Origin of the sequence: Microcoleus sp. Pol12B3 (assembly GCF_036701355.1) — a bacterium.
In the GTDB taxonomy this organism is placed as follows: Bacteria; Cyanobacteriota; Cyanobacteriia; order Cyanobacteriales; family Microcoleaceae; genus Microcoleus.
Map to the genome: position 1 here is coordinate 57,672 of NZ_JAUBQS010000022.1, position 48,602 is coordinate 106,273.

A 48,602-nucleotide genomic window follows, 5' to 3' on the forward strand; every position below is an offset into this window, starting at 1 on the left:
TCGGGCAATTAGCTTATCGTCGGCTAACGAACAGTGCTGTCAGTATCATATTCAAGCAGGAAGGGAAGTTACAGCCGACATTATTTCTCGACAAGAAACCGTACTTACATTTATTCTCAGAAAAGCCAGGATGTTCGCCGATGTTTGACGAACTTTACATCACCCATTAGTATATTTGATTATCTAATTCGCCGCGACGTTCTTATGGCAAGTTATTTATGCCTTGACACTTTTTTTTGAGTTATTTTTTTATCTTTACAATAAAACATACAGACCTTAACACACAAAATAAAATTATGCAAGTCACTCGATTATGTGACTTGTAACTAATCGCTAGTGACTGTTATTAGTTAGTAATTACTTAAGAAAAGCAACTTAAATCAGGGACTCTCAAAAAATCTCAGAGTGCATTTCTACAGTTGTAGACCTCAACAACAGTGAAATGAGCGAGATACCCGCACCGCAAGGGTATCTACTTTCGCCATGTTCACCGTATATGCCAATGGAGATATTTCCCATGAATTCACAGAAACACAGGCGTCAGCGCGCAGTTATTTTGACATCTCAAGATTTTGATCGACTCCAAGCACCAAAAGCTGAGGCCGAAAGTTACGAAATTTTCTACCAAGATTGTATTATCAAAGTCGAGAGCGATCGGACAGACAAGCAGCCAGATAATTTCATTAAGGGATTAGTCAAGCAAATTTTGGATCGCGTAGGGGCGATAGTTGTGGAGATTGCAGGCGAAGTGCAATTCATGACTCAACGGGCAGAAGAACTTTTAAGCCACTATTTTTTATACCACATTCCCTACTCATTGCCAGAATCCTTACAACATTGGTTCCAGGAGCAGATTGCGCGAATCGCATTCAACCACAATGTTCCCTCTCGCTGTTTGCCCTTGCACATTCAACAAGCAGGAAAACAGTTGATAGTCCGGCTGATTCCCGATCCCATCAAAGAGCAATATGTCTTGCTATTGGAGGAAGAAGAACTGCAATCTTTCTCTATTTCTGCTCTGGAATTGCTAGGACTCACCAAACGCGAGGCGGAGGTTTTATTCTGGATTGCCAAAGATAAAAGTAATGCAGGAATAGCTAAAGCGATCGGTTGCAGTGAAGGAACAGTGCGAAAACATCTGGAACATCTTTACGGGAAACTAAGCGTACAAACCCGGACGGCTGCTGTGATGGTTGCTCTGGAAAAGTTGGGGTTATTCAAAGCAGACTTTGTTGCAATATCTTCATAATTCTATACGCGGATCGTCGTATTGTTCCCCAAGTTTATTTGGAAGACTATTAGATCAAACGCTGTTATCCAGCGTTCGATCGCAGCTCAAAAAAAGAGCAAAAAATACGCAAACTCACGAGCGATTTTAGTTTGAGTCAAACCTACTTTATGTTTTAAGGAGATGACATGGATTCCATTAAATTGCAAGCAGCAATCGAGCTAGCCGGTGCCTCCTGGCAAGCTGGCGAAACGAGCATGACTCAGCTTTCAGATGCCGAAAAGCAACTGCGGCTCGGTTATACGCCTGGGCCTAACGAACCGTCCTTTGAAGAACAAGAGCAAATCGCCAAGATCAATCAGGAAGTCTTTAAGTCGGCACAGATTAAAGGCGAGACAGCAGGCTATCCCGCCAGCTTCGATATGCGGACAGGTGGATTTGTGACAGCAGTCAAAGATCAAGGTTCTTGCGGTTCTTGTGTTGCGTTTGGCACTGTGGCAACGATCGAAACCACCATTCGCCGCATTCGCAACAATCCGGCGCTGGCGATCGATTTATCCGAAGCTCACTTGTTCTACTGCTATGCCCGCGCCCTAGGACGTAACTGCGGGAACGGTTGGTGGGTGCCACCCTCAATGGATTCAGCGAAAACAGGACTCGCCATCGAAGCTTCTTACCCTTACACCGCAGCCGATCAAAATTGCAGCAACCTTGCCAGTAACTGGCAAAGTAGCGCCGTTAAAATTAGCGGGTGGCATGAGATTAAATCGATCGCAGATATGAAGGAATGGCTTTCCTCTCGCGGCGCGTTGGTAGCTTGCTTCACTGTCTACACAGATTTCTTCGCTTACAAAAGTGGCATTTATCGCCAGGTTAGCGGCAAGGTTGAGGGTGGTCACTGTGTCTCGATCGTGGGTTACAACGACACCGAAGGCTATTGGATTGCCAAAAATAGCTGGGGACAGAACTTTGGTGAGAATGGCTTTTTCCGCATCGCTTACGGGCAGTGCGGGATTGACTCCAGTATGTTCGCGGTGGATGGCATCGTTGAAACCGGCTGGTTGTCAAATGTGAAAATTCTCGGACTCTGGACAAATAATGCCGATCGCAATGCTTATGTCTATGTCAGCGAAGGCATCGGCTGGAGAAAACTCTCTGATGCTAGCGATGAAACAAACCTCGATATGTTGATTCAGCTTGCTGCGTCTAAAGCGGCCGATCGTCCAGTCAGCCTCTATCAAGAAAACGCGATCATCAAAGAAATTTACGCCTGGTAAAAAACAGCGGACTTGAGACGATCGTCCAAAATCCCAAGTCCAACAATTAACGATTCGCTTCTAGAGATTAAGGAACGACCATGACTTATTCCAGCAATCCAGCCGGTTCACCTGATGAAGTTTGTCTGCCTTGTCAGGCGATCGCACAACCCTTCAACCCCAATACTAAGGAGATAAAAATGGAAGCCTACCCCACCCAAGAACCTCCCGTTCAAGCTGCGAAGCAAACCGCAAGTCAAGAAGAGCGTCCCACCTTCGATCCCCCCGCTCAAAATGCTATTAGTCAAGGCAACACAGCTTGGCAAACTGATAAAAAGGTACTGGGACTGTGGACAAACAGCTCAACTCGTAACGCTTATATGTATGTGGATCAGATTGGTTGGCGGAAATTTGCCGATAATTCTGACTCTGCGATCGTTGCCTTCAACGTCATCGCAGCCCATGCTAAAGTTTTAGCTAAACCCGTCCAATACTATGAAGAAGCCGACAACAAAGTATCCACCCTTTACGTTTGGTAAAGCTTGATTGTCGCCGACTCTCCAAGTTTATGCCGGGCTGCACTCAAAGATTTTGCATTGAGTATGTTGGCGGTTGATGGTTGAATTTTAAGGTTTACCATCCAACCGTCAACCGCCCACCAGCAAATTGCGATTCTAGCGCGACTAAACTTGGCATGGCTGTTTCTTTTGTACATAAATTATGTTTTTATACCTAATCATTTCGACCTATTTAGTATCTTTTACTCCCTTTTCCCCTAACATTGCTTCACGGACTCGCACAACATTTCCTCCACGGCCGACCGCACACCCGAAACAGCAATATATACAGCCACCTTCATCACCTCCTACCTCACAATCTATGTCTGAATTAACTTTATCTCAAGCCGATAGTGGCACAGTTTTAAACCTCAAGCGCGGACAGACGCTCACACTTCGTTTAGACGAAAATTCAACAACAGGCTACCGCTGGTCTCTGTCCGCCTTAGATACAGAAGTTTTACAATTAAAAAGTGACGACATGAATCTGGGTAGTAATCTTGGGATGGGTGGTGGCGGGCAGCGCGTGTTCACCTTTCAAGCAAACAATCCCGGTCGAGTAAAATTACAACTAAAAAACTTGCGTGAGTGGGTTGGTGAGGAATCAACCATTGAGGAATTTCAAGCCACTGTTCAAGTCTCCGAATAGCAACACTTCTGACAGTTTCATTGCTTACGCATCTGGGGCTAAGCCGCAGCTAGTCGGGAGGTGAGTAGCATTTAGTCGGCTGGACCCGTTTGACTGAGTTTGCCCCCATGAAGCGCACCAAATCTCAAATATCCAGTTTTGCTAACTCCAAATAGCGAATGCCTTCCGGTGTCACCTCAAAGCGACAGGGCACGATCTCTACACCTGCATCGATCGCCTGTCTGAACAACTCTCCGTAAATGCGATCGGCACTATCCCCGGAGCAAAATCAGTACAATCTGCGCGATTAATAAAATCTTGTACCGCTTGATGAGAATTCCGGGTAAAAGAGGAGGATATTTGTCAATCAAGTCAGTCATGGGGCATTGCTAAATAGACATAATTTTTGTAGGGCGGGTTCACCAACAATACCTGCAAATAATTGACAATATAAAAAACTCGCCCCCACCCAACCGTAAATCACTTGTCGAGCAAAATTTAGGGGTTTAAAACCAGCTTTCAGAGCGGAATCTTTTTAGGCTGGGGTGTAAACAGCCCTCCTAAAAAAATCACAGTCAACTGTAAAGTTGAAATTTTTATCTAATAATTTAAAAACTAATTTTGCTTCGCAAACATATCAAGCATTTTTACAGAAAACTAAGCCTACAAAGCCGAACGACTGCTGTGATGATTGCTCGGTAAAAGTTGGAATTGTTCAAAGCATAATTTGTTGCAATATCTTCATAATCCTATACGCGGATCGTCGTATTGCTCTCAAACTCTATTTTGAGGAATATGAGATTAAACGCTATATGGAGTCTGTAAACTGTGCTAAACAAAAATCCACTACGGAGGTAAAAATGGAAACCAATAATGTAGATGCAACGGTCGATTTTGTCGATTTCGGTGTTCAGAAACAGGATTCGGCAGCTCGCGAAGGTCAATCTGATGCTAAACCAGGCATCGAAAATGAAACCTTGCTTCACACTCTACGCGGATCATCAATGTTCTCTGTGGAAAACAAAGAAGTTTTACCTCAAAAAAGCCAAGAAGATGCAACAGTCGATTTTGTGGATGTCAGTGCAATAAAACAAGATTCGGTAGCTCGCGAAGGTCAATCTGATGCTAAACCGGGCATCGAAAATCAAACATTCCTTCACACACTACGTGCATCATCAATGTTCTCTGTTGAAAACAAAGAAGTTTTACCTGAATGTACCCGTTCCAACACAGGGACATAGAACCGTATTCATTGGCAATTACTCATTGTACGAGGTGGAATATGCTCACAATTTGCAACAAATATACATCTGGTGTTTGGGTAGCTATTATGTACTATCGCCCCAACTGTCCAGATGGTGGAAATTGGGCAAAAAAAGGTTGGTGGCGGCTCAATCCTGGCGAATGCAAAGTGGTATATGGGGGTAGTTTGCGTAGTCTGAATCGCTACTACTGCTACTATGCTGAGGCTGATAACGGAGCAAATTGGTCAGGGCCTTACGTGAGGCCTGTCCCTCCACAAGCCTTTGACTGGTGTGAGTGGACAAGCAGCACTCAAGCAACTAATGTAGGCTTCCGGTTGCTTGATATTAACAGTTACGACAATTTCACGCTGAATTTGACAGCATAAATCTGAGTGGAGTTGTCAAGTTAAATTTTTATTCTAAATTTAACTTGACAACTTAATCTACATAGGAGCGGAATTAATCGACTGTTAACTCGAATTTACTCAATATTATTGCACGGGCTCCCATTTATGGGATTTTTTTTACTTGCTATAACAGAAAAGGAGCAACATCTCTTGATAAAAGTTGCGGTTATTCAAATGGAGTTTTGTTGCAATATCTTCATAATCCTATACGCGTATCGTCGTATTGCTCTTCAAGTTTATTTTGAGGACTATTAGATCAAAAGCTGTTATGCAGTTTTGAAACTCAGCTTAAATAACTCTCATGACCAAGGTTGTCTTCTCTAGCTATTGAACAACTTTAAGGTGGAGTTTGTTTGCTGAAAACTACTCAAGAAAGAGGTTAAGTATGTTACGGATTACTGCCGATATATTTTCTGGAAGACCCGCTCCCGAGTGGATTATTACAGACGAGGAAGAAGCTCGAACTACACTCAAAGAGATTGCTAACAATCGTAGCATTGTAGCCGAAGCAGCTTCTGCTGATGCTGGATTAGGGTTTCGCGGTTTCACCATTGAACCCCTATCTGACGAGCTTGCCCAAGACTTTGAACTACCCGCTAGTATGTATATGGCTGCAGGTGCGAGTGCCGCTAGCGATAAAGCAAACGAGATTGCTGAGCGTTTGATCGGCTTAATGAGCAGTGCAGAATCATCTCCAGAAGCATCGGCTTTCGGAGAAGAACTACCTTTAGATGAAATGTTGCAGAATTTTCTGCGACAACAACTGGAAACCAGCAGCAGACTTTCAGTATCTGATGTTGAAGACTTACCAAACATGGCGGTAGACACCTCAAGTGAAGTGGCTGCTACCTGCTTTTATGATACTTCGCCCTATAACCCCGGCTTCTGGAACAACAACCCCGTAATCCGGCAGAACAACAACTGCTATAACTATGCGAGCAACAAGCGGACAGATACTTTTGCCCAACCAGGAAAAGGATGCGGACATCAGTACACCGCAATTAATTGCGTAGAAGTTACCAAAGCTTCCCTGTGTGATGGATTGCACAAACGCTACGATTGTTTCCCCGCCTCACAAGCCCCTCGCTATTTAGTAGCACTGGTTATTGCCCCTGGTCCGGGCTTTGTTGATTTCCACTGGTATCGCAAAATGCGAGAAGGATTTTGGGGTCACAAACCGGGTTCGACAGCGGCTCGGAATACAGATAACAGTGGCGTAGTCATCACTAACCCAGCTACCTGTAACCGTGGGCCTTACACCATATTTTGTGGCTATTTTTACACTTGTAAGAGCCAAAAGATTAAATAGAATCTATAGCAATCCTTGCAGGAGTGATAAATTTTTTACCCCACCCCAACCCTCCCTTTACCAAGAGGAGGGAGTAAGAAATTTACAAATGATTTAGGATTGCTATATAGCACTGCGGAATGTGGGTTCCCCACACTGGAGAAGAAGACCATGCAACGGGCTTATTCATTCACAACATATCTAGAAAGGATAATTGGCTTGGGTTTTTTAATGTTTTTGGTGACTTTGCTTGGGTGTTCGGTCACAGCTTTAGGAGACAAAAAGATGCAAGTAGAAGTGGATATGTTTAGTGGCAGACCAAACCCACATTGGGAATTGACAGTGCAAGAATCTCAGCAGTTTACACAACGACTTCAATCATTGTCTACACATCAAGGAGAAGGAGCTGTTAATGAAGGATTGGGGTATCGTGGTTTGATTGTCCGAGAAAGTGGTGAAGAGGTAGAGGGCTATCGGGAAATTGTGATTTCTAATGGATTTATCGTGGCTAGAAGCAATGGTAAATCCCAAGAATTTACCGATAAAAACCGTACTTTAGAAAAATGGCTAATCCAGACAGGAGAAGGACGGTTAGATGACGAACTTTACCATCAAATTAGCAAATTAGCCGAGTAAACAGCACAGGACTTACGCACAAAGTGTATCTGTAGGGCGCAGCACACCGCACCTTACCCGACGACAAACAATGTAAAAATTGCTCTTTTGCGTAAGTCATAAATAAGTCGAGTCAGTAGCAAAAGAAGTAGAAATTCAGGTCAGAAAAACTGTCATGGATTTCTAATAACACTCAATAAGAGGTATTTATGTCTGAACAACCTAGTTTTCCCATCCCAGAAACTGCCCAAGCTGATGAAACAACAGGGCGTTACATTATTACTTTCCGCGATGATGCGGTGATAGAAGGGTTAGATCTTCTGAACGACCAAACTGGCATCAGAGGACTGGCAAATGCTGCCGATTTCCCGGACTCTGCTCTAGACTTGAGCCAAATTGAAGCAGCAGGGGGAGCGGTGTTTCCCACTCTCGGCGTGGCCGTCGTTTCGTTAGACGAAGGGGGTTTCAGCAGCATCATGACCTCTGCGGGAGAGGATTCGGCTATTCTGGCGATCGAACCGGAGCGCACTTTCTACGCCATTGGTGATGGGTTGTCGGCAGACTATTTGCGGGGTTATCGCGATGCGGTGAATAACCTGTACGACAAAGCCACTACTACAGAAGCAGCAGAAATCGAGAAACAAGAATGTTTTTCCGATGATAGCGACTCTACTTGGGGTTTGAAGGCAACGAAGGCGATCGACTCTCTGTTGACTGGTAGTGGAATGAAAGTTGCTGTGCTGGATACGGGGCTGGATCTCCAACATCCCGACTTCGCAGGTCGATCGATTGTATCGCAGTCCTTCGTACCAGGGGAGGACGTACAAGATGGCAACAGTCATGGCACGCACTGCATCGGGACAGCCTGCGGGTTCAAGGATCTTAACGGCCGCAGGTACGGGATCGCTTACGAATCGACCATTTATGTCGGTAAAGTGTTGAGTAATGCCGGTAGTGGCGCTAGTGGCTGGATTCTGGCTGGGATGGAATGGGCGATCGCCAATGGGTGTCAAGTGATCTCGATGTCATTAGGAAACACCAATCCAAAGCCCTCTACGGCCTACGAAACTGTCGGTCGTCGGGCACTGCAAAATGGGTGTCTGATCGTGGCGGCCGCCGGCAACCACGGACCAACCAAAACCGTTGGACAACCAGCGAATAGTCCCTCGATTATGGCTGTTGCAGCCGTTGATAACTGCGTCCAAGTGCCTGACTTCTCGGCTACCTCTGACCTCATTCAAGGAACTAAAGTCGATATCGCCGCTCCAGGAGTGAAAGTATACTCATCAGTGCCTATGAATAAAGGGCGTTATGCTGCTTACAATGGCACTAGCATGGCTACACCGCACGTGGCTGGGCTCGCGGCCTTGTATGCCGAATCGACTGGTAAACGAGGTGCTGAACTTTGGCAATTGCTGACTGCCTATGCTATGGCGCTACCGTTGCCAAATACTCGTGTTGGAAGCGGTTTAGTACAAGCTCCGTAATGCAGAATACCCAAGTCCCTGCAGCACTTTAAGCCTGCGGGGATCTAACAGAAGACAATTTACAATAGCGCAATGGATGTACTCCAAAGGATGCTAAATATGTCTGACGAACAAGTACAGCGCATCATAGTGGCTGTTGACGACCAAAACATATCGGTAATTCAATCGGTTGTCACTGCCTTAGAATCGGCGGGAATGAAAGTGGATGAGGTGCTGCCTGTGATTGGTATCGTTACTGGAGAAGTTGCTGAGTCGAAGCTAGAAGAACTAAAGAGCGTACCGGGCGTGGCTAGTGTTGAGATCGATCGAGAAATGCAGGCAATTTAAACTAATCATTTAGGGTTAGTAGATCTAGTTTTGCTAACCCCAAATAGCGAATCCCTTCCGGTGTCACATCAAAGCGACAGGGCAAAATCTCTACACCTTCACCGATCGCCTGTCTGAACAATTCTCCGTAAATGCGATCGGCACTATCCCCCGGAGCAAAATCAGTACAATCCCCGCGATTAATAAAATACAGCATTACAGCCCTCGAACCCTGCCGCACCACTTCTATCAATTCTCTCAAATGTTTCTGTCCCCTCTCTGTCACTGTATCGGGAAATAGAGCCAACTCCTCTTTTACCCAAGTTGTATTTTTCACTTCCAGAAAAATCGGTTTTTCCTCACCAGTTAGCCAAAAATCCACTCTACTTTTTTTATCAGTGCCGTAAACAACCTCCGGTTGAATTAAACTGTAATTGCCCAACTCTGGAAACAATTTCAATTCCAAAGCTAATTTAACTACTCGATTTGGCAGCCCAGTATTAACTCCCACCCAAGTTGGCACAGTGTCGCAAACTTTAATTAATTCCCAAGTATAAGCTAACTTGCGTTTAGGATTGTCGCTGGGAGATACTAGCACTGGATTGCCCGGAATGTAAACACCAGTCATCGGGCCAGTATTCGGACAGTGCGCGGTGATTATTTCTCCCGAATCTAGTTCTATTTCGGCAAAAAATCGCTTGTAACGTTTGATGAGAATTCCGGGTAAAAGAGGAGGATATTGGTAAATTAAGCCAGTCATTCGATTTTAGATTTTAGATTCTCGATTGTAGATTTTACCTATAACGGAATACCTGGATCCGCACTTTTGAAAGAAGTCTGGGAGCTAACACAATCGATTGTAAGTTATGAACTATCTGCTTTTATCAACTCATTTATTTAATCATTTTTAAATGGTAGATTTTAGATTGTAGATTTTAGATTGACGCATCATAGCACGAAACGGCGGTTTGTAGTTAGGACGAATAGTCCCAATCGATTATTGAATTTCCGCAAGTCAGTAATAGCGATAAAATTGGTACAAGCGCAATTCCCCCTAGAAGTTTTATGAGTTCGTGATATGATTCTCCCGGTTCGCGATTAAAATAAGTGAATCCTTTTAGCATTAGCGTTTGTAACCATTTGTGTCCCAATTACAGAAGCCCTCTCGTTCCCTCGCAGGGATTGCCGGCATTGTCGCAGTCGCCACTCTAATTAGCAAAGTCTTTGGATTAGTGCGCCAAATTGCGATCGCCGCAGCCTTTGGAGTCGGTGTCGCCGTCGATGCCTACAACTACGCCTACGTCATCCCTGGTTTCTTATTTATTTTGCTCGGAGGGATTAACGGGCCATTTCACAGCGCCATCGTCAGTGTTTTAGCCCGCCGGGATAAAAAAGAAGCAGCACCCTTAGTCGAGACTATCACCACCTTAGTCGGGGGCTTGTTGCTGTTAGTGACGATCGCTTTAATTATTTTTGCCGATCCGCTGATCGATTTGGTGGCACCGGGATTAAATAGAACAGCAGAAGGTTTACAAATTAAAGCAATTGCCGTCCAGCAATTTCGGATTATGGCGCCGATGGCCTTACTTTCAGGCTTGATCGGCATTGGTTTCGGCACTCTCAATGCTGCCGATATGTACTGGTTGCCTTCGATTAGTCCTTTATTTTCCAGCGTTGCACTTGTCGGCGGTTTGGGGCTTCTCGCAATGCAACTCGGAGACAAAATTATTCAGCCAGAATCCGCACTAATTGGTGGCTTAGTGTTAGCTTGGGGAACGTTAGCGGGTGCAGTTTTGCAGTGGTTGGTGCAACTGGTGGCGCAGTGGCGCGCGGGGTTGGGAACATTGCGTTTGCGGTTTAATTTTAAACGGCCGGGAGTGCAAGAAGTCATCAAGGTTATGGTTCCTGCTACCTTATCATCAGGAATGCTGCAAATTAATGTCTATACAGACCTCTTTTTCGCATCCTACATCCCTCAAGCCGCCTCTGCGTTGGGTTACAGTGGCTTGTTAGTTATGACGCCTTTAGGCATCATTTCTAATGTAATTTTAGTGCCATTTCTACCGATATTTTCTCGCCTCACCGATCCGAGAGATTGGCCGGAATTAAAAGATCGAATTCGTCAATCTTTAGTTTTGACCGCCCTTACGATGCTGCCCCTGAGCGCTTTAATGGTAACGCTGGCTGGGCCTATCGTCCGCATTGTTTACGAACGCTATGCTTTTGATAGAGAGGCCTCGCTGTTTGTTACGCCGATATTGATGGCTTACAGTATTGGAATGTTTGTGTATTTGGGACGCGACGTTGTGGTACGGGTATTTTACGCTTTGGGAGACGGGGAAACCCCTTTTCGCATCAGTATTATCAATATCTTTTTAAACGCTCTTTTGGATTATTTGTTGGTTGGAGCCTTTGGGGCGCCCGGATTAGTTTTGGCGACGGTGGGAGTGAATCTTCTTTCGATGATTATGCTTTTGTACTGTTTAGATAAAAAGCTGGGTGGCCTGCCTTGGGGGCAGTGGAGTTTGCCTTTTCTGGGGTTAACTTCTGGGAGTTGTTTAACTGCTTTCGTTACCTTGGCTACTCTGCAAGCGTGTCAAAGAGTTTTGGGTACTGAAGGTTTGGTCGTTCAATTAGTGCAGTTGAGTGTGGCAAGTTTTGTAGGGTTAGGGGTTTTTGCCCTGTTTGTCAGTCAGATGAAGTTGCCGGAAGTTGATATGTTTGTAGATCGCATTCGGGGGCGTTTTCGCAAATAAAATTGTCGGGGCGGGTTAAAGGCGAATACTAGACACAACGCCCACAATCTGCGTACAAAACCCGCCCTTTACTTTACATTTTTCGCTGAAATTCCTCAAGAACATCCATCAATTGAACTTGACACTGCATCGGAATTAAATCTGCCAGTGGCACTTCCCGCTTGCCGCCGCCCAACTTGACTGGAATTCCTTGCAAAACTTGTCCAACTTTGTCAGCATCTAAATTGCCATCTTCCAGCATGGAATAAAGTTGTTCGGCAACAACAGTATGCAGGTGAGCATCTCTCAGATACAAATGCCATTTGGCAATGTCAATGTAGACATTTTCGCCGATTTCGGCTGCTAAGGATTCGATCGCCTGTGTAGTATTAGCCATATCAAAAAAGCCGAAAGTTATTTGTTATCAATCAAAAGACTTAACAAATCGCCGCCAACTGCCTTCAGCCAGAATCTTTGGTGAGGGGCGAATAATCGGCGATCGCAAAATGGTAAATCGCGTGGGCCAAAACTACTAGAGCCCATCCACCCGTTACCGAAATTGCCCAAGGCCAATCAGCCTTTTGCAAATTGTGAACAAACCACAAACCTGAATTGGTAGCAGAAAAAAGACCGACGTGGATAGCAAAATTCATCCGGTCATCTAAGCGGCGGTACTCTGGATCATTGCGATCGGGTTTGCGGGGCCAACGAGGAGGCATAGTTTTTCACTTGATATTAGTAGTTCTGTGCCTATTTTAATCATAAGTGCAGCTTTTTGAATGCTGCATCCCTCTTTCGGTAGGAAACTTATGCCTCTACATTTTCATAGTCTCCAGACTTGCCGCCACTTTTACTCACCAAGCGAATTGACTCAATGGCGATCGACTTTTCCAATCCTTTCGCCATATCGTACAAAGTCAGCGCCGCCACCGAAACCGCCGTCAGCGCCTCCATTTCCACCCCTGTTTCCGCCTTAATTTTCACCGTCGCCCGAATTTGATACCCCGGCAACCCAGCATCCGGCATCACCTGCACCTCCACGCTACTCAGCGGCAGAGGGTGACACAGAGGAATCAAATGTGCAGTCTGTTTGGCCGCCATAATTCCAGCCAGCCTTGCAGTGCCCAACACATCACCTTTCGGCGCATTCCCCGCTTCAATCGCCGCAAAAGTCTCCGGCAACATCCGCACCCGGCCAGCAGCCACAGCTTGTCGCACAGTCGGCACCTTCGCTGAAACGTCCACCATTTGGGCTTCCCCGCTGTTGTCGAGGTGAGTTAGCTGTGCCACATCGGGCAATTCAGAAAAAGTTTGCGAAAGGTCTTGCATTATTTTGGTAATGGTGTTACTGTTAGATTCTGTGAGAAAAGAACTTAATCAATTTTAGATTAAATCTAAACTCAACAGGGGCTTGTAGCTTAGTTGGATAGAGTGCATGGCTACGAACCATGAGGTCGGGGGTTCGAATCCCTCCAAGCCCACTACTAAAAGTTATGAATTTTGAGTTTTTAGTTTTGAATTAATAAATTAATTCAATTCACGACTTAAAACTCATAACTTTTTTAATTTTGTGCGTTTACTAGACCTCTTGCAAAAATATCTAGGACCCTGCTCAAAGCCCATCCCACAAAAATCATTTTTTCGGGTGGGGTGGGCTTCTAGCCCGCCCCAAAAATTGATTAAAAGGACTTTGGCAATTCAAGTCTACTGATTCAAAGCATAAATATCTTTGCCTCGACCGATCGCAAATTTCATCGAATTAGATAAGCCCTTGCTAGACTGAGTAATAAAAATCAGCAAAGCAAAGCCAGCGAGACCAGCCGCAAAACCAAACATATTTCTGTAGCCAACTTGTTCAGCAACAAAGCCTAAAGTCGGCCCCGCAACCGCAATTCCCAAATCAAATCCGCCAATACAAAGCGAAAACAAGCGGCCCCTTTCATAAGGTTCGCACCTGTCCGACATCAGCGTTACCATCATCGGCAAAACCGTACCACCCGCGCAACCTTCAATCAAAGCTGCTATTAAAAAAGCACTGCTGTTGTTAGCAAAATACAACAATAACATAGATACGGCATAACAGATTAAGCCACCAGAAATAAACAAGCCGCGACCGTATTTGTCCGAAGCCCGTCCCGTGAGCAACCGTATACCAAAACTGGCGATAGCCGCCGTCGAATAAAATAATCCTGGATTCAAATTAGTCTTAGTTTCTTGGATAAACAAAGGCATAAAAGTGCTCAAAGTTCCAAATACTAAACCAACCACCAATAACACTAAAGCCGGAATCCGCACTCTAGGATTCCAGAGCATTTGCCAGTATTTTTGGCTGTTTTTATCCTCAGATAGCGAGTCCGATTTTGTTAAATCTGCAAAATTAGGTTCCGCAACTTTGCAGGTAAAAAATACAGCCATTGCAGCGAAAGCCGCCGACATCGCAAACAAAGGAGTATAACCAACCCAAGCTTGTACAAATCCACCAATAGCAGGCCCAACTGCTAAACCAATAGGATTAACCAAGCTCATGTAACCGATTAATTCGCCCCGCTTTCCTGGCGGCGATAAATCTGTTACCAAAGCGCTGTAAGCTGTAGTAAAAGCGGCGATACTAATGCCGTGAAAAATGCGAATAAGTAACAGTAAGGGGATAGATTGAGCTAACAGGTAGCCAAAAGGGGCGATCGCAGCGACTGTCGCGCCTAGCAGCAAAACTTGTTTTCGCCCCCTGCTGTCGGCTATTTTACCCAACGGTGGCCTCGATAGCAAAAGTCCGATCGCAAATGCACCCATCACAAAGCCAATTTGCTGTTTTGTGCCGCCCACAAATTGAACGTACAGCGGCAAAGTTGGCAGCAGCGAAGCCAAACTTGACCAGAATAGCAGCCCTGCGGTGAATAAAGTCAGCAAGCTGCGTCTGGGTTGGGGATCGATGTCCCTAAAAATATTCAAGATGCTAATTCCCTTTAAATCTTCTGAGTGCGCTCAAGCTGAGGTCGAGTGTATATATATCATTGTGTTACAATTTCTTAATATTGGCAACAAAAAAACTTGATATTCTACTCACCCTCAACAGTCAGCATTCTTACCAATCAACCTCAGCCCTTTCCTCCACCACCCGTTCATAAACCCACTCGGTTTCTATCGCCAACTTAGGCCAACTAAACCGGCGTTCCAAATCCTGATAAGCATTGTCAACCAACCACTGCGCGTAACCCGGATTTTTCAGCACCTCCAAAATTCCCCAGGCCAAAGAATCCCGATTGTTTGCCTCAGTAACAACGCCCGTTTTAGTGTGCTGCACCACCTCTGGAAGTCCGCCCGCATCCGAAACCACCACAGGCACTCTTGCAGCAAAGCTTTCTAAGGCAACAATCCCAAAAGGTTCGTAAAGACTGGGAAAAACCGCGCAGTCAGCCACCGTCTGAAATTTGTCAAGATGTTCCTCAAACATGAACCCAGTAAAATAACACTTATTCCAAATTCCTAAATGCCAAGCTAAATGTTTGAGATGGTCTGTATTGCCACCACCAACAATTACAATTTTTGCTTTACCCCCCATTTCCCAAATTACTTTAGGTGCCGCCTGCAAAAATACATTAATGCCTTTTTCATAGCTAATTCTTCCTACATAATAGACAATTTTCTCATCATCAGCAGCAAACCTGCGGCGGAAATCCATCGCATCAAATTCGTGCCACCTGGGCTTTTTATCTGGTCTAATTCCGTTGTAAATTACCTCTATTTTGTTCCACGGAGTGGATAGTACCCGTTCGGCTTCCCGCCGCATATAATCGCTGCAAACAATTACCCGCCAAGCGTTGTAAGCGAGGTCGTTCTCCTTGGTGTTAATGTAGCGCTGCCCCTCATTGTGGATGCCATTGAAACGCCCGTATTCGGTGGCGTGGATGGTGGCAATTAGCGGTACTTTAAAGGTATGCTTGAGGGCGATCGCCGCATCTCCCACCAACCAATCGTGAGCGTGGATGATATCAAAGGAGCCTTCCTCCAGCATCAGTTTTCCGCCTTGGTGGCCCATGCTTTGGTTGAGATTCGCCACCCAGTGAAAAAAGTCCCTGGCGTGCCCCACCACCACCCGATGCACACGTATTCCTTCCACCACTTCGTACATCGGCGCGTGGCCGAACTCTACTGTAATTAAGTGTATTTCGTGACCCAGCTTTACCAATTCAGGATACAGTTCCGATACGTGGCGGGCGATACCGCCTACGATTCTGGGAGGAAACTCCCATGCCAATACCAAAATTTTCATCTTTTTTCCTCCAAATAATTTATATAACTTAATGTTTAGGATTAACAGATTTATTGTAAAATGACCGGCCTCAAATTTGAGTCGATCGTAAGTTGATGCCCAATGCCTGACTTTTGGCAGCAACAAAGACAGAAAATCATGCCTAAACGTGGTTTTTGCATGAAATTGCTCGATCGCCATTACCTGAAAAAAACAGGTTTCCTCAAGATTTGAGCCACTGAAGGAAGCAATGGCGATCGCGCCTACCCGCTTACCGTTTCTTCAAAATCGGCTCCAATTCGCCGCGAAAACGGGTCCAAGCAGCAGCAGATGCAGAATTAGAAACAGCACCCTGACGCATCAAAATCGCGCCGTCTTCAAAGCCAACAATGCCGTAATCTCCCGATTTGGACATTCGATCGATCGCCGGTACGATCTCCCGCAACTGTCCCCGTTCCCCGCGAAACGCAGCCTGATACTGCTGCAACTGCCAGATATCGGCAATTACATATTGCATCTTCACTGCCTTCCCCGCATCATTGCGGAGTTCAAACATCGGAAACCTGAGAATTTCCCGCCTGCTTGACAAAATCGGCACAATAGTATTCGTCGCTGCCACGCTAGCATCAGCAGGAATTTGAGCCAACAGCGGCCGCACTTGCAAAACGTGCTGCCATTGTCTGACAAGAGGAACCTGCACCCAAGGATCGATCGCATCGGGCAAAATCCAAGAAAAAGTCCGATTTGGGTTAGAAGTGAAGGTAAAAAATAGCGACAAACAGATACAAAACGCCCAAAAGCGGCGAAACTTTGAAGACGAAGGCAGAGGAAATAAAGCAGAAGGAAAACGCAAAAACATTCTTTCCTCTCTCACCATTCTATCTTCTTCCTTTTGACGCTGGGCCCACCACAGAATAGCCCCGTAAAAAAGCCCTGGAACCACAGTCATCGCATAGCGAATATTAATCGCCAGCACCGACTCTCCTTTCGCTAAAAATAGCTTCAGCAGCGGAAATCCAGCTATCATCCAAGATGCAGGCGCGAAAGCAGGAACCAAAGCTAATGGCAACCACTGGCCAAGCAGGTATCTAATCTTACCAAAAAACGGCGTAAATAACTGAGCCACCAACCGCCAGGGATTGCTCAGCATTCCCCAAATAATTTCTAGAGTAGAAGCTTCATCTCCATCGGCATATTGACCGAAGCGCTCCATCATAAACCGCTGGGATATGTCAGCAGAAAACAAAGGCATAATCAGATTAGTTAGGACGATCATATAACCAAAACTGAGTATGCAGACGGCTAAACCAGTCCGAGGGTAGCGCCGACTCAAAATCAGGTAAACTCCGACGCCAAATAAAACAACTCCCCCATCTTCTCGCACGGCCAAAATTAAAGTTGCCAGAATCCCAAACAAGGGCCACCAGCGCTTCTCCATCGCCAGCAGCAAGCCAAAGACATACAGCGGCATTTGACAAATATCGTGAAAATTACCCAAAGTCGGACCGATGACCGCGTTAGCGCAGTAATAGCTCACAACAATTGTCGCCGACAGCCTCGGTTCCAGATAGTGTCTGGCGAGAGCATAGAGCACTCCTCCCGCCGCCGTAATTAAAGTCACCTGCAACACCGTCAAAGTGACGGGCGAGGGAAACAGCGAGTAAATTGGCAGCCACAGCATCAGCGCCGGGGTGAAATGCTGCCCCAACCGGTAGTAAGATACTTCCGGGAGCTGATTTTGGTGCACCACATTAGTGGACAACGCCGAAGAGAGGGAACTCTCAAACAAGTGACCCCGAGTGCCGTTCCAAAAAAGTTGATTGAAAATGCCTTGGTCGTAAGTAGCGTAAAAGCTGTAGTAGCGGTGCAGCGTCAGCAACAGGCACAGCACAAAAAAGGCAGCCGCCACTTGAACCACCACCCGCAGCGACTCATTTTTCTTCCATCTCAAAAATATCATCTGCCCGCCTGTAATGAAATTATCGGACAATAGCATAAATCTAAAGTAAGTATTAAATTAAAGTAGAAGTGAAATAACTCGGCTCGGCAATGCTCAATTATTTTCACCCGATCGAAAAGCTCAACAGCGTCCATCCCACACCCGGCACCAGCGGCACTGACTGTTCTCCCGAACAGCCGGTAAATTCCGCACCGCTTTTACAGCTTTTGCTGTTTGTAGACAAGCGTTCCTCTTCCCGGGAACAGACCAGACACATCCGCAAGTCCCTAAAGGATTTGAAAGCAGACTGCGACTTTGAGCTTCAAATCATTGACGTAGGAGAACAGCCCGATTTAGCCGAACACTTTAAACTTGTAGCCACTCCCTCGCTGCTCAAAATTCATCCCGATCCGCGACAAACTCTCGCCGGCAGCAATTTAATCGCCCAACTCGAACACTGGTGGCCCCGCTGGAAGCGTTCTGTAGAAGAATACGCAGCTCAGCAGCAGTCAGCCCCAGCACTTGCTGAAAGCCTGACTAACTCAAAACCACTCTATTCCGTTGCTTGCGCCGCCGAAATTGTGCAGCTTTCTGATGAAGTTTTTCGCCTCAAACAGGAAAAAGAACACCTGCAAGAGCAGTTGCAGTTGAAAGACCGGATTATTGCGATGCTAGCTCACGACTTGCGTAATCCCTTAACGGCAGCATCTTTGGCTTTGGAGACTTTGGAGTCAAGTCAGAAGGTGAAAGAGGGGGAAAAGTCGCGTTTGACACCGAGTCTGGCGGCTCATTTGATGAAACAAGCCCGCCGCCAAATCCAAATTGTCGATCGTATGATTACAGATATCCTGCAAGCAGCCCGGGGTACAAACGCTCAACTCCACATTGAACCAAAAAGAATCGAACTAGGGGCGATTTGTCAAGATGTAATCTTGCAATTTCAAGACAAATTTCAGGCGAAAAGTCTGAACTTAGAAACAGACATTCCCGCAGATTTGCCTTTGGTTTATGCCGATCCCGATCGCATCAAACAAGTCATGATCAACCTGCTTGACAACGCCAGCAAGTACACCCCAGACCGAGGAACCGTTAATCTTTCAATTCTCCACCGCACCGCTTACAAAGTTCAAGTCAGCATTTGCAACAGCGGCCCGGGAATTCCTGAAGAAGATTGCGCGAGCATTTTTGAAGACAGTTTTCGCTTGCAGCGAGATAAATCAACAGATGGTTACGGCATTGGACTGTCTCTATGTCAAGGCATCATTCGCGCCCACTACGGTCAAATTTGGGTAGACTCTGTACCCGATAGAGGCAGTTGTTTTCACTTTACTCTGCCCGTCCAAAAATAAAACTTAGCTGTAGATTTTTCACTTGTCAGTAGCAACCGAGTTTGATATTACAGCTCAACTTTTCCGCAGTGCAGCAATAATCTGTGCGTTTGCCTTGGGAAAAGTAAATTGGTCAATTTCGTCGAGTGTCACCCAGCGAATTTCATCGCATTCAATCGTTTGCGGTTCCCCGCTGACGTGGCGGCAGTGGTGCACGTATAGTCTAACTGTAAATTTAGTGTAGTCGTGGTCAATTGTAATCAAGCGATCGCCAACTTCTACAACAATCCCCAACTCCTCCATTATTTCCCGTTTTATGCAAGCTTCGATTGTTTCCCCAGGCTCTATTTTTCCGCCCGGAAACTCCCAGAAACCCCCGTGCAGTCCATGTTGTCGGCGCTTGTCAATCAAAATTTGTTGGCGATTGTTCCAGATTGCAGCAACGCCGATAACTTTGTGGGCAAAAGGAGGAAGAGACATATTAATTAGGAATGGGGAATGGGGAATGGGGAATGGGGAATGGGGAATTTAAGAATAATATCAATAATTATTCAATTATTATTTAATCTAAAACCTAAAATCTAAAACCTAAAATCTAAAACCTAAAACCTAAAATCTAAAACCTAAAATCTAAAATCTAAAATCTAAAATATTAAGCCCCCATCTTGCGAGGGGGGGCTTGACACTTGGATCACTTAAATGTTAAGAATCTACTAATCGTCCGAGCCATGTCTCTCACTGGCTTGTATGGACTTTTCAAAAGTCATTCGCTGTTCGGCATTTTTGAGAAAATAACCGCTAATCATAGCTGAGGCGAGCAATCTACCCAAATGTTCGCGACTGGTAGTCACTGTCACCCCGAAGTGTTCCGAAGGCAAATTCCCCAATAGTCCAACAATATTTCGCTCCATTACTTGAAACACTTCGTGAGAAGTCGGCTTAGACAACTGAGAAACTGTGTCGGGAGCCATAGACTGCACGTATTGCCATAATAAGTTGGTATTTTCTCCGTCTTCTTCAAAGAATTCTGGGGATTTATTAGATGAGTTGCTCACGAGTACCTCCGTTTCAGAGACAGCTTGTTATGTTAGACGCGGGCGGTTAAATTAAATAACCCTTATCTGATGGCTGCTGATCTTTATTACTAAGTAATTACTAATGTAGCAGGACAGTCATAGCAACGAAGTGGGCACAACCGAATTAAAAGCGGCGGTTTTTACGATTTTAGATTGGGGATTGCAAGGGGGGAGACCCGATCGCCAATCCCCAATCTACCTAGCTGGCTAGATAATCGTTGATATCTTGCTTGCGTTTGCGGAGTTTGGTCAAAGCTTCCCGTTCTATTTGCCGAACTCGTTCCCGACTGATGTTGAGACGATCGCCTATTTTTGCCAAAGTTAGGGTTTGCCCGTCTTCTAAACCGAACCGCAAGGCGAGCACTTCTCGCTGTTGCTGAGTCAGTTCCGCCATTAGGTGGTCTAAGTCAGTCCGTAGGGAAGATTGCAAGGCAAAATCTTCCGGGGTAGTACCCGTATCTTCCAACAAATCGCCCAACTCTGTATCTTGATTGTCTCCCACGCGCAAGTCCAGGGAAAGTGGCAGGCGCGCGCGATCAAGATATTCGCGAATCTGTTTGGGAGTCAATTCGAGCTCTGATGCCAATTCAGCAGCCGTGGCCGCGCGACCAAGCTGTTGAGCAAGTTGGCGCTGAGCTTTTTTAATTTTGTTGAGCTTTTCGGTAATGTGGATCGGTAAGCGGATGGTGCGGCCTTTTTCGGCGATCGCCCGAGTAATTGCCTGACGAATCCACCAATAAGCATAAGTAGAAAATCTGTAGCCCTTAGTCGGGTCAAATTTTTCTACTCCCCGCTGCATCCCGATCGTGCCTTCCTGAATTAGATCCAGTAAATCTACGTTGCGCTTGATATATTTCTTGGCAACAGACACTACCAGGCGGAGATTCGCTTCCACCATTTGGCGCTTTGCCCTTTCCCCGTTTTCGATCGTCCGCTGCAACTGTGCCTCAGACAGCCCAACTGCCTGTGCCCATTCAGCCGCCGTCGGGTCGCGGCCTAACTCTTCGGCTAAAATATTTTTCTCCTGATGCAGTGCGGTTGAGCGCTGTACCTGTTTCCCGTAGAGTATTTCTTGCTCATGGGTCAACAAGGGAACGCGGCCGATTTCCCGCAAGTAAGCGCGAACAGAATCTGTATCTGAGGACTTAAGAGTTTTCATGAGCTTTTCCCGCTGAGGATCTGTGCCTCTAAAGGTTTGCGGTAGTCGCAAACCCCTAGCTTTAGCTGGGAAGGAAAGCGGGCGGGGACTTGCGCTTTCCTTCCATTTAAAGAGGCTTAATTTTATGGTAGCTAGCTACTACTCCCAGTCAGCACCGTCTCAGGTTAGGTTTTGGTTGGGGCGTGCACAATACTACGTTATGTTAAGAATCTTAACATTTGTGAGAGCACTTGGCTACACTTCTTCATATTTATTTCATGCCAGCCTGGACTGTTGATACGAAAGTATCCGCTTTCCTGGCTTTACAGTTTGCATCAAGATAAACAAAATCCGCCACATCTCAGAGGGGTAGATGGGGAGATGGGGTGAGGGGGAGATGGGGAGATGGGGAGGTTGACCGAAGAACGAGACCTGCGCCAGGGGCGATCAACTAGGGGAAAAGTCGGTAGCGGTTTCAACCACCTTGAATATTTCTTTACAGATACTTTACATAGTGAGTCAAAAGCTGATGTTATGATCCAAAAGATCAAGTAAGAATAACCATCTACGTGTTGAAACGCCCGGCGTTGCCAAGTAATTCCGGCAACGGACTGATCCGACGCAAGATTCGGAATAGTTAAAGGGCAAATAATAACAGGAGGTAGAGCTTAAGCTGTTACACATTTAAACTATTAACGATCCAGGTAAGGTGGGTCAGAAGCGAATACTTACTATACTTGGGAAACGCTTATTTACGCTCCGCACCCTACTATCCTCTTTTAAATGCCGAACAGCTTACAAGGTAAACACTTCTTTACGCTCCGCACCATACTATCGTCTTTTAAATGCCGAACAGCTTACCAGATATTTTGCGTAGTGATGGACTCGCGATCGCGCAAAAAACCAAAGTATACGCAATATTTGAAGAAATTCAAGCTGAGTGAGTAGTGGCGACAAGATAGCCAAAAGTGAAAATCCGAATCTGGCTTCCTCAAGAATTCCCTCGCCTTTTCAGGCTAGGGAGTATCAAGAAGCCTATACATTTGTAGACAATAAGAATAAAAATACTTATTGTTCATGTACAAAATTAGTGAGTTTGCTGCAAAAGTAGGTGTTTGGGTCAAAACAATTCAGGGGTGGGACAACTCCAGTAAATTACCAGCACGCTTAGATCGGTTGCGGGCGATCGGTACAAGAGAACGCATTTGACATCTATTCCTGTAATCGCAAGCCTAATACCCTAGAAAGATTTCACATTCTGGATTATAATTTATGGCGGTTTTTTTTGTGTTTGTATGCGGGAGCGATCGCCCTCCCCGCTGATTCGCCCCATCCCGATAGGCCACTATCTAGGTTAGAGGCGATCGCCGCTTCTTCCCAAGCCAGGTTAGTTTTTTTAAACACCCTGTCCGACTTTTCAAACACCCTCTTAGGTTTAGCGAGTGATTTCTTCCTTCTCCTACTGCCCCGGTTTATAGGATAATTTATCGCTCATCTCGACTAACATACATAAGAGATAAAAATAGCTACTTTTTGCAAATAGTCAGGTGGAGAATAAGTGACATTTAACTCAATTGAATTCCTAGTCTTTTTTCTAGTTACCTATATCTTGTACCGCATCCTTCCTTTCCGCAGTCAAAACTTGGTGTTGCTGATTGGTAGCTATGTATTCTACGGCTGGTGGAATGTTAATTTCCTGTTTTTAATGCTTCTTTCCACCGCAATTGACTTCTACTGCGGGGCAATGATTGATACTGGTCGATTAGAATCTTCTAACCGCAGGATTGTTTCTTTGTCAGTTGTATTAGGGGCGTTGTTATTTAATACAGTTCAATGGAATGCCCTTCAGGTAAGTATAGCACCCATAGCGGTGTCAGTACAATGGACACAACTATTACCTGCTTCTTTTTCCGGCTGGTTGATATTAATGGCGGCCCTGGTAGTTGTAGCAATTGCTAACCTGCTGTATCCCCAATTCACCGCTCTTGAGGAAAAACAGCGCCGCCATTTGTTCCTGTGGCTCTGTGTAGGCAGTAACTTGGCACTTTTAGGCTTCTTTAAATACTTCAATTTCTTTATTACCAGTGCTGAAAGAGTAATTCATACCCTGGGGATTCATAGCAACTTATTGCATTTAAACATCATTCTGCCTCTAGGCATCTCGTTTTACACTTTTAAAGCCATCAGCTACGCTTGCGACATTTATCGAGGCAAACTGAAAGCATCACACCAATTTTTAGACTTTGCTCTCTTCTTGGCTTATTTTCCCCCATTGTTTGCTGGCCCTATAGATCGAGCTTCACAGTTACTTCCTCAAATTTCAAATCCGCGAAAGATCAGTTTTGAGCAATCTGTTCAAGGTTTGTTTCTGATATTATTTGGCTTGGTGAAGAAAGTAGCGATCGCGGATGGATTAGCTGGTTCAGTCAATGCAATTTATGGGACTAAGGGAAATGTTTCTTGGATTGATATCATTTTAGCAACTTTCCTCTACGCCATTCAAATCTATTGCGATTTTAGTGGTTATTCAGACATCGCTAGAGGTGTATCCAAATTGTTGGGTATAGAACTAATACTCAATTTCAATCTGCCCTATTTTTCTAAAGATCCCAGCGAGTTTTGGCGTCGCTGGCACATTAGCCTCTCTACTTGGCTACGGGATTACGTATATATACCACTTGGGGGAAACCGTCAAGGCGAGCGCCAAACTTATCAAAATCTGATGGCAACAATGGTACTGGGCGGACTTTGGCATGGGGCAGCATGGAACTTTATCCTGTGGGGATTTTATCAGGGGATGCTTTTGTCTGTGTATCGAGCTTTTACCCCTAAGACTACTAACAAACAACTACCGAGCAAAAATAAGTTCAAACTTCTAGAAGGATTAGTCGCAACTCTATTCTTTTTTATGCTGACTTGCTATGGATGGCTGTTGTTTAAAGCCACTTCCCTGAGTCAGATTATCTCCTTTACAAAAATTCTGTTTGGAGATTTCGGAAACTTGGCGCTCAGTCTGCCTACACCCCCATTACCTGCTATCTTGGGCATTCCACTACTGATCGGCTATGAATTGTGGGCTTACCAAACTGATAATCCCGATTTTTACCGTCGTTATCCAACCCCAGCCCGTGCAGCTTTTTATGCAGCACTCATTATTATTTTATTGATGGGAGAAAGCAATGCCCCTGCACAGTTCATCTATTCTCAATTTTAAACCAGCTATCAGCAATGCCATGCGTAAAAAATTCGTCACCGGACTGTGGATCATTTTCTTCCTATTGATGTTCGATTTTTCGATCAATTTTATGTTTCCATATCCGTCAGATCCTTTAGCAACTTCTCCAGGGCAACTCAATACATATTTTGAATATGGGCGATCTATTGAGGGCAAGCTTTCACGGATGGTCGGTTCTACGGATGAATTAAGTTCACCTATAGCAATTGCTGGCTGGTTAGATCCAGAACTATGGAAGAAGTTAAATATACCCGTTAGCCGAACTTCCGATAAAGATTTGCTAATTGCCATCTACGGTATGTCATTTTCCAATCAGGTCGGCACCGCCATGGAGGAAATCGATTCGAGGCTGATGATTAGAGCGATCGCCGGACCTGCTGCTCCGCCTAATTACTCCTTCGCTGCCTACAATTTAGATCGAGGTAAGCATCAAGCGGATATAGTAATTTTGGGACTGTTAGCTTCTAGCGTTAAAGGACTCAGAACTCTTAACGGCATGACTTGGCAATTTGAAGGACCAGCACCTTACACCTACCCACGATACTTTTTGGAAGATGGAAAGCTGAAGGCGATATCGCCCAATGTCATGTCTTTAGCTCAACTTCGGGCGACCCTCCAAAATAAGCCACAGTGGAACGCATTTGTTAATCAACTTAAAGAACACGATCAATTTTTTAATGGATTTATATTCCAGAAAAAATGGCTGGATAATTCGGTAATTATCCGATTGATTCGCAGAGCTTTAGCACAACGTCATCAGCTCACACTTACAAATCAAATTCATAGTCCAACAGGGTTTAAGGCCGAATCAGAAATTTCAGTTTTAAGGGCAATAGTTAACGATTTCGCAGCCACAGCGAAAGCTGACGGTAAAATGCCAATTGTGCTTATTCTTAATGATCGTGGATATGAAGATCATTTGTTCCAAGCACTCAAACCAACCTTAGAAAAGGGTTCAATTCCCTATGTCAGTAACCATAATATTGTTCCTGCTAATGATCTCAGTAACTTTATTGGTGATGGACACTTTACCCCAAAAGCCAACAAATTAATCGCTCAAGAAGTGCTAAAGTTGCTGAATGAGCATTTTAATAGAGTTCAACTAAACTAGAAGTTAACTGAACAGTAGAATTAGTGACAAAATGCTCACCATTTTTAAGGAGACTTACCGCAGAAACTCCTGAAGTTAATCCCCGACGTATAGGTTTGACTGGAGGATTATCTGCCAGTGCTAAATCAACGGTTGTGATAATTTTAGGAAGGACAATTTTCATTTCAAACTGAGCAAATTGTATCTTCCAGAAGAGGAAAAAAATCAGGAGATAACAAGAAGTGATTAGAGTCAGCATATATGTTTTTTTGAGCGATCGCTAAAAATCTTATCAGATAGCGCGATCGCTTTTACTTTTGCCGATCGGATCAGAGAATGAAACAGCCCTGGTTCAATGTCCCAGATTCCTGAGGGCGAGTAAATCTCAAATCGACAGACTTCTTTGCCTTTGAGCTTCGTACAAGATGAGGGCTCCGGCGATCGACACATTTAAAGATTCTACGCCACGACTCAGGGGAATTTGGATTTGTAGATCGGCCAAACTCCTCAATTCTTCCGACAAACCAGAGCCTTCATTCCCCAAAACTATCAGAGTCGGCACTCGCAAATCAACTTCCCAATAACTTAAACTGGCCCCGGCGACGGTTGCTAAAATTTGCATTCCTCGATTTTTATACCCGGAGACTTCGGCGGTTAAATCTGGACTGACTGCCATTGGCAGCTTAAACCAAGCTCCTGCCGAGGCGCGCAGCACTTTGGGATGGTCTAAATCGGCGCTGTCTGCGCTCAGCAGCAAACCGTCGGCATTAGCAGCCGCAGCCGTGCGGACGATCGCCCCCAAGTTGCCGGGATCTTGGATTGTTTCTAAGGCTATTCCTAAAGTTGACAATTTTGCCGGTTCTGTTGCAGTGCGGGGTGCGGTGGCGACAATGCCGTCGGGTTGGACTGTAGTGGCGATCGACTCTAACACTTTTGCACTTACTAATTCTGTGCGATCGGCTAAATTACCAACTTGCTCCCAAAGTTCCCCGTGCCGATCCAGCCATTCGGGAGTGCAGCAAACCGTTGCTAGCGGGTATTTGGCAGCGCAAGCTTCCTCCAGCAAGTGCGTCCCTTCGAGTAAAAATAAGTGTTGTTCCCTGCGTCCCTTCGAGCTGTGCAGCTTGCGAATTTCTTTAACTAGGGGGTTTTGAATACTTGTCAGCATTGTTTAATTCAGCAGAGCGAATGGGGTTATTGCCTGTATCGGGTTAACCCCAAACTTCCTTCTGCCTTGGGAATGCGGAACCCGGGACTTGAACCCGGAAGGCTTGCACCACATGAACCTGAATCATGCGCGTCTACCAATTCCGCCAGTTCCGCATCGGTCACGAATTACTACTCTGCCATACCTCCGCGAATCTGTCAAGTGTTTTGGGGAATTTATTTTTTTATGGGCTGCGAGTAATATTTTGGACTAATTACTGTTGGGGTTGAGAAATCCTTGAGTTTCGAGGATTTACTGTTAGCCAAACATCGCAAAACGGTGTGTAGTTGAGTAGGGTGCGTCAGATCGCGTCCGGTTATTAATAATCCCCAAGCTTTGATCTGACGCACCCTACGGGATTTGCTGAAAAAATGGGCATCTAATCAGCCAAATCTGCGAAAACCTCGCGCAGGGCCGGATGCACCAATCGGTGATTCTGCACGTTCAATCCCTTCGCTAAACTCGGATTCATTTCCAAAGCTTTAATCCCCTTATTTGCCAACTGCAAAACATAAGGCAAAGTGCTGTTATTCAAAGCTTGAGTCGCAGTCCAAGGCACAGCACCGGGCATATTTGGCACGCCGTAATGCACAACTCCTTCCGCAACATAAGTAGGAGTTGTGTGAGAAGTTACCCGCAAAGTTTCGACACAGCCACCTTGGTCAACGGCTACGTCAACTATCACAGAACCGGGGTGCATCTTCGCAACAAATTCGCGAGAAACTAGCACCGGAGCTTTTTTCCCCGGAACCAAAACCGCACCGATTAACAAATCAGCATCGGGAACAACTGCTTCAATTTGCAAAGGACTGCTGTAGAGGTATTCTACTCTGGAACCGAACAGAGTTTCCAAGTAGGCTAGGCGATCGACATTTACGTCCAAAATCTGCACTCTAGCGCCCATTCCTACAGCAATACGCGCCGCTTCTGTGCCGACGATTCCGCCCCCCAAAATCACAACTTTACCCGGTCTTACCCCCGGTACGCCGCCCAAAAGCACTCCTCTGCCACCTTGCTGTCTTTCCAGAAACCGAGCTCCGAACTGCACGGCCAAACGCCCTGCAATAATACTCATCGGCGTCAGCAGTGGCAATTTTCTGTCCGGGAGTTCGACGGTTTCGTAGGCGATGGCCTGGACTCCGCTGCTGATTAAATGCTCGGTTAATGTGCGATCTGCCGCCAAGTGCAAATATGTAAACAGCAACTGCTCTTTTTGAATTAGCGGATACTCAGCAGGCAGCGGTTCTTTAACTTTAACAATTAGTTCGCGCTTCCAGACATCGGAAGCCTTTAAGACAATCTTAGCCCCTGCTTGAACATAGTCCTCGTCCGCAAAACCGGCCCCAGCACCAGCATTCGTTTCTACAAAAACTGTGTGGCCTTTGTCCGAACAAGCCCGGACACTTGTGGGGCTGAGCCCGACTCGAAACTCTAAATCCTTGATTTCCTTGGGGACGCCTATTTCCATCTATAACCTCTAATCTCAGGCATACGTAGATCGAATCTAACCTAAAAACCATCCCCAGCGGGACAATACCATTGTAGATTTTAGATTTGGCAATCCGGCAATCGGGCTAGGAGAATATTTGTTTAATTTTTATCCACTGCGATCGCAATTTCCTAAATTTAGACTTGAATTACATAATTTTTTGATTGAATTTTTTGATTGATAGATCGACCGCAGATGTAGGGCAGATTAACACAGAGTAACGCAGATAATTTCAAGAAGAGTCAATATATTTGATTGATCGCTTATAATTTAACAGGCTTGCAGTCAGCGGGTCTTAAAACAAATGGCACGGATACCTACATTAACATTCGATCGCGGAACTCTATTGCTGCACCCGCCGCCCAAAGGCAGAGACTGGGTGGACTTTGCGACATGGGACGATCGCGTGGAAAAATTCCGCATTCGGGCGATTCACTACCGCCCGCTGGTAGAATCCCTCCAAGCCGAGTGCATTCACTTCACCGACGAAGCTAGGGGATACGAACTACTCGAACTCGTACCCAGCGTGGAAATGCAGCCTTATCCACATCAAGAAGAAGCCCTCCTAGCTTGGCAGGAAGCAGGAAGCCAAGGAGTAGTCGTCCTCCCTACCGCTTCCGGCAAAACTTATCTGGCACAATTAGCCATGCAAGTTACTGGTCGCAGTACATTAATTGTAGTACCAACTCTCGATTTAATGCACCAGTGGTACGCTAATTTAAAAGCAGCTTTTCCCGACATCGAAATCGGATTGTTGGGCGGAGGTTCGCGGGACAAAACGCCAATTTTAGTGGCAACCTACGACAGTGCAAGTATTCATGCAGAAACCTTGGGCAGTAAATACGGCTTGCTGGTTTTTGACGAATGCCACCATTTGCCAACGGATTTTTATCGAGTAATTTCCGAATATGCGATCGCGCCTTTTCGACTCGGACTGACAGCCACACCCGATCGCACCGACGGCCGCCACAGCGATTTGCATTTTCTCATCGGCCCGACAGTATTTAGCAAAAGGCCCGAAGATTTGGCAGGCGATGCTTTAGCCGACCATAAAATAGTTCAAATTATGGTAAAACTGTCACAAGAAGAAGCATCTCGCTACGCCGAATTAATCAACATTCGCAACGACTTCTTAAAACAGTCTAACATCAGAATATCCAGCCTGGATGGTTGGAAACAGTTTATCATGGCAAGCGCGCGATCGCCCTTGGGACGCCGCGCGATGCTAGCCCACCGCCAAGCCAAAGAAATCGCCCTTTGTACCGAAGGAAAACTGCGAATCTTAGCCAAACTACTAGCAGAACACTCTCCCCAGCGCACCCTAATTTTCACAGGTGACAACGCCACAGTTTACCGAATTTCCCAAGAATTTCTCATCCCCACAATTACCCACCAAACCCCAGTCAAAGAACGCCACGAAATCCTCGATCGATTCCGCAGCGGCGAATACAAAACCCTCGTCGCCTCCCACGTTCTCAACGAAGGAGTGGACGTTCCCGACGCCAGAATTGCTATCATATTGTCAGGAACAGGCAGCGAACGCGAATACATTCAGCGATTGGGTCGAGTTCTCCGCAAAAGCAGCGATGTAAATAAGTTAGCAATTCTCTACGAAGTCGTCACCGAAGACACCAGCGAAGAAAGAACTTCTCAGCGTCGCCGAGGAGGAATACAGCCTCACAAACCCCAACCACAAACACAAATAGAACCGCCAAAGCCAGAATATCAGAAGTTAGAAACTGTCAAACCGACACCCATTTACGGAGTCAACCGAGAGACAACCAAAAAAGCAGCAGAATCACCCGCCAAATGGGGAGAAGACAATGATGAAATTCCCTGGTAGTAAGCCTAAATAAGTTAGTTGTGGGATGTGTAGTCTTAGCGAAAAGATGGCTATATAATTAAATCACTCCTAGGTCTATTTAAAAACTACCATCTACAATCGATTTACGGAGTCAACCGAGAGGCGACTAAAAAGCAGCATAATCACAGCAAAGTGGGTAAAAAATGATGATTTCAAGGAACCTTGAAGGTTGCCTAATTAGTGTATAATCTCAATATTGACTAATTCATAGTACCGGAAAATGCTCGATATCACACAAATAAGTAACTTTAAAGTCTTCCCCCAACATACAGGAGTTTGGGAGGGAACTTGGACAATCCTTAATGCTGATTTCCAAGAAACCCAGCGTTTTACAGCAGTATTAACCCAGAAAATTGTTGATAACCAGTGGAGGCAAACTAACGTTCAAACTTATGCCAATGGCAAGAGTGAAACACAAAATTTTGTGGGTCATGTTGTCGGTGAAGGGCAAGTAGAAATTGAAAGTAATGACTCTATCTTTTCTAGCTACAAGACACTAGCCACAGAAGTTGGAGATAATTTAATCGTTTTTCAAATATGGGACAAAGCAACTGGCATTCTCAGGGCTGTAGAAACCATAAATCTTGTCAGTTGCGATCGGCGAATTCGGACTACCCAAAGCTTGACAGAAGAGGGAAAACTCAGGGGAGTTATGGTGATTATTGAACGAAGAATTGAGTAAAAGTTTTCACTGCTTATGTTACCAACTGATTTATTAAGTCACCGCCAAAACGGGGAATCAATCATCCCGCTACGCCTAAAGATAGATGCTAAAAACATAGAAGTAGCTACGGAAATGATTGATTGCTTTCAAAGTGCGATCGGCAAAACCCAAGGCGAACTCGACGGAAGGTTGCTAGAATTAGAAGGCGACAGCCCGGATTATCGGCTGAAAAGGGGATTAGCGCACCTGCTGAAAAGCGGTTTCTCCACCTTGGAAGTCATCAGTCCCCTAGAACCCTCAGAGTTGAGACAGCGGGTTTTTGCATTGTCCGCGCGATCGACTCCCAGCCCTCAATCCACCCAATTAACCCTGGAAAAAGTAGCAATTGAACTCAGCCAAGAGTTAAACAGAGAAGTTTTGCCTCACGAAATCACTACAGGTTTATACGCCGATTTAAACGAAAACAAAATCCTCACTGAGTTTAATCCGCCAACACCCGAAAACTTGCTTCACAAATACAATCTTTCTCAAGTTCAAGGCATATTTTACCGAGCAAGTCAAGTCAAATTAACCGCCCACCGCAACGATCCGGGAGAATATAAACTCTTATTTCGCTATCTGAAACTATTTCAATTAATGACTTACATCGAAGGCGATGCAGACCACGGTTTTACACTGACAATAGACGGCCCTACAAGCTTATTCAAACCCAGTACCCGCTACGGCTTAGCCCTGGCGAAAATGCTGCCCGCACTGCTGCACGTCACCAAATGGAGTATGCACTCGACACTGCACACAAAAGATCCTTTTAGTGGCGTTTTGAAAATAGGTAAATTCACCCTAAATTCCGACTGTGGTTTAGTCAGCCACTATCCCCCTGGCAAGCCGTATGATAGTATGTTAGAAGCCGCATTTGCTGAGAGATGGAGTTCCACAAAAACCGAGTGGCAACTAGAGCGAGAAGTTGATTTAATTCCGATTCCAGGTAGCGTGATGATACCCGACTTTCGGTTAGTGCATCCCGACGGGCGAGTGTTTTTATTAGAAATAGTTGGCTATTGGCGGCCGGAGTATTTGCAAAAGAAATTTGCACAAGTACAGAAGTCTGAATGCGATAACTTGATTTTAGCTATTTCCGAACGGCTGAATTTAGAAAAAGCCGGGGTGAATGTAAATGATGTGCCAGCAAAAGTAGTTTGGTTTAAAGATAAATTGCTGCCCAAATCAGTCCTGGAAGTCCTCGAATAATAACCAATCCGGGCATCAGTTGCAAACTTCTTTCTTTCTTTCTTTGTTTCTTTCTCTCTGCGCCCTCTGCGCCCTCTGCGGTTCAAAAAAATCCTCCTCAAAAAACATCGCACATTCCCAGCTATACTAAAATGGGAATTCACCCAAATCCTTGCCACCGCATAGTCTCACCCTAAAATCGATTGAAAAATGCCAGACACAAGTATTGTCGAAAGAATCAAAAAGCTGTTAGCCCTCGCCACCTCATCAAATGAAAACGAATCGACTGCTGCGGCAGAAAAAGCTTCCCTTTTACTGGCACAGTACAATCTCAGCCTCGCGGATTTAGGGCCAAATCACCAAGAAGAGATTGACGAAAACTCAGTTGAAACAACATCCAAATTTGTCACTTGGAAAATGATGCTGCTTTCGGGAATTGCTGACGCTAACGGTTGCAATGCCATGCGAAATACTTATAATGGCAGTATGTTTTTGGTGGGAACTTCTACAAACCTGATTGTTTGTAAACATCTGTACGAGTATTTAAGTTCTGCAATTGAAAAAAGGGCTAAATACCGCAAAGGAAACGGCAGGGGGTTGGCGTATCTGAATGCTTTTCGGGTTGGATGCGCGACAAGGTTGAGACAAAGATTGTTGGAACAAAAACAGGAGATGGAAGAGTCGGGGATTCCGGGTTCGGGGGATGTGGCGGCGACTCCAGGGATTGTAGTGCGATCGATGTTTGAGAAAAATCAACAGGCGATCGCGGATTATCTAGAGGGCCGAGGGGTTAAAATTAGAACGAGAACAGATTCTCAAGTCAGCAGCGCGGCGGGTTTTAATTCGGGGTATGAAGTGGGCGACAAAATTAGTTTGCACAAGCAAGTGCAGCCGCAAGAGGATATGAAACAACTTAATGAATGTCTTTGAGTGATCGATAGTAATTGATGGATAATCAAAACAGGGGTAAACTTAAAGCAAATTACAAATTAGGTCGGATTATTGCGATTCTTCCGATTCATCCCGGACTCTGAAATAGTAAAACAGATTAGCAACAGCCAAATCAGACGCTTTTTCCAAGTTCGACGATACTAAACTTTTATGACCCGCTATTTCCCCTTGCTCAATGATATAATCTTCGTACTCTTGACGCTGCTGCGGATCGAGCATTAATTCCAGTTGAGTGCGAAGAGAATAAAAATGAGACTTAGGTCTCAACTTTTCATAAAATAACTGTTCATCCGGTATCGCTAAAGCTGTTGTGGCTGAATTTTTATCCCCCATAACAGCTAAGTCTGATTTACTAAAATCAGCACTCTCTAACTGCTTTAACTCACTTTGCGACAAAGATTTTATCCAGTCAATCTGATTTTGCCAATTGTCTAATGCGGCTAAATCGTGATTGTGAATTCGCGTGATTTCTGGGAAGAGAAAATCTAGTTCGTCGTCAGAGTCGCAGCCAGCAATTACTGTTAACCCATCTTGACGGATTTGTTGTTGAAGCTGAGAAAGCCGATCGCCCGCAGCACCAAATTCATTTTGCACCTGATACGTGCCGATAATACTTTGCTCGATCGCCCAACTGCACTCTAACCGGCGCAACTGTCCCGCCGCACAAGTTTCTTCTAATAACTGCGGATTTTTGTAGTCTGCTAAAGCCTGAAACAACATCCCCCGCGCTGCATCAATTTCAGCATTGCGGCGGTTGATATCTTGCAGTTGCAAAGCCGATCGCATTCGTTGAATTGCTTGATTAAATAACCCGTAAGCCCGCACTAAGACTAGGCGATGGTTCTCAAATTTTATATCTGCAACCACTTCGGAAATTAATTGCTTAATTTCCGCGCCTTGACCTTTCAAAAGTTGTTCTAAATTGATGAAACCATTTTCTACTTTAACTTCCAGCCTCTCTACCGCTTTTTTTAGTTTCAATGTCTGGTGCAAATTCACCGCTGACAAGGCTACCCCAGCCACAGTTCCCACACCAATGACGGCTGTTGTCGCTTGCAGCACGCCCAAACTCGCTTGGACGGCTTGAAAGCCCATGTGCATTTGTTGCATCTGCAAGCCTTGCATCGCAAACTGCAACGGCGAGACTAACGGCGATAGCGGGCTGTTGTTGAGGGCCGCGCCCACGGCATGGGCGACGAACTGTCCCGTCGCTTCATCTCTGGCCATGCCGATCGGCACTCCAGCAGATGTAAACACTTGTGCGTACTTACCAGCCTCGATCGCAGCCTGTACCGCTGCAGGAAATACAAAGTTCATCATCAATTTTTACCGTGTTACCAATCCACAGAATAACTAATATATTATGATAGTTTCAATAAAAAAAATTCTCTAAAGGCGCGGCAAATGGACACTTCGCTAATTAGTCCGCAAACGGTTGAGCTTATTTCCCGACTGACAGGGCAAAACCTACGAAAAGAGGATATTACTCCGCCCGTGCTTTTTCTGGCGGGATTGGTCACGGTATTGCTGGGAGTCATTCATGCCGACGGTACGGTAAGTGCTGAGGAAACGCAGCGATTGCGGACAACTTTTACGGAACTTATTCCTGCTAACAACAATTTGCGCCCATTGGTAATGCCGATGGTTAAGAGCGTGCGGGAACAGCAAGTTTACAAGAAATTGACGGCGTTGCTGGCGCTGACAGCGTGTTTTTCTGAGGAGGAAAAACTGCTGCTGATTAGTTTTGGGTATCAAATGTCGGCGGCAGATGGGACAATAGATAAACGCGAAAAAGAGTATTTGACGATCATCGCCAACAAACTCGGAATTGAGGGGCGATTTTTGACTGTTTTAGAAGCGAGTTTTAGCAGTCAAGCAATAAGCGATACAGCAGCTTTAGCAGAAGTTCACTCGTTACTCGATCCAGCACGATTTCAATCTATCGATGCTTTGTTTGTCCGTGCTGCCAGCCACATTATCGAACATTTACCAGCAAAGCCGAAACAGCAAAACGATCGCAAGCATTCAGTATCGTCATATCAGCAGTTGAAAAAGTTTCAGGAGTATAGACAACAACTGGATGCGGTTTGCGGAAAACTCGGCTTAACTCTGCTAGATGGAAGCGATCATAACGTCCTATCTCCTAATTTAATAGAAGAATTAACAAAGATATCTCGTAAATTACAATCTCAGCGGTTTCGCGTTGCTGTTGTCGGCGAGTTCAGCAAAGGCAAATCAACTTTACTCAATGCTTTGCTGGGCGAGGAAATTCAACCCGTGCGGGATATTCCCTGTAGCGGTACGGTAACGGTTTTGAAATACGGGCCGCAGCAGCGGGTTATCTGCAAATATAAAGATGGACGCGAGGAGGAGATTTCACCGGAAGAATATCAGGATAAAGCTGCAATTTCTGAGGAAGCAGCTTTAGGTTCTTTTGGGGATGAACTTATCAATTCAGAACTCCAAGAAATCATTTTCGAGCATCCGAATCTCGAATTGTGCTGCAATGGTGTAGAAATTATTGATACTCCCGGATTGAACGAACAAGCGGAACGCACGTTAGTCACCGAACAGGTTCTCAAAACAACTGATGCGGTGATTTTTTTGACTCACGCTCAAAATGCTTTGACAGAGAAAGAGCGACAACTTCTTTTGTATTTGAAAAAAGAGTTGAATCCCGGTAAAGATCATGAAGCTGCGACGAATATTTTTGTCTTAGTTAATTTTGCCGATTTGCTGCGTCGGGAAGAAAGACGCAAGCAGGTAAGACAAAGGGTAGAAACGATTGTTAAGAGTCAAAATACGATCGCTGGCGAAAACCGGATTCATTTTATTTCGGCTCAATCTGCGCTTGAGGCAATTTTGGACGGGACGGAAAATGAGTATGTGAAATCTTTTCAGGATTTTACCAAATATCTGGAACAGTTTTTGACAGTTGAACGGGGGGCGCTCGCACTTAACCAATCCGCCGCCGGAATTAAGGAAATTATTAATACTGGCTGCGATAAATTGAGTCAATTTAGGGAAATGTTAGAAGGAAAATTGACAGTTTCTCCAGGAGATAAACTGAAAATATTTGAACTGATGGCGGAAGCAAGCGGCCGCGATGTGAAAATCAAACTTTTAGCGGATCAACTGAGGGAGCAATCTGTAGAAGAAGTTGTTGAATCTTGGAATGAATGGGTGGAAGGATTGGGAGAACGCCTGATTGCTAAAAGCGATTGCTGGACTTCCGAACATAACCATATATGGAGTCAAAACGAGCTGACAAAAGATTATTCCGACCAATTTATGCGAGATATTACCCAAGAAATAGAAGATGGGGCTACTCAAAAAGTACAGTCTATTTTACAAGGAAATATAGGATGTTTAAACAGCCAAATCAATGAAGACATTGATGCGATTCGGCAGGAGTTTCAAAAGTTCGACAAGCAACTCAGCACTAGCCTTCTTGCTCAATTCAATAAGTTAGCAATAGCACGTAATCTGGGTGGAATTGGTATCGGTGGAAGCGGGATAGCTGAATCAATTGACGATATTGGCGACGGCGGATTCATCGGCGGTTTGGGAATTGGTGCTGTCGCGGCTGCTGTGTTAATCGCTCTTCCACTTGGTATTATTCCAGTAATTTTAGGGACAATAGTTGCGGGGATTGGTGGCGGTTTTGGCTTGAGTTTCTTAGATGGCGATGCAGTTAAAGCTCAAATAAAGCAAAAAGTTTGTGAGTTAGGGTTTAATAAGTTCGATGAATCTTCACAGTCTATTTTGGATAAGATAGACGAAAGAATTATTGCAGTATTTGAAGAAAGAGTTGAGACGAGTAGCGGTGCGATCGCACAAGCAATCTCTCTGTGGGAAAATTTATTGGAACAGCAGGAAAAGTGCGATCGAGAGCGAGCAGAATGCGAAGCCCAAAAAGTTTGGCTGGCTGACAAACGTCGGGAACTCGAACAAGTACAAAATCAAATTCAAACAATCTTAAATCAAAGCGATCGCTAATTCAATGAGTAACGGGTAAGCGCAAAAAAACCATAGTACCTTGTGAATACTATGGTTTTTTTGGCAATGACCTACTTATGAGTGCAATTTCTATGCCAAAACGGGCACGGGCTGCGGCCAACGTCCCATGACTTTACCAATCACCGCCAATTCTTCCATCAACTTGTCGAACTGATCCGGTGTTAAAGATTGCGGCCCGTCAGACAAAGCTTTTTTCGGATTCGGGTGCACTTCAATCATCAGCGAATCAGTACCAGAGGCGATCGAAGCAAAGGCCATTGACGGTACAAACTGCGCCCAACCGGTGCCGTGACTGGGGTCAACCATAATCGGTAAGTGAGTCAGAGTCCGCAATACTGGCACCGCCGACAAATCCAGCGTATTGCGTGTATATTGCCTGTCATACCCGCGAATTCCGCGCTCGCACAAAATCACGTTCGGATTGCCAGAAGCCATGATATACTCAGCAGCCATCAACCATTCTTCAATGGTGGCGGAGATGCCGCGCTTCAGCAAAACAGGTTTGTCTTGAGCTCCGACTTTCTTCAACAGTGAGAAATTCTGCATATTTCTCGCCCCGACTTGGATTACATCGGCTACTTCCACGATCGCACTTAAGTCCGCCGCATCCATAACTTCCGTGATAATTCCCAAACCGCTAGCTTCCCGGGCCGCAGCTAGCAATCCCAAAGCACTCTCGCCGTGGCCTTGGAAAGCATAAGGGGAAGTTCTCGGTTTGTAGGCGCCACCACGGAGAAAATGAGCTCCAGCAGCTTTGACGCGCATTGCCGTTTCGACAATCATTTCTTCGTTTTCGACCGAGCAAGGGCCTGCTACGATCGCGATCGGGTGATGCAAGCCGATCGTTACAGTTCCTAAAGGAGTAGCAACCGCTACTTCGCTGGCTTCTCCTTGGCGGTACTCCAGGGAAGCGCGTTTGTAGGGTTTTTCGACGCGCAGCACTTCTTCAATCCAGGTGCTCATTTCGCGCAGTTGCATCGGTTCGAGCTCAACGGTGTCGCCCACCAAACCCATGACGGTTTTGTAACGGCCGACAATTTTTTCTGGTATCAAACCCCAGCTAGTGCGGAGCTCTTCGTCGACGCGATCGATCTCGGCTTCTGGAGTGCCGGCTTTCATTACAATAATCATATTTTTTTTGCCTTTTCTGTTGGGCTAGAAACGAATTATGACACGGAGGGAATGGGAAAAATCCCGTTTTTACCTAAGCCTCGATCCCCCTAAATCCCCCTTAAGAAGGGGGACTTTGAGCCAGTTCTTGTCCCCCCCTTCTTAAGAGGGGCTAGGGGGGATCTGGGGCTAATCGTCAAACAGAATTCTCTGACTGGGTTTAACCTTAAGTTGATACTGATGACTAATGACTAATGACTGCTAACTAATGACTAACTTTTTGGCTTTGCGGCGCGCCACGCTTCTCGCATCCGTCCAAAATTGGTATTAAATTCTTCCCACCCCAGAGTGCTTCCTGAAACTTCTTCATCCCAGGAAGCCGAGAGGACTCCGTAGCTTAATCCCAGAACGCCTAGACCAAAACAGCCCATGCTTACCAGCAATACTGCTGTGTTGGGCAGATCGAACAAGCCGTTGGTGACTACCAAATAGCTGACAAAAAATGTGGAAATTCCCAGGATTGTCGGTATGCCGCAGAAGACCGCTATGCGAGATATCATGCGTTGGCTGACTACTTCTGGGATGGATTGCGCCTGTTTTCCGGTTTTGTTAGCTTTCGGCTGCTTGTCGGCAGAATCCGACTCTAAGGCTATGCTTGCTTGGGGTTCTGGGGGCTTTTTAGGCGTTTTTTTACGATTTGTTGCCGGTTCAAAGGGCAAGCGCTTGCGGGGTGGTTCGGAGGACATATTTTATCTCTGACCTGAAATCTCGAACATTTTTCAATAAGTCTTGGTGTTTGTCCAAGATTAAAGAATATTGTCGCAAATTTTGGCTTTGGTGTTTAGCCGCGAATCCCGAGACGGGCAATCAATGCTTTGTAGCGATCGACATTTTCCCTTTGGATGTATGCCAGCAGGCGCTTGCGGCGGCTGATCATCATCATCAAACCGCGCCGGGAGGCGAAGTCTTTTTGGTTGATTTTCAGGTGGGCGCTGAGTTTTGTGATGCGATCGGTCAGCATGGCGACTTGGACATCTGCTGAACCGGTATCGGTTTCATGGGTTTGGAAGTCGCCCATGATTTCTTGTTTGCGCTGTTGTGTAAGAGCCATGAATTGATTTTAGTTTTTTTTGTACGATTGTCACAATCTCCAATGTTATCACAGGGGAAGCATAATAACGATAAAATTTTTGCCAGGGATGGGTTTGTTGACCCGACCGAATTTTGGTTTTTATTCCCGGTTTTTGGATGTTGTAGGGGATTATCGGCTCAAATAGGCGATCGCCTCACGTATCCAATCATCCGCGTTACCTTTGGCGGACAAAGTGCTGTCTTGACTGAGGGTTTGCAGCGCTTGCAAGACTTCAGCCGCAGTGTATCCCATCGCCAGCAGGATCATCTCGACTTCTTCTTGAATAGCTGGGGGGACTCCGGCGGCGACTGAAGTTGTCAAACCAGCTTGCTGTCGCCATTCCGAGAGTTTGCTTTTGAGTTCCAGGGCGAGACGTTCTGCGGTTTTTGTTCCCACGCCCGGAGTTTTGGCGAGGATACGGGTGTTACCGCCGACGATCGCCTGGACTAAATCTTGCAATCCTAAAGTATCGAGAAGTGCGATCGCTAGTTGAGCACCGACACCGCTGACACTCGTCAACTGCCGAAACAAATCGCGTTCGGCCGCGCTGCCAAAACCGTACAATACGATTTGGTCTTCTTTAACTTGCTGGTGGGTAAAAATTTGGGCGACTTCGCCGGAGGCTGGCAATTGACCGGTCACGCGGGGCAAAATTTGGATTTCATAGCCGATTTGATTGACTTCGAGAGTCAATATGACGCGGTTGCTGCCTTTGGCGATATCGGCTACTGTGCCTTTGAGATAGCTAATCATAGAGTTAATAATACACCGCTATGGGCTTTCATCAAAGTCGGCGATGATATTGCGGATTTCGTTGAGGCTAATATCTGTTCGATTCCCTTCGGGATAGCTTCGCTTCACGGATTTTGAGTAAATGGTTAACAAAAGATACGATCGACGCTGATTCTACTCGATCGATAATGCGATATGCTGCACTTTTCCCTTTTTGGTTATGCTGTTTTGCACCCGGACTTTTAAGATGATATAATCATCGGCCATTCCGGAAATGCGATCGCCAATAAAATTGCCAGCCTGTATTTGTTCAATTACGGGCTGGACATCATTGCGGATACTGCGATATCTTTTCGCGAGGGCATACAAATTTGCTTCAAAGTCATCCGCAAATCCGATCGTGATTGCTTCGGCTTCATTCGGCATCGATTCTCTCCCACAGTTCAGAGATTGGTCGAGTTTGTCCGGCTTTGGCTTGCTGCAACGCTCTTCTGAGACTAGCTTTTACTTCTTCAACTCGAGTATCGTCGGGGTCGTATTCAGCTTCATTTCTAGGTTCCTGAAACAGGACGATAATTCTCACGGGACCCGGAGTGTCTAGTATTAAAGGTCGATCGAGAATTAATTGACCTTTTTCGTCGATCGTTCCTGTGACTTCAAAGGCTTTCCTGTGTTTTACCTAATTTTTTTTGAATTAATACTATCATTATATAATGCACCCCGCTCCATTTTCTTGTTGTCAATTCAAAATAAGCTGCTGTTTGACCCAAGACAAATCCGTCTTACCAAAATTCACAACCAAAGCCACATTGAAATTTTCCAACGATTTGACAAACCACATAATTTCATTAGAAGTTTTACCTTCATAGTGATTAAACAAAATAGAAAATCGCTTTTCCAACTCTGGTTTGACTTTTCCCGAAAGCAGTACAATTTTCAGCAGTAAACCCATTGTCCTGCTGGCGCCAAGATTGTACACCAAGTCGTAAAAAACGTAGTGGCTGGGATGTTGAGAATTTTCCACTACTAAGAAGTTGAACAACTGGTGGCAAGTCCGAACTAACAATAAATTATTGAATTTCACCGAATCATTTTCTCGCAATGTATTTTTGATTTGTTTGTACAAACGGTCATTAAATTGACGCCCGCCGTATTCTGGCTCGATCGACGATATTAAATATTCATATAAATTTACTTTAAATGAGGCGTAAGATGGAGTTTGTCTGGAATCTCTCAGGAAAAATTGAGCCGCTTCTTTGTAGCTGCGATCGCCTGCTACTTTTCCAGCAAATTCCCTGACCGCTAAGTGCAGTTCTGCATCGTTCAAAAGTGTGGGATTAGCTGCCCGCTCCACAATTCCTATTTCTGTATTTCTCGGCTCAACCAAATAATTTAAATATTGAGACAAATGGGTTTCAAATTGTCGCTGTCTTTGAAATGCCAGTTTTTGAATGGTTTGTTGGTCTTCCTCAATGCTGCCCTTGCTCAGTAGAGAATAGCCGTACAAATAAGGATACCGACAGATCAATTCGCCCAAAGGAGAATCTGTATCTTGTGTCTGCGGTTCCGCCTCTCTATCTAAGGCTTTTACTAAGCGCTCTATGGTCTGAAATTCTTCACTTTTAGTAAAGAAAGCTATTTGTTCTTGCAAGCGCTTGACTATGTAAAATTCCGTCCCAAATCGGGGAGAAGCCTGCTTGAATAAAGCTACCAACTTGGCGATCGCGAACTGGTTGTGTGATTGCAATTGCCAGCGGTTGATCGGGATGTAGCAGCAGCGGTGGAGGATATATTTAAAGTGCTGATCCAATCGCTTGACGGAGACTATACTGTACAAAGTTGCTTCAATCTCTCGATCGGGATAGCCCATGCCGTCGATAAATAGCTTTCGGAACCGCTCGATCACCTGTGCGGGGGATTCTGTTTCCACGCAGGAGACGATGTGATCGTACAATCTCTGTTCGTTGCTGCCAGTTGGAACACTATCTGAGGGCGGGGTGAGGATGCTGCTGTCTGCATCTGTGTCTACGCTGCTGTCTGCAACTGGTGCGACAACCACTGTCGGTTTTTCCTCAAAAGTTCGATCGGGATTCAAGAACCAATAGTGTTCTTGGCTTAATTGTTTGTTCGCAGCCCAATCCAAAGCTGACTGCAAACTTTCTCCTGTCAATAACAGCGATTCATCTTCGCGGTCTGAAGCCAGCCATGCTGCTAGCGCGGAGTGGTATGGAGCCAATTTTCCCAGCTCTTTTTCCACCCAGAATCTATTAAAAACTGACTGATAAATTAGGTTAGAAACTATTAATTTACCGTGAGACTTAACCACCAGTCCTGACAGTTGCAATTCAATTTTTTCGGGAGAGTAATCTGCTGGTACTCCCTGCGATTCCCCCGGTTTCGTTGCCTTGAGCGGTTGCAAAGCTTGCTGGTACAGCGTTAACAGCCGCGTGAGGTCGCAGTGGCTATGGAAAATGCGATCGCGAATTGGTATTAAATGTTGGGGTTCGTCTTCTTCTTCCCAATTTTTAATAATTCTGTGTTTGACCAGTTTTTCAACCTGATGAGCTTCGGCATTTCTGCCAATAAAAGGTCCGTATTCAAGTACCAAGTGGCAAATTTTTTGAGTTAAAAACGGTTGACCACCCGTCCAAGCTAATATTTCTTGGAGCACTTTTTGGGGGCGAAAAGCTTTGAGAGCCAATCCTTTTGCTAGCGGCAAACTTTCGTGCAGTTGGAATCGACTTAAATGAATCTGCCGTCCAATATTAAAAGGGTTGCATCTTGGATCTCGGATCAATTCTGAGGGGGCTGCTACTCCCATGACAGCAAAAGTCAGGCGATCGTATTCCGGTTGCTCTGCCCGCTTGGAGTAACAAGCTCGGATCAAGGCAAAAAAATCGCTGGTATTGAAATTTAGGCTGCTGATGCTGTCAATGTCATCTATGAAAATTACCAGATTTTGCTGAAGTGACTTGAGCAAAACTTTTTCGAGAAATATCTCCAATCGCTGCACCGGCGATAGGAGTTCGCGATCGTTCCACCACTTGATGGCATCAAACCTGTTTGTGATGTGTAAACTGCTTGCCATGCGGTACATGATTGCGCCATACCACTTTTGGGGGGAGATATCAGGGCTGCTGATGCTTCTCAAGTTGACGGCGGCAAAAACTGTACCTTCGGCTTGCAATCTTTTGGCCGTTTGCACTAGCAGGCTGGACTTTCCCATTTGCGGCGCACTCAACACGTAGCAGAAATCTCCGGCTTTGAGTCCTTCGTAGAGCTCGCTGTCGGCCGATCGCCTGACATAGGTGGGCGCACCGGCAGGCAAATATCCTCCGACTTGATAGTGGTACGTTGAGTTGAGTTCTGCTGTCATCTGGGAATTCATCAAGATTTTACACCCCTATGCTGTGCGATCGAAAGGTTACAAATTGGAAGTATTGCCCGCTTATAGGATTTTAGATTTTAGATTTTAGATTGGGGAATGACTTATTCAATAAGAGTTGGGAGTTTGCCTGTTGCATTTGCATTGTTTTTTTTGAATCGGCCTTACTACGGTGGAAAATTTTTGTTCCTCTTTCTCTATTGTCTACTAGCTCAGCTTTTTCCTTGTCAATCTTTACCGTATCTTTGCAAGCGTTTGTCCCAAATCCTACGATCGGCTGAATCCTACCTCGACCCTTGATTTTTTACACTCGTTCACATAATTAGATGAATTTTCACTCTCCTCGGATTGAAAACGCTCAAACGCCCTTTTTTTCACATTTTTTTACAATAATACTTTAAATTTCACCCGGTGGTATGATGTGGGCAGGGAAACTCCTAACCAGAGCTCCGTCAACCTTCTGCCTTCAAATCCGCTTGCCGGATGCCGGAGAAAAACGCGCTCGCAATGGCTGCCAATAAAAAACCCCAGCGTTTTGCTGAGGACTGCTTGAGTGGGAGATATCGTTAATCTGCGTTTTTTTAGTTGACTTAGATTGCATGGAATTCCATGCTGCTGACATTCCCCGGGCTTTCGCGTTCGGGGATTCCTAAGAACAAACTTTTCAGGATGCATCCACAAAAAGTTTAATTCTTAAAGGCTTTGTCAGTACCAGGCTAACCACTTACTCAACTATAAAAGTTAAGTCGGTGGCTAATTGTAGAAGATGCGCCCTGATGGCTTAACTACCCGATGGATTAGCACCCTGATGGCATAACTCCCTGATGGATCGACGCCCTGATGGCTTTCGCTCCACTACCCAAAAAATTCGGGTTGATGGATGATCGTGGACATTAGTAACACGTCACTTCCGGCGTTTCCGATCGCAAGCGGGTGTGCCTGTCTGAATTGATTATGGCAGGCAGATTTATCAGAAGACAAGTGGGCTATTGCATCAACCCATTTCTGACAGATCGGGTTAGCCAAAAAGTGTCAATCTACGCAAATCAGGGTCATCGAACATGAAAAACAGCATCTTAGTATTAGGGGTAATTGCCTCGGCTGGCTTCGGCTTTTTCCAGGCAGGCAGCACCAGCGCTTTAGCGATCGCCCCACAACATTCATCAGCCAGCAGTTTGACGGCTTGGGAGAGTCGTCCCGACTTTAACTACACTGGAACGAATGAGGATGGGGAGCAAGAAGAGGTAAAAACGCGTAAAGGCAGGAAATAGGCGCTATTGTGTCGTTCGCTCTGATGCGGTTGTGGTTGTAGTTGTGGTGCTTGTTGTCCCAACCGCCTCTGATCGAGGTAGTTAAAACTCGATCCCAAGATCGGTCTACCTAATCCCAGGGGTGGGGATCGGTTTCAGAGAACGGTGGATGGGAAAATAAATAGGTAAGGCGAGTCTGTCGGTGGAGTTTCCCCGCCTATCAACTTCCTTACCTTCTGATGTTCGGGATTTGGATCTGGCACAATCGTATTTCATCTCGTAAAAACCCAATGGAAAATACTCTCGAAACTACCCGCAGACAGCGCGTATTGACAAGAACCCAGGAACGGCGTCAGGCAACACCCAAAGAAAAACAGTTAATTCATCTGCTAGCCAATATGGCTTGCAGTTTGATTAAATACGACTACAAACACGCAGCGGGCAAGGGTACTCTCCCGCCTTCGGAAAGCAAGCGTTTAGCGGAATGGCACTACCTGCGAGTTCAGCAAATTCGCCGGATCGAACGCTCATTGGAACCCGTAGCGACCCTCAAGCGCGTGTACTACAAGAGCATCCTCAGTCCGAGAGATCTGAAGTCTTTGAAACTTCTGTGGCTGGAGGAGGACAAAAACCGTGTCAAACGGGTCGATCCTGAGTTGGACGACATCCTTAGCGAAGCTTTGGATCGGGGAGATACTTTAAAACAGCTATTTCATTCGATCGAAGTCAAAGAACGCACCTTTTCTGCAACTCCTCGCCCCGGCGCCGTGCCGCTGTGGGTCAAAGAGTGGGAAGACTCTGAATATGACATAAACTTTTTTCCGCCTTCGTTCTCTGCATGGGTTTCGATCGTGGACGACTAGGTTCAAGAAAAACTCTTTGACATGGCATCAATCGTAAAATTCAGATGGTAGACGGATTTGCTATTGCTGCCATTGGTGAAGAGGGTGGGGGCGTGAGGCAAAACTAGGTGGCGTTGCGCGCAGGCATGCGAGTACAGAGAAGTGAATCGGAGTCAGTACCATTGTACAATGGGGGAAAACCAGGGCTTCAGCTAATCGCTGATAGCTGATAGCTGATAGCTGATAGTTTCTCATGACTGACTCGATTTCTACTTCTCCTCTAGACTCGGCGGCCGATACAGCCGAACTCCGCTCTCAGTTGAGGTCGGGTTCGGAAAAAACTCAACTGCAACTGCTACAACAACAAATAGCAGATTCCGGTTGGGATGTATTGATGGAATTTTTATTAGAGCGCAAGTCAGAGGAACCGACTGCGGTAATGGGTAAGGCTTACCAAATTCTTTACAGTGCTAATTCTCCGAGAGCGGCGGAGTTTTTGCAAGCGAATTTTCCGACTGGGGTTGTGCCGCTGCGATCGGACTCTAACGTTGATTACACTCCGCTGCAACAATTATTGGCGTTACAGGAATTTCAAGAAGCCGATCGCTTGACTTTAGACAAGCTTTGTGAATTGGCGGGTGATACAGCTTCCGTGAGAAAGTGGCTGTATTTTACGCAAGTTGAGAGTTTGCCCGTGGCGGATTTGCAAACAATTAATACCCTGTGGAAAGTTCATTCCGAAGGCAAATTTGGATTTTCAGTGCAGCGGGAAATTTGGCTAAGTTCTGGCAAGAATTGGGATAAATTGTGGCCGATAATTGGCTGGAAGAAGGGGAATAATTGGACGCGGTATCCGCAAGAGTTTATTTGGGATTTGAGCGCGCCGAGAGGGCATTTGCCGCTGTCGAATCAGTTGCGGGGAGTACAGCCTTTTGCAGCTTTGATGGCTCACCCTGCCTGGTTGAAGTGAATGGTTTTGGGGCTTTTGGAGAATGTGGGGCGGGCTGGATGTTCTGCCCGCAATTTGTTGGTGTGGGTTCTGACGGTAACACCCGTGAGAACATAGATAGGGCTTGCTGAGGCGTTGCACAATTAAAGGATGATATTGAGGTTATATCAGGTTCGGGTAATTACTTATAATACTTGAAGGCGGACGCTCGAACTTGAAGGCGGGCGCTCGAACTTGAAGGCAGGCGCTCAAACTTGAAGGCGGGCGTGAAACCGCAGAGCGACGAGCTGCTCCCGGTGAGCACCTCGAACTCAAGTAATTGTTAACGGTCGGCGAGTACGAGGCCACCAATGAAACCCACATTCCGCAGGCTTTCAGGGGTAGGTTTTTAATTATGACACCGGATTGGATAGTATAGAAACAGTGAGTTTTACACAGCTCCGGAGCTATTCTCAACCTGAGCCAACCCCATGAGTACACCAAAGAGTTTAAAAAATTGGGTGGGATTTGTCGCCCGGAAACTTCCTCATTTAAGCAAGCCGCAAGCAAAAGTTCTAGCTATGTGGAGCTTTGGTATGGCAATGGTGCAATCTTGTGGCCTAACTACTGTAGCCGCTTTTTTGGCGAATTTGTTAGAGACAAAAGAGAACACTATGCGGCAGCGATTGAGAGAATGGTATTGGGGAAAAAAAGATAAAACGGGAAAATGTCGCCAAGAATTGGACGTTACACAAAGCTTTGTCCCTCTGTTGCAGTGGATTTTAAGCCTGTGGCAAGACACTGAGAATAAGCAGCTTTTCTTGGCGATGGATGCAACCACATTGGGGCAACGGTTCACCGTTTTGGCCAAAGCGTGTTTTGTATCGAGGTTGTGCGATTCCGGTAGCTTGGAAAATTGTGGAAGCTACTGCTAAAGGGGCTTGGCAGCCTTACTGGCTGCAATTATTGGACGTTTTTATGGGTTGTATTCCCTCAAATTGGAAAGTCATTGTAGCGGCTGACCGGGGACTCTATGCTGACTGGTTATAGGACAAAATTGTCTTATTAGGATGGCATCCTTATTTACGAGTGAATCTAGGCGGTCAATTTCGTCCCGAAGGCCAATCGGATTTTCTTCCTTTAAAAACAGCCGCTCCCGAGCCGGGAAGTCAGCCTTGGTGTAAGCGTGTGACTTGCTTCAAAAACAATCCGATTAAATGTACCTTAATAGCCCGTTGGGATGTCGGTTATGCTGACCCCTGGTTGATTGTGACGGATTTGCCTCCTGAGATGGCTACAAGTTGTTGGTATCGAATGCGAGCTTGGATTGAGTGTGGTTTTAAAGATACTAAACGCGGTGGTTGGCAATGGCATCAGACGAAAATGACTGACCCAGCTCGCGCTGAGCGGTTGTGGTTAGCGATTGCTGTAGCTACTCTCTGGTTAGTCAGTGTTGGGGGCGAAGTTGACAGCAATTTGCCTAAAAATGATTTGCAGTCTTTGTCGCCTCACCATGTAGCTAGATTGCCAACCGCCACGCCAAAAACTTCCCCCCGTCTTTTAAGTTGCTTCCGGCGCGGTTTTTTAGTGATTTTAGTGGCTTTGCTGTTGGGAAAACCTTTACCGATTGGTAGCTTTATTCCTGAACCTTGGCCAAGCCGTTCCCACTTTTCTACGGCTTGAATTTTAAAAACCTACCCCTGAAAGCATTCCGCAGGTAGATCAGGAAAGGAGATAATATCCCTCTTCTGTCACTCTAGGCAGAAGAAAATAAGAATTCCCTCTCATTCATCAAGTAAGAGAAGGGATTTGGGTAAAAATTCATGTTAGCTCTTAATCGAGCCAAACCTGTAGATAATTGTGGAATCGGAAAAACTCTTAGCCACTGTTGTATCAAGTTAAAGCTAATTAAAGGTTACAGCATTAATCTCAAGTTATTGAGATGGCTTTTCCAACTGTTTTTCTCATCCCAGTCTTGATGTTGCTCAAAGCGGT

48 protein-coding genes, 2 tRNA genes and 1 pseudogene (1 of these 51 only partly in view) are annotated in these 48,602 nt (G+C 45.6%); 27 read left to right on the forward strand and 24 right to left on the reverse strand.

The features are described 5' to 3' along the window. The 5 genes from QUA53_RS13445 to QUA53_RS13465 all read left to right on the forward strand — a co-directional run. Nucleotides 1-148: the 3' end of an HlyD family efflux transporter periplasmic adaptor subunit gene (locus tag QUA53_RS13445; RefSeq protein ID WP_333097366.1), read on the forward strand. It extends 305 nt beyond the left edge of the window; the window shows 148 of its 453 coding nt (coding positions 306-453); the start codon falls outside the window, past its left edge; its stop codon occupies nt 146-148. A 369-nt stretch (nt 149-517) separates the two neighbouring features. Beyond that, complete coding sequence (locus QUA53_RS13450) at nt 518-1,249, forward strand: helix-turn-helix transcriptional regulator (protein WP_333097365.1); 732 nt, start codon at nt 518-520, stop codon at nt 1,247-1,249. Nucleotides 1,250-1,416: 167 nt separating this feature from the next. Beyond that, nucleotides 1,417-2,505 (forward strand): C1 family peptidase, encoded by a 1,089-nt coding sequence (locus QUA53_RS13455; RefSeq protein ID WP_333097364.1) that lies wholly within the window; start codon nt 1,417-1,419, stop codon nt 2,503-2,505. Nucleotides 2,506-2,585: 80 nt separating this feature from the next. After that, complete coding sequence (locus QUA53_RS13460) at nt 2,586-3,023, forward strand: hypothetical protein (protein ID WP_333097363.1); 438 nt, start codon at nt 2,586-2,588, stop codon at nt 3,021-3,023. A 340-nt stretch (nt 3,024-3,363) separates the two neighbouring features. Next, complete coding sequence (locus QUA53_RS13465; RefSeq protein ID WP_333097362.1) at nt 3,364-3,690, forward strand: protease inhibitor I42 family protein; 327 nt, start codon at nt 3,364-3,366, stop codon at nt 3,688-3,690. A 124-nt stretch (nt 3,691-3,814) separates the two neighbouring features. Here QUA53_RS13465 and QUA53_RS13470 read toward each other — a convergent pair. Continuing rightward, nucleotides 3,815-3,984 (reverse strand): annotated as a pseudogene (locus QUA53_RS13470) (DNA/RNA nuclease SfsA); the annotation flags it as partial. A 272-nt stretch (nt 3,985-4,256) separates the two neighbouring features. Here QUA53_RS13470 and QUA53_RS13475 point away from each other — a divergent pair. The 6 genes from QUA53_RS13475 to QUA53_RS13500 all read left to right on the forward strand — a co-directional run bounded on the left by QUA53_RS13475 (nt 4,257) and on the right by QUA53_RS13500 (nt 9,037). Continuing rightward, nucleotides 4,257-4,910: a hypothetical protein gene (locus QUA53_RS13475; protein ID WP_333097361.1), complete on the forward strand. Its 654-nt coding sequence runs from the start codon at nt 4,257-4,259 to the stop codon at nt 4,908-4,910. Between the two features lie 41 nt (nt 4,911-4,951). Beyond that, nucleotides 4,952-5,299 carry a DUF1036 domain-containing protein gene (locus tag QUA53_RS13480; protein WP_333097360.1) on the forward strand — a complete coding sequence of 116 codons (348 nt, stop codon included), beginning with the start codon at nt 4,952-4,954 and terminating at the stop codon, nt 5,297-5,299. A gap of 406 nt (nt 5,300-5,705) precedes the next feature. After that, nucleotides 5,706-6,629, forward strand: a complete 924-nt coding sequence (locus QUA53_RS13485) for a hypothetical protein (RefSeq protein WP_333097359.1) — start codon at nt 5,706-5,708, stop codon at nt 6,627-6,629. A gap of 150 nt (nt 6,630-6,779) precedes the next feature. Then, nucleotides 6,780-7,244, forward strand: coding sequence for a hypothetical protein (locus tag QUA53_RS13490; RefSeq protein WP_333097358.1), 465 nt, complete (start codon nt 6,780-6,782; stop codon nt 7,242-7,244). Between the two features lie 188 nt (nt 7,245-7,432). Further along, the gene (locus QUA53_RS13495; protein ID WP_333097357.1) at nt 7,433-8,710 is read left to right on the forward strand and encodes a S8 family serine peptidase; all 1,278 of its coding nucleotides are present in this window, start codon (nt 7,433-7,435) and stop codon (nt 8,708-8,710) included. A gap of 99 nt (nt 8,711-8,809) precedes the next feature. After that, complete coding sequence (locus QUA53_RS13500; RefSeq protein ID WP_333097356.1) at nt 8,810-9,037, forward strand: hypothetical protein; 228 nt, start codon at nt 8,810-8,812, stop codon at nt 9,035-9,037. Nucleotide 9,038: 1 nt separating this feature from the next. Here QUA53_RS13500 and sfsA read toward each other — a convergent pair whose 3' ends face one another. Next, on the reverse strand, nt 9,039-9,776 hold the full coding sequence (gene sfsA, locus QUA53_RS13505; protein ID WP_333097355.1) for a DNA/RNA nuclease SfsA: 738 nt from the start codon (nt 9,774-9,776) through the stop codon (nt 9,039-9,041). A 382-nt stretch (nt 9,777-10,158) separates the two neighbouring features. On the opposite strand from sfsA, the gene murJ reads away from it, so the two are divergent. After that, the gene (murJ, locus tag QUA53_RS13510) at nt 10,159-11,772 is read left to right on the forward strand and encodes a murein biosynthesis integral membrane protein MurJ (RefSeq protein WP_333097354.1); all 1,614 of its coding nucleotides are present in this window, start codon (nt 10,159-10,161) and stop codon (nt 11,770-11,772) included. A 73-nt stretch (nt 11,773-11,845) separates the two neighbouring features. On the opposite strand, the gene QUA53_RS13515 is transcribed toward murJ, so the two are convergent. From QUA53_RS13515 to moaC, 3 genes are all read right to left on the reverse strand, one after another. Next, the gene (locus tag QUA53_RS13515) at nt 11,846-12,148 is read right to left on the reverse strand and encodes a DUF3181 family protein (RefSeq protein WP_333037589.1); all 303 of its coding nucleotides are present in this window, start codon (nt 12,146-12,148) and stop codon (nt 11,846-11,848) included. 64 nt (nt 12,149-12,212) lie between these two features. Next, the gene (locus QUA53_RS13520) at nt 12,213-12,470 is read right to left on the reverse strand and encodes a 2TM domain-containing protein (protein WP_006633890.1); all 258 of its coding nucleotides are present in this window, start codon (nt 12,468-12,470) and stop codon (nt 12,213-12,215) included. 88 nt (nt 12,471-12,558) lie between these two features. Then, on the reverse strand, nt 12,559-13,080 hold the full coding sequence (gene moaC, locus QUA53_RS13525; RefSeq protein WP_333097353.1) for a cyclic pyranopterin monophosphate synthase MoaC: 522 nt from the start codon (nt 13,078-13,080) through the stop codon (nt 12,559-12,561). 78 nt (nt 13,081-13,158) lie between these two features. Between moaC and QUA53_RS13530 the strand changes: the two genes are divergently transcribed. Further along, a tRNA-Arg gene (locus QUA53_RS13530) sits at nt 13,159-13,232 on the forward strand. A 223-nt stretch (nt 13,233-13,455) separates the two neighbouring features. On the opposite strand, the gene QUA53_RS13535 is transcribed toward QUA53_RS13530, so the two are convergent. The 3 genes from QUA53_RS13535 to QUA53_RS13545 all read right to left on the reverse strand — a co-directional run bounded on the left by QUA53_RS13535 (nt 13,456) and on the right by QUA53_RS13545 (nt 17,996). Further along, nucleotides 13,456-14,700, reverse strand: coding sequence for an MFS transporter (locus QUA53_RS13535; protein ID WP_333097352.1), 1,245 nt, complete (start codon nt 14,698-14,700; stop codon nt 13,456-13,458). A gap of 133 nt (nt 14,701-14,833) precedes the next feature. After that, nucleotides 14,834-16,021, reverse strand: coding sequence for a glycosyltransferase family 4 protein (locus QUA53_RS13540; RefSeq protein WP_333097351.1), 1,188 nt, complete (start codon nt 16,019-16,021; stop codon nt 14,834-14,836). Between the two features lie 250 nt (nt 16,022-16,271). After that, on the reverse strand, nt 16,272-17,996 hold the full coding sequence (locus QUA53_RS13545; RefSeq protein WP_333097350.1) for a DUF2079 domain-containing protein: 1,725 nt from the start codon (nt 17,994-17,996) through the stop codon (nt 16,272-16,274). Nucleotides 17,997-18,049: 53 nt separating this feature from the next. Here QUA53_RS13545 and QUA53_RS13550 point away from each other — a divergent pair, with 53 nt between their 5' ends. Continuing rightward, on the forward strand, nt 18,050-19,288 hold the full coding sequence (locus tag QUA53_RS13550) for a histidine kinase (RefSeq protein ID WP_333097349.1): 1,239 nt from the start codon (nt 18,050-18,052) through the stop codon (nt 19,286-19,288). 54 nt (nt 19,289-19,342) lie between these two features. Here QUA53_RS13550 and mutT read toward each other — a convergent pair whose 3' ends face one another. From mutT to QUA53_RS13565, 3 genes are all read right to left on the reverse strand, one after another. Then, entirely contained in the window at nt 19,343-19,747 is a 405-nt protein-coding gene (mutT, locus tag QUA53_RS13555; RefSeq protein ID WP_333097348.1) for an 8-oxo-dGTP diphosphatase MutT, read from the reverse strand. Nucleotides 19,748-19,980: 233 nt separating this feature from the next. Then, entirely contained in the window at nt 19,981-20,322 is a 342-nt protein-coding gene (locus QUA53_RS13560; protein WP_015174476.1) for a DUF760 domain-containing protein, read from the reverse strand. A gap of 220 nt (nt 20,323-20,542) precedes the next feature. Continuing rightward, nucleotides 20,543-21,502 carry an RNA polymerase sigma factor, RpoD/SigA family gene (locus QUA53_RS13565; RefSeq protein ID WP_333097347.1) on the reverse strand — a complete coding sequence of 320 codons (960 nt, stop codon included), beginning with the start codon at nt 21,500-21,502 and terminating at the stop codon, nt 20,543-20,545. A 1,056-nt stretch (nt 21,503-22,558) separates the two neighbouring features. On the opposite strand from QUA53_RS13565, the gene QUA53_RS13570 reads away from it, so the two are divergent. Next, complete coding sequence (locus tag QUA53_RS13570) at nt 22,559-22,690, forward strand: hypothetical protein (RefSeq protein WP_333097346.1); 132 nt, start codon at nt 22,559-22,561, stop codon at nt 22,688-22,690. A 54-nt stretch (nt 22,691-22,744) separates the two neighbouring features. On the opposite strand, the gene QUA53_RS13575 is transcribed toward QUA53_RS13570, so the two are convergent. After that, complete coding sequence (locus QUA53_RS13575; protein WP_333097345.1) at nt 22,745-22,885, reverse strand: hypothetical protein; 141 nt, start codon at nt 22,883-22,885, stop codon at nt 22,745-22,747. Between the two features lie 154 nt (nt 22,886-23,039). On the opposite strand from QUA53_RS13575, the gene QUA53_RS13580 reads away from it, so the two are divergent. Then, a complete protein-coding gene (locus QUA53_RS13580; RefSeq protein ID WP_333097343.1) occupies nt 23,040-24,695 on the forward strand; it encodes an MBOAT family O-acyltransferase in 1,656 nt (551 codons plus the stop codon). Beyond that, complete coding sequence (locus tag QUA53_RS13585; protein ID WP_333097342.1) at nt 24,661-25,827, forward strand: hypothetical protein; 1,167 nt, start codon at nt 24,661-24,663, stop codon at nt 25,825-25,827. The genes QUA53_RS13580 and QUA53_RS13585 overlap by 35 nt, the downstream gene beginning before the upstream one ends. On the opposite strand, the gene QUA53_RS13590 is transcribed toward QUA53_RS13585, so the two are convergent. The 4 genes from QUA53_RS13590 to ald form a co-directional block, all read right to left on the reverse strand. Then, complete coding sequence (locus QUA53_RS13590; RefSeq protein WP_333097341.1) at nt 25,805-26,065, reverse strand: hypothetical protein; 261 nt, start codon at nt 26,063-26,065, stop codon at nt 25,805-25,807. The genes QUA53_RS13585 and QUA53_RS13590 overlap by 23 nt on opposite strands. A gap of 126 nt (nt 26,066-26,191) precedes the next feature. Next, nucleotides 26,192-26,974 (reverse strand): RNA methyltransferase, encoded by a 783-nt coding sequence (locus QUA53_RS13595; protein ID WP_333097339.1) that lies wholly within the window; start codon nt 26,972-26,974, stop codon nt 26,192-26,194. A gap of 73 nt (nt 26,975-27,047) precedes the next feature. Then, a tRNA-Leu gene (locus QUA53_RS13600) sits at nt 27,048-27,129 on the reverse strand. A 263-nt stretch (nt 27,130-27,392) separates the two neighbouring features. Further along, nucleotides 27,393-28,481 carry an alanine dehydrogenase gene (ald, locus tag QUA53_RS13605; protein WP_333097337.1) on the reverse strand — a complete coding sequence of 363 codons (1,089 nt, stop codon included), beginning with the start codon at nt 28,479-28,481 and terminating at the stop codon, nt 27,393-27,395. A 325-nt stretch (nt 28,482-28,806) separates the two neighbouring features. Here ald and QUA53_RS13610 point away from each other — a divergent pair, with 325 nt between their 5' ends. From QUA53_RS13610 to QUA53_RS13625, 4 genes are all read left to right on the forward strand, one after another. Next, nucleotides 28,807-30,345 (forward strand): DEAD/DEAH box helicase family protein, encoded by a 1,539-nt coding sequence (locus tag QUA53_RS13610; protein WP_333097335.1) that lies wholly within the window; start codon nt 28,807-28,809, stop codon nt 30,343-30,345. Between the two features lie 241 nt (nt 30,346-30,586). Then, nucleotides 30,587-31,048, forward strand: coding sequence for a DUF3598 family protein (locus QUA53_RS13615; protein WP_333097334.1), 462 nt, complete (start codon nt 30,587-30,589; stop codon nt 31,046-31,048). Between the two features lie 15 nt (nt 31,049-31,063). Further along, the gene (locus QUA53_RS13620) at nt 31,064-32,278 is read left to right on the forward strand and encodes a DUF790 family protein (RefSeq protein ID WP_333097332.1); all 1,215 of its coding nucleotides are present in this window, start codon (nt 31,064-31,066) and stop codon (nt 32,276-32,278) included. Between the two features lie 189 nt (nt 32,279-32,467). Continuing rightward, a complete protein-coding gene (locus QUA53_RS13625; RefSeq protein ID WP_333097331.1) occupies nt 32,468-33,187 on the forward strand; it encodes a DUF2786 domain-containing protein in 720 nt (239 codons plus the stop codon). A 69-nt stretch (nt 33,188-33,256) separates the two neighbouring features. On the opposite strand, the gene QUA53_RS13630 is transcribed toward QUA53_RS13625, so the two are convergent. Beyond that, nucleotides 33,257-34,528: a hypothetical protein gene (locus QUA53_RS13630; RefSeq protein WP_333097329.1), complete on the reverse strand. Its 1,272-nt coding sequence runs from the start codon at nt 34,526-34,528 to the stop codon at nt 33,257-33,259. Nucleotides 34,529-34,612: 84 nt separating this feature from the next. Here QUA53_RS13630 and QUA53_RS13635 point away from each other — a divergent pair, with 84 nt between their 5' ends. Continuing rightward, nucleotides 34,613-37,207, forward strand: a complete 2,595-nt coding sequence (locus tag QUA53_RS13635) for a dynamin family protein (protein WP_333097327.1) — start codon at nt 34,613-34,615, stop codon at nt 37,205-37,207. Nucleotides 37,208-37,297: 90 nt separating this feature from the next. Here QUA53_RS13635 and aroF read toward each other — a convergent pair whose 3' ends face one another. The 7 genes from aroF to QUA53_RS13670 form a co-directional block, all read right to left on the reverse strand. Then, entirely contained in the window at nt 37,298-38,359 is a 1,062-nt protein-coding gene (aroF, locus tag QUA53_RS13640; RefSeq protein WP_333097325.1) for a 3-deoxy-7-phosphoheptulonate synthase, read from the reverse strand. A gap of 251 nt (nt 38,360-38,610) precedes the next feature. Continuing rightward, nucleotides 38,611-39,084: a PAM68 family protein gene (locus tag QUA53_RS13645; RefSeq protein ID WP_333097324.1), complete on the reverse strand. Its 474-nt coding sequence runs from the start codon at nt 39,082-39,084 to the stop codon at nt 38,611-38,613. 95 nt (nt 39,085-39,179) lie between these two features. Beyond that, the gene (rpsO, locus tag QUA53_RS13650) at nt 39,180-39,449 is read right to left on the reverse strand and encodes a 30S ribosomal protein S15 (protein WP_190661928.1); all 270 of its coding nucleotides are present in this window, start codon (nt 39,447-39,449) and stop codon (nt 39,180-39,182) included. Nucleotides 39,450-39,599: 150 nt separating this feature from the next. Next, nucleotides 39,600-40,223, reverse strand: coding sequence for a Holliday junction branch migration protein RuvA (ruvA, locus tag QUA53_RS13655; RefSeq protein ID WP_015174486.1), 624 nt, complete (start codon nt 40,221-40,223; stop codon nt 39,600-39,602). A gap of 153 nt (nt 40,224-40,376) precedes the next feature. Beyond that, nucleotides 40,377-40,628 carry a hypothetical protein gene (locus QUA53_RS13660; RefSeq protein ID WP_333097323.1) on the reverse strand — a complete coding sequence of 84 codons (252 nt, stop codon included), beginning with the start codon at nt 40,626-40,628 and terminating at the stop codon, nt 40,377-40,379. Continuing rightward, on the reverse strand, nt 40,618-40,845 hold the full coding sequence (locus tag QUA53_RS13665; protein ID WP_445305236.1) for a type II toxin-antitoxin system RelN family antitoxin: 228 nt from the start codon (nt 40,843-40,845) through the stop codon (nt 40,618-40,620). The genes QUA53_RS13660 and QUA53_RS13665 overlap by 11 nt, the downstream gene beginning before the upstream one ends. Nucleotides 40,846-40,941: 96 nt before the next feature. Next, entirely contained in the window at nt 40,942-43,578 is a 2,637-nt protein-coding gene (locus tag QUA53_RS13670) for an AAA-like domain-containing protein (RefSeq protein ID WP_333248902.1), read from the reverse strand. Nucleotides 43,579-44,648: 1,070 nt separating this feature from the next. Here QUA53_RS13670 and QUA53_RS13675 point away from each other — a divergent pair. From QUA53_RS13675 to QUA53_RS13695, 5 genes are all read left to right on the forward strand, one after another. Beyond that, a complete protein-coding gene (locus tag QUA53_RS13675) occupies nt 44,649-44,858 on the forward strand; it encodes a hypothetical protein (RefSeq protein ID WP_333066317.1) in 210 nt (69 codons plus the stop codon). A 269-nt stretch (nt 44,859-45,127) separates the two neighbouring features. Then, nucleotides 45,128-45,700 (forward strand): hypothetical protein, encoded by a 573-nt coding sequence (locus QUA53_RS13680; protein WP_333066315.1) that lies wholly within the window; start codon nt 45,128-45,130, stop codon nt 45,698-45,700. A 232-nt stretch (nt 45,701-45,932) separates the two neighbouring features. Continuing rightward, nucleotides 45,933-46,649, forward strand: coding sequence for a GUN4 N-terminal ARM-like repeat domain-containing protein (locus tag QUA53_RS13685; protein WP_333097319.1), 717 nt, complete (start codon nt 45,933-45,935; stop codon nt 46,647-46,649). A 789-nt stretch (nt 46,650-47,438) separates the two neighbouring features. After that, nucleotides 47,439-47,657, forward strand: coding sequence for a hypothetical protein (locus tag QUA53_RS13690; protein ID WP_333220986.1), 219 nt, complete (start codon nt 47,439-47,441; stop codon nt 47,655-47,657). 138 nt (nt 47,658-47,795) lie between these two features. Continuing rightward, nucleotides 47,796-48,290, forward strand: a complete 495-nt coding sequence (locus QUA53_RS13695; RefSeq protein ID WP_333097315.1) for a hypothetical protein — start codon at nt 47,796-47,798, stop codon at nt 48,288-48,290. Nucleotides 48,291-48,602 lie beyond the last annotated feature (312 nt).

Coding starts and splice junctions, on each gene's coding strand:
- QUA53_RS13450 (WP_333097365.1), top strand. CDS start 518: ATGAATTCACAGAAACACAGGCGTCAGCGCGCAGTTATTTTGACATCT.
- QUA53_RS13455 (WP_333097364.1), top strand. CDS start 1,417: ATGGATTCCATTAAATTGCAAGCAGCAATCGAGCTAGCCGGTGCCTCC.
- QUA53_RS13460 (WP_333097363.1), top strand. CDS start 2,586: ATGACTTATTCCAGCAATCCAGCCGGTTCACCTGATGAAGTTTGTCTG.
- QUA53_RS13465 (WP_333097362.1), top strand. CDS start 3,364: ATGTCTGAATTAACTTTATCTCAAGCCGATAGTGGCACAGTTTTAAAC.
- QUA53_RS13480 (WP_333097360.1), top strand. CDS start 4,952: ATGCTCACAATTTGCAACAAATATACATCTGGTGTTTGGGTAGCTATT.
- QUA53_RS13485 (WP_333097359.1), top strand. CDS start 5,706: ATGTTACGGATTACTGCCGATATATTTTCTGGAAGACCCGCTCCCGAG.
- QUA53_RS13490 (WP_333097358.1), top strand. CDS start 6,780: ATGCAACGGGCTTATTCATTCACAACATATCTAGAAAGGATAATTGGC.
- QUA53_RS13495 (WP_333097357.1), top strand. CDS start 7,433: ATGTCTGAACAACCTAGTTTTCCCATCCCAGAAACTGCCCAAGCTGAT.
- QUA53_RS13500 (WP_333097356.1), top strand. CDS start 8,810: ATGTCTGACGAACAAGTACAGCGCATCATAGTGGCTGTTGACGACCAA.
- sfsA (WP_333097355.1), bottom strand. CDS start 9,776: ATGACTGGCTTAATTTACCAATATCCTCCTCTTTTACCCGGAATTCTC.
- QUA53_RS13515 (WP_333037589.1), bottom strand. CDS start 12,148: ATGGCTAATACTACACAGGCGATCGAATCCTTAGCAGCCGAAATCGGC.
- QUA53_RS13520 (WP_006633890.1), bottom strand. CDS start 12,470: ATGCCTCCTCGTTGGCCCCGCAAACCCGATCGCAATGATCCAGAGTAC.
- moaC (WP_333097353.1), bottom strand. CDS start 13,080: ATGCAAGACCTTTCGCAAACTTTTTCTGAATTGCCCGATGTGGCACAG.
- QUA53_RS13540 (WP_333097351.1), bottom strand. CDS start 16,021: ATGAAAATTTTGGTATTGGCATGGGAGTTTCCTCCCAGAATCGTAGGC.
- QUA53_RS13545 (WP_333097350.1), bottom strand. CDS start 17,996: ATGCTATTGTCCGATAATTTCATTACAGGCGGGCAGATGATATTTTTG.
- QUA53_RS13550 (WP_333097349.1), top strand. CDS start 18,050: ATGCTCAATTATTTTCACCCGATCGAAAAGCTCAACAGCGTCCATCCC.
- mutT (WP_333097348.1), bottom strand. CDS start 19,747: ATGTCTCTTCCTCCTTTTGCCCACAAAGTTATCGGCGTTGCTGCAATC.
- QUA53_RS13565 (WP_333097347.1), bottom strand. CDS start 21,502: ATGAAAACTCTTAAGTCCTCAGATACAGATTCTGTTCGCGCTTACTTG.
- QUA53_RS13570 (WP_333097346.1), top strand. CDS start 22,559: ATGTACAAAATTAGTGAGTTTGCTGCAAAAGTAGGTGTTTGGGTCAAA.
- QUA53_RS13585 (WP_333097342.1), top strand. CDS start 24,661: ATGCCCCTGCACAGTTCATCTATTCTCAATTTTAAACCAGCTATCAGC.
- QUA53_RS13590 (WP_333097341.1), bottom strand. CDS start 26,065: ATGCTGACTCTAATCACTTCTTGTTATCTCCTGATTTTTTTCCTCTTC.
- QUA53_RS13595 (WP_333097339.1), bottom strand. CDS start 26,974: ATGCTGACAAGTATTCAAAACCCCCTAGTTAAAGAAATTCGCAAGCTG.
- ald (WP_333097337.1), bottom strand. CDS start 28,481: ATGGAAATAGGCGTCCCCAAGGAAATCAAGGATTTAGAGTTTCGAGTC.
- QUA53_RS13610 (WP_333097335.1), top strand. CDS start 28,807: ATGGCACGGATACCTACATTAACATTCGATCGCGGAACTCTATTGCTG.
- QUA53_RS13615 (WP_333097334.1), top strand. CDS start 30,587: ATGCTCGATATCACACAAATAAGTAACTTTAAAGTCTTCCCCCAACAT.
- QUA53_RS13620 (WP_333097332.1), top strand. CDS start 31,064: ATGTTACCAACTGATTTATTAAGTCACCGCCAAAACGGGGAATCAATC.
- QUA53_RS13625 (WP_333097331.1), top strand. CDS start 32,468: ATGCCAGACACAAGTATTGTCGAAAGAATCAAAAAGCTGTTAGCCCTC.
- QUA53_RS13630 (WP_333097329.1), bottom strand. CDS start 34,528: ATGATGAACTTTGTATTTCCTGCAGCGGTACAGGCTGCGATCGAGGCT.
- QUA53_RS13635 (WP_333097327.1), top strand. CDS start 34,613: ATGGACACTTCGCTAATTAGTCCGCAAACGGTTGAGCTTATTTCCCGA.
- aroF (WP_333097325.1), bottom strand. CDS start 38,359: ATGATTATTGTAATGAAAGCCGGCACTCCAGAAGCCGAGATCGATCGC.
- QUA53_RS13645 (WP_333097324.1), bottom strand. CDS start 39,084: ATGTCCTCCGAACCACCCCGCAAGCGCTTGCCCTTTGAACCGGCAACA.
- rpsO (WP_190661928.1), bottom strand. CDS start 39,449: ATGGCTCTTACACAACAGCGCAAACAAGAAATCATGGGCGACTTCCAA.
- ruvA (WP_015174486.1), bottom strand. CDS start 40,223: ATGATTAGCTATCTCAAAGGCACAGTAGCCGATATCGCCAAAGGCAGC.
- QUA53_RS13660 (WP_333097323.1), bottom strand. CDS start 40,628: ATGCCGAATGAAGCCGAAGCAATCACGATCGGATTTGCGGATGACTTT.
- QUA53_RS13670 (WP_333248902.1), bottom strand. CDS start 43,578: ATGACAGCAGAACTCAACTCAACGTACCACTATCAAGTCGGAGGATAT.
- QUA53_RS13675 (WP_333066317.1), top strand. CDS start 44,649: ATGAAAAACAGCATCTTAGTATTAGGGGTAATTGCCTCGGCTGGCTTC.
- QUA53_RS13680 (WP_333066315.1), top strand. CDS start 45,128: ATGGAAAATACTCTCGAAACTACCCGCAGACAGCGCGTATTGACAAGA.
- QUA53_RS13685 (WP_333097319.1), top strand. CDS start 45,933: ATGACTGACTCGATTTCTACTTCTCCTCTAGACTCGGCGGCCGATACA.
- QUA53_RS13690 (WP_333220986.1), top strand. CDS start 47,439: ATGCAACCACATTGGGGCAACGGTTCACCGTTTTGGCCAAAGCGTGTT.